The following is a 57201-nucleotide window of genomic DNA, read 5'->3' on the forward strand; positions in this document are numbered from 1 at the left end:
CCGCCGAGGAGCTTCCTCGCGCGATGGTCGACGCCTACACGTACTCCGATGTCGCACTGATCGAGCAGAAGGTCGACGGTGTCGAGGTCTCGGTAACCGTCGTGGACACCGGAGACGGCCCGTCTGCGTTGCCGGCAGTCGAGATCGAACCGGTCGACGGGGCATACACGTTCGATGCGCGCTACAACGCAGGGGAGACCCGGTTCTACGTGCCGGCCCGGCTGGACGAGCAGGTCTCTGCAGCCGTCGCTGAGGCGGCGGTGCACGCCCACATCGCGCTGGGCCTGCGGCATCTGTCCCGAATCGACCTCATCGTGGATGCCGCCGGGACGCCGTGGTTCCTCGAAGCCAACGTGCTTCCGGGCCTCACCGAGACCTCGATCATGCCCCAGGCGATCACCGCGTCCGGGCGCGAGCCGGGCGCCGTCTACGCCGAACTCGCCCGTGCGGCGATCGCCGACGCCTGATCAGCTGTAGCTGGGCTGGCCGATCTCCTCGAGGATGCGGTTCAGGTCCTGAATCGTGGCGAAATCCACCACGATCTGGCCTTTTCTTGCACCGAGGGTGATCTTCACACGCGTGTTGAGGCGGTCGCCCAGGGTACCGGCGATCTCGTCGAGGTGTCCGCGGTGACGCCCGGCGGTCGCCTTCTGCCGGGTCGGTTTGGGCGTCTTGCTGGCAGCCGCCTCGGCCTGGCGCACCGAGAGGTCCTCGTTCACGATCTTGTCCGCGAGTCGGATCATCGCCTCGTGGTCGTCACCGAGCGACAGAATCGCCCGGGCGTGGCCGGCGCTGAGCACGCCGGCGGCGACACGCGCCTGGACGACAGCGGGCAGCTTGAGGAGGCGGATCGTGTTCGTGATCTGGGGGCGTGAGCGTCCGATGCGGTTGGCGAGCTCCTCCTGCGTGATGCCGAAGTCCGCGAGCAGTTGCTGGTATGCGGATGCCTCTTCCAGCGGGTTCAGCTGGCTGCGGTGCAGGTTCTCGAGCAGCGCATCCCGGAGCATGTCCTCGTCGGCGGTGTCCTTGATTACCGCCGGGATGGTGTCGAGTCCGAGCTCCTTGGTCGCGCGCAGTCGCCGCTCGCCCATGATGAGCTCGTAGCGTCCCGGGTCATCGGAGAGCGGACGGACGACGACCGGCTGCAGCACGCCGACTTCGCGGATGCTGGCGACCAGCTCGTCGAGCGCCTCCCGGTCGAACTCCGTGCGTGGCTGCACCCGGTTCGGGATGATGTCCTCGGGGGAGAGGCTGGCGAGCCGGGCACCGGGTACGGCGACCAGCTCATCGGGTCGCTCTGCCACGGCGGTCGCCGTGCCCATCCCCGCGGAGTTGTCGGGGAAGAACACGTCGACCGGCCTGCTGGCCTGGTCGCTGGTGGGGATGAGGGCGCCGATGCCTCGGCCCAGTCCGGTGCGCTTCGCTGCCATTAGCGGGGTACTCCTCTGCGTGCGATCTCTGCGGCCGCCTCCATGTAGGAGAGGGAACCGCTGGAGTTGGTGTCGTAGCTGATGACGCTCTGTCCGTAGCTCGGTGCCTCGGAGATGCGGACGGAACGCGGGATGATCGTGTCGAGCACCTCGTTGGGGAAGTGTTCGCGCACATCGGCCGCGACCTGGTGGGCCAGGTTGGTGCGTGAGTCGTACATGGTCAGCAGGATCGTCGAGACGCGCAGCTTGGGATTCAGGTGGCGCTCGATCAGCTGGATGTTCTTGAGCAGCTGGCTCAGGCCTTCCAGCGCGTAGTACTCGCACTGGATGGGGATGAGCACCTCGGTCGCTGCGACGAACGCGTTGATCGTGAGAAGGCCCAGCGACGGCGGGCAGTCGATGAGCACGTAGTCGATGTCGTACTCGTCGAGGAAGCGTCCGAGTGCCCGGGACAGCCGCTGTTCGCGCGCGACCATCGAGACTAGCTCGATTTCGGCGCCCGCGAGGTCGATCGTGGCCGGGATGACGAACAATCCGTCGAATTCCGGGCTCTTCTGAATCACTTCCTCGAGCTCGCGATCGTTCACGACCACGTCGTAGACGCTCGGCGTACCCTCGCGGTGCTCGACGCTCAGCGCCGTGGATGCGTTTCCCTGCGGATCCAGGTCGATCACAAGCACGCGAGCGCCCGACTTCGCCAATGCCGCGCTGAGGTTGACGACCGTGGTTGTCTTCCCGACGCCGCCCTTCTGGTTGGAGATGGTGAAGATTCGCGTCTTCGAGGGGAGGGGGAGAGTTGTGGCGGCGATCGCCTGCCGCCGGCGAGCGAGGTCCTGGATCTCCTGAGCAAGGGGAGTGGTCCCGTCGAATGCCACCGGCGTCTCCGTCTCCATCTCGCTCCCGATCTCACCTACTCTGCCGCGGTCGTCGGCGTGGGGTTGTTTCACGTGAAACCTCGTCGCTTTGTGGTGCTCTGCACCGGCTCTGGGTCGGTCGTTCGGCACACCCGCAGCGCGACCGATATTCAACTCTAACCCGACCATCCGACGCTTCTTTACACGGCGCGCGACGGTGTGAACGCGTGGACGGTTTCTCGACATTTCACGTGAAACATCGGTGGCCCTGGTCGGTTCACGTCGCGTCGGTACAGCTGTGGCTGATCAGGCGACCGCAGAAAGGGGAGCGAAGTGGATTGGCTAGTGAGCGATAGAGCACGCCCACGCGGCGCTTGAGGAGGAGTCACTAGATAGCGCGCGCATCGCGGGCGTTTCACGTGAAACGCTCCTCGTCCTATGGTGGCGACTGGACGCCGAGATCCAAAGGCTCGATTGAATAGGACAGGGGTGTCTTGGGGCGGGTTGCGGCGGAGCTACAGGCCGGAAGGGTGGTGGCTCGTCCGTGTTGCCGCGAGCACCGTTCGGTGCGGTGACGACAGTTCCTTCGCCTATCGTGAAGCGAGCGTGCAGAGTTGCCGGCATGGGCCATCCGGCTGGCCTGAGAAGCGACAGAACGCTAGCGCAGTGGTGTCACTCGTTCGTACCGCAAACGAGCGTGGGTCTGTCGTTTCACGTGTAACTTGTGCAGCGTCGTCCGGAGGACCAACGACCGTCGCGTCCCACGGGCCACAGAGTGCGCGACCGGTACAGCGTTGCAGCAGTACCCGATCTCCCCTTTTTCCTTTCGCTCGAACGATCCCACCGGCGGTGTGGTCACTTCGCCTCGCAGACGCCTCGTTTCACGCGAAACGAGGGCGTGGCGTCGCTGGGCCGCTCGTTTGGCCAAGTCCCGGGCTGAGTCTTGTACGTGCCTACGCACGTCGACCATCGGCCGTCGTGATCCGCGGCTGCGCCAGAGCTCTTTAGCCTGAGTGGGCGAAAGTGGCTTAGGAATGCGCGCGATCCATGTTTCACGTGAAACACCGCCCGATGGCGATGAAGAGATCCGGGGCAAGCACACTGGCGCAGAGGCGTGCGCCCGTGGATCTTTTCTATACTCAGAACCGCAGGCCGGCTTCGCTAGATCCAGTTCCAGCTACTTCCGGTTCAGTGAGGGAGCTGCCTTTGCTCCGGACCAGTCGAGAACCGCTCGCGCCACGCTCTCATGATCGGCCTCGGCGATTCGGTGCGCGACCGTCGTCGATGCATCGCGGGGGAGAGGTCCGAATCGATGTCGAATCTGCTTCGCCGAGCCGATTTTTGCTCCTACAGCGGACTCGCATCGGCGCTTAGAACGCCTCTGAACGAACTGAAGCCGATGCTTCAGCCTCACCAGAGGCGATCTAAGCGTCCTCGGCAGACGCGGTGCTACCGGACAGTGGCGCGAATAACTCTCGTGACCTCATCCAGCACACCCTCACCGAGTGTCAGCACCTCGATGTCGTGCACCTTGTATTTGCGGATCTCCTTGGTCGCCGCTTCGACCTCGGCGGGAGCGCCTGCGCCCTTCATGAGAACGAGTTCGCCGCCGTCGCGCAGCAGGGGAGCGGTCAGCGGGAGCAGCTTGCGAAAGGCGCTGACGGCGCGGGCGGTGACCTGGTCCAGCGGCTCACCGAGGCGGACCTCCTCGGCACGCGCTCTGACCACCTCCACGTTGTCGAGCCCGAGCTCTTCCACCTGCTCGGTGAGCCATGCGATGCGACGCTCCATCGGCTCGATCAGCACGAACGAAACATCCGGTCGCGCGATGGCGAGTACCAGGCCAGGGAGCCCAGCGCCGCTTCCGACGTCGCCCACGACTCCGGGACGCAGCAAGGGTGCGACGATCGCACAGTTCAGAATGTGACGCGACCACAGCCTGGGCAGCTCGAGCGGTCCGATGAGCCCCCGCTCTTCGCCCTGGTCGGCGAGGTTCTGCGTGAAGCGGCGGGCTACCTCGATGCGGTCGCCGAACAGCGAAAGTGCTGCGGCCGGCTCGGTTTCGACGTCGGTCACTGTTTCACGTGAAACTAGGCGGCGGTGATGACCGTGTGACGGTCACGACCCTCGCCGCGCGAGTTCGAGACATAGCCCCGCTCGGACACAATGTCGTGAACCACCTTGCGCTCGTACGACGACATCGGGGGGAGTGCAGCCTCCGCGGCGCCTTCGTCGAGCTTCGCGATCGCGCGCTCGACCAGACGTCCGAGTTCGGCCTGCCGGGCGTCGCGAGAACCGGCGATGTCCAGGATCAGCCGTGAGTAGCCGCCGGTCTGGTTCTGCACGGCGAGACGAGTCAGCTCCTGCAGAGCGGCGACCGTGTCGGCCTTCGCCAAAAGCGAGAGGTTGGTGCCGTCCTCGGCGTTAACCGAGATGTACGCGCGGCCATTGCGCGTGTCGATGTCGATGTCGCCGTCGATATCGGCGATGTCGAGCAGCTCCTCGATGTAGTCCGCCGCGATGTCACCCTCGCGGTCGAGATCGGCCGGCTCCACACTCGCGTCGCCGGAGATAGCGTCGGCGTCGGCGTCTGCCACGACGGCTGCAGCATCCACAGCGTCGTCGCCGGTCAGGTCGGCGGGCTCGGGGGAGGAGGTCTGAACGTCGGTCATCGGTGCGCGGTCCTTACTTTCCTGCTTGCTTCTTGGCGCGCGACTTGCTCACGGGCTGTACGCGCTGCGTCGGCTGCTTCTTGGGCTGCTCCTCGACGGTAAGCACGGTCGCGCCATCCGCCTGAACCAGCTTGCCCTTCTTGGCCAGACGCGCCTCGCGTGCCTTCGCGGCATCGGAGCCGGGGGTCGGCATGTTGCGGATGACGAGGAACTGCTGACCCATGGTCCACAGGTTCGAGGTGAGCCAGTAGAACATGACGCCGAGCGGGAAGGCGAAGCCGGAGAAGAGGAAGACGAAGGGGAGCAGATACAGCAGGATGCGCTGCTGCTTGAACTGCGGGCTCGCCTTGGTCTCCGGCGACATGTTCTTGGAGACGATCTGCAGCTGCGTCAGGAACTGCGAGCCGGTCATCAGAATAACCATAACGGCCGCGATGATCATGACCGCGACCTGCGGCGGATGGGCGTTCATCGCGCCCTGGAAGCTCTGGTGAAGGGGAGCGACGCCGAACAGCGTGGCGTTGCCGAACTGCTGCGCGAGCTCCTCGTTGAGCGGGCCGACGCCGGCCTTACCGCTCTGGGCGCCGTTGAGCACCTGGAACAGCGAGAAGAACACGGGCATCTGCAGAAGCAACGGGAGGCAGGAGCTCAGCGGGTTGGTGCCCGTCTTCTTGTAGAGCTCCATGGTCTCGCGGGACATGGCCTCGCGCGAGAACTGGTCCTTCTTGCCCTTGTACTTGTCCTGGATCTTCTTGAGCTGCGGCGCGATCTCCAGCATCCGGCGCTGGTTCTTGATCTGTCGCACGAAGATCGGGATGAGGGCGGCGCGCACGACGACGGTCAGACCCACGATGGCGAGCACCCAGGTGATGCCGGCCGCCGGGTCGAGACCCATCTGGGTGAACAGCCAGTGAAAGGCGACGAGGATCAGCTCAACGACCCATTTGATGGGCCAGAGGATGATTCCGATGAAATCAGGCATGACGCGTTGCTAAGCCCTTCGATGGCTGGTGGGACGAGAGATGATCGGCCGGCACGACGAAACCGAACGGGGTCACCCGGTACCGCTGTTTCCTCGCAGGCGGGACGTCATCGACTCCGCCCGCCGCCCACGGATGGCAGCGGAGGATCCGACGAATCCCCAAGTACGAGCCCACCACGACACCGTGCTGCTGGATAGCCTGCAGCGCGTAGGACGAGCACGACGGGTAGTAGCGGCACACATCGCCGTATAGCGGAGAGATCACGGCCCGATACGCACGAAGCACCAGCACCGCGAGATTCCGCGGCGCGAGGAGCACTGCTGCGATCGCGGTGTTCATGGACGGACGCTGCCCTTACTGAGATGACTGCGGCTGGTGAAGCGGGTCGAGGCCCGGGAGAGCTCTTCGTGCAGGCTAGCCCACGGCGCTTGTACAGAGGCTGGCAATGCGCGCACGACCACGTCCAACCCGCCCGACGACTTCTCCGGGGCGAACCGGGGGAGCAGGTCGTAGGCCGCGGCCTTCAGTCGGCGCCGAACGAGATTGCGTGTTACCGCGTTGCCCACCGTCTTGCTCACGATGAAACCGAATCGCACGGCGTCGGAGTCGGGATTCGGGCGGATGTACGTCAAAGTGCTCGCTCCGGAGAAGCGAGCACCACGACGAACGGTCACCCGATAGTCCACCCCTCGCGTGATGCGATTGGCTTTCGCGAGCACCGAGCGGCCCCTACCGGAAGAGACTCAGGCGGAGAGCTTGGTGCGGCCCTTGCTGCGGCGCGCGGACAGGATGGCACGGCCGGCACGGGTGCGCATGCGGAGGCGGAAACCGTGGGTCTTCGCGCGCTTGCGGTTGTTCGGCTGGAACGTTCTCTTGCTCATATCTATCTCCGTGGGTGATCTCTTCGCAGGCCTGTGCTGAGATGGGATGCCAGCACGGGGACCAGGAAAGTTTGAGGGCAGCCGTAATGGCTGCAAGTCAACTGATTAAAACTACGGCCTCATAACCGGCGAGGTCAAACCGATCGACTCAAATCCACTGATTATGCACGGTATTAGCAGGCTCACGAGGAGCGACGCGCCGACGTATGCCGCGGATCGGATTTGATCGAGCTTCTGTGGACAAGTTACCGTGAGGTCGAAAGTTATCCCCAGGCCATGCCAATTCTGGCCGGAGATCGCTACGGTATTGCTCACACAGCGGTGGATAACTCTGTGAATACCCACCGGCGGCATCCGAAGCCGCCAACCCGACGAGAGTCACCGGGGGTCGACTCGTCCCCTCGTCGGGCTGACGGCATCCGCAAGACAGACGAAGACGGGGAACGATGGCAGGCAGCGAAGAGCCCATAGCTGCGGCATGGCAGGACGTGCTCGGGAAGCTCGAGACGGACGATCGGATCACCCCGCAGCTTTACGGGTTCCTCAGCCTGGTCGAGCCGAAGGGCATCATGGCCGGCACCTTCTATCTGGAGGTGCCCAACGAGTTCACCCGCGGGATGATCGAGCAGCGGAGCCGCCTCCCACTGCTGAACGCGATCAGCGGGCTCGACGACGCGCTCGCGGTCAACACCTTCGCGATCGTCGTCAACCCGGAGATCCAGCAGGAGTCGATGACCGCAGCGGCCGAGCCGGAGACCGCGGCTGCCTACGTGGAGCAGGTCGCTCCTCCGCTGGTCAGCCAGCCGGCGCCGGAGATCACCGCCCCTCCGCGTGGAGGCGACACCCGTCTCAACTCCAAGTACAGCTTCGACAACTTCGTCATCGGCCAGTCCAACCGTTTCGCGCACGCCGCGGCGGTCGCGGTCGCCGAGGCGCCGGCCAAGGCGTACAACCCGCTCTTCATCTACGGCGACTCGGGCCTCGGCAAGACGCACCTCCTCCACGCCATCGGCCACTACGCGATGAGCCTCTACCCGGGGATCCGCGTCCGGTACGTGTCGAGCGAGGAGTTCACGAACGACTTCATCAACTCGATCGCGAACAACCGCGGCTCATCGTTCCAGGCGCGATACCGCAACATCGACATCCTGCTCATCGACGACATACAGTTCCTGCAGCGGGCGGTTGAGACGCAGGAGGCGTTCTTCCACACCTTCAACACCCTGCACGACCACAACAAGCAGGTGGTCATCACCTCCGACCTGCCGCCCAAGATGCTCACGGGCTTCGAGGACCGGATGCGGTCCCGGTTCGAGTGGGGCCTCATCACCGATGTGCAGGTGCCCGACCTCGAGACGCGCATCGCCATCCTGCGCAAGAAGGCGCAGAGCGAGAAGATCCAGGTGCCGGACGACATCCTGGAGTTCATGGCGACGAAGGTGTCGAGCAACATCCGCGAGCTCGAGGGGACGCTGATCCGCGTCACCGCCTTCGCCAGCCTCAATCGCACCCCCGTCGACATGCCGCTGGTGCAGACCGTGCTGAAGGATCTGATCACGCTCGACGACGACAACGTCATCGCGCCGACGGACATCATTACGAACACCGCGGAGTACTTCAAGCTCAGCGTCGACGACCTCTACGGCTCGAGCCGGTCGCAGGCTGTGGCAACCGCCCGGCAGATCGCCATGTACCTCTGCCGCGAGCTCACCAACCTGTCTCTGCCGAAGATCGGTCAGCTGTTCGGCGGCCGCGACCACACCACGGTCATGTACGCGAACAAGAAGATCAGCGAGCTCATGAAGGAGCGGCGCTCGATCTACAACCAGGTCACCGAGCTGACCAGCCGGATCAAGCAGAACCACCGCTACGGCAAGTAGGCGCGCCGTCCGGATAGTGCATCACTTATCCACAAATCCATCCCCAGAGTGGGGACAATTCGTTATTAACACGTGTGGATAACTTGTGGAGAGCTTCCGGACAACGCGGCCGTTAATGGGGACGACGGTCGACGTCCTGTGAATTGCGCCGGCTCGACGACATCCGGGCTCTGCCCTGTCAACAGGCGGAATCCTCAGGTCATCAACAAGTCACCGAGGTGTGGTTCCCAATGTTCGCCTGGCTTCAACAGAGTTATCCACATTATCCACAGCGGTTAACACGATTACACTTTAACTCTTCTCATAGGGGGCGGACGACAACCTTCGGGGGTCGAGCGCACCGCCGCTTCCGCGTCACAGGCCAGGCGCTAGGATCGGTCACGTCCGTTATCCGTGAGCCGACAGAGGTGACTTCGTGAAGTTCCAAGCCAATCGGGATGTGTTCAGCGAGGCCGTCTCCTTCGCGGTGAAGCTCCTTCCGCAGCGGACGACCCTGCCCATCCTGAGCGGTGTGCTCATCGAGACGACGGAGAACGGACTCCAGCTGTCGTCGTTCGACTACGAGGTGTCGGCGCAGACCGAGATCGCAGCAGAGGTCGAAGAGCCCGGCCGAGTCCTCGTCTCCGGCCGGCTTCTCGCCGAGATCGCCTCGAAGCTGCCGAACGCGCCCGTGCGGTTCTCGACCGAGGAGTCGAAGATCGTCGTCCGCGCCGGATCCGCGAACTTCACGCTGCTCTCCATGCCGGTCGAGGAATACCCGAGTATCCCGCAGGTGAGCGGCGAGGCCGGGCTCGTGCCGGCTGAGGAGTTCGCCGAAGCGGTCGCGCAGGTGGGTGTCGCAGCTTCCCGCGATGACGTCACCCCGGTCATCACCGGCGTCCAGCTCGAGGTGGGGAACAACACCCTGGGCCTCGTCGCGACCGACCGCTACCGGGTGGCCGTGCGCGAGATCGACTGGGACAACGGCACCACCTCCGGCGAGCCCGTCACGGCGCTGGTCCCCGCACGTACGCTGACCGAGATCGGCAAGACCTTCGGACACAGCGGCAACGTGTCCATCTCGATCACCAACCGCGACGACCGCGAGCTGATCGCGTTCACGGCCGACCGCAAGACCGTCACCTCCCTGCTGATCAAGGGCAACTTCCCGCCGGTGCGCCGGCTGTTCCCCGAGCAGGTCGACAACTACGCGGTGATCAACACCGCCGAGCTCATTGAGGCGACCCGCCGCGTCGCCCTCGTGCTGGAGCGCGAGGCCGCGCTCCGCTACACCTTCACCGCCGACGGGCTGACGCTGGAAGCGATCGGTTCTGAGCAGGCGCAGGCATCCGAGAGCATCGACGCTCTTCTCACTGGCCAGGAGACGGTGGTTTCATTGAAGCCGCAGTTCCTGCTGGACGGTCTCGGGGCGGTGCACTCGGAATTCGTGCGCATCTCCTTCACCAAGACCGAGAACCCCAACAAGCCGGGCCCTGTGCTCATCACGAGCCAGACCTCGAAGGACCAGGCGGGAGCGGATTCCTACAAGTACCTGCTCCAGCCCAACCTGCTCCTCCGCTGACCCGGCGACGGTAACGAGAAGAGAAGGACAATCATGCACATCGGCCTCATCGGTCTCGGACGCATGGGCAACAACATGCGTGCCCGGCTCGAGAAGAACGGCATCGACGTCACCGGATACGACACGAACCCGGAGGTCTCGGACGTCGCCACCGTGGCCGACCTGGTCGCCGCCCTCCCCGCACCCCGAACGGTGTGGGTCATGGTTCCCGCCGGCGAGATCACCGACTCGGTCATCCGCGAGCTCGAGCCCGTGCTCGAGAAGGGCGACCTGGTCATCGACGGCGGCAACTCGAAGTTCACCGAGGACTTCAAACACGCCGAGCTGCTCGCGCCGAAGGGCATCGACTTCATGGACGTCGGCGTCTCGGGCGGCATCTGGGGTCTCGAGAACGGCTACGGCCTGATGGTCGGCGGCTCCGCCGAGCAGGTCGAACGCGTGCTGCCGGTCTTCGACGCGCTGCGTCCGGAGGGTCCGCGCGACGAGGGCTTCGTCCATGTCGGCGAGGTCGGCGCCGGCCACTACGCCAAGATGGTGCACAACGGCATCGAGTACGCCCTCATGCAGGCCTACGCCGAGGGCTACGAGCTCCTCGACACCCGCAAGGACATCATCAAGGACGTCACCGGCACCTTCAAGGCATGGCAGCGCGGCACGGTCGTGCGCTCCTGGCTCCTCGACCTCCTGGTGCGCGCGCTCGAGCAGGACCCGGAGTTCGAGCACATCGAGGGCTACGTGCAGGACTCGGGCGAGGGCCGTTGGACCGTCGAGGAGGCGCTCAACAACGCCGTCCCCGTCCCGACGATCAGCGCCTCGATCTTCGCGCGCTTCGTCTCCCGCCAGGAGGACTCTCCGACGATGAAGGCCGTCGCCGCACTGCGACACCAGTTCGGCGGTCACGCCGTGAAGGCCGTGGACTGAACCCTTCTTGCGAGTCACACATCTCTCCCTGACCGACTTCCGCAATTACCGCACCGCGGAGGTGCCGTTTGCGGCCGGCGCGAATCTGTTCGTCGGCCGCAACGGCCAGGGGAAGACCAACCTCGTCGAATCGCTCGGCTACCTGAGCACCCTCGGGTCGCACCGGGTGTCGAGCGACCAGGCGATGATCCGCAAAGATGCCGACGCCGCCATCGTGCGGGCGCGCATCCAGCACGAGGGACGCGAGCTGCTCGTCGAGGTCCAGCTCAATCGTTCGTCCCCGAACCGGGCACAGGTGAACCGGGCGGCGATCAAGCCGCGTGAGCTGCCGCGATACTTCTCGAGCGTGCTCTTCGCTCCCGAGGATCTCGCCCTCGTCCGCGGAGAGCCCGGCGTGCGCCGCCGCTTCCTCGACCAGCTGCTCATCCAGCGGAATCCGCGCTTCTCCGGCGTCATCGCCGACTATGAGCGGGTACTCAAGCAACGCAACACCCTGCTGAAGTCGGCCCGCGCGTCACGTGTGCGGGAGGACCAGCTCGGTACCTTGGAGATCTGGGACGAGCGCCTCATCCAGCTGGGCTCCGAGCTGATGGATGCGCGCCTCGATCTGGTCTTCCGGCTGAGCGATCCGTTGATCGCGGCGTACCGCTCTGTCGCCGGCGACGACCACCACCCGCGGCTGGCGCCGCAGCTCACCATCTTCGGCGCCCACGTCGAGGACGATGACGACACCTCCGGTGACGATGCTGTAACGGGGTCAGCCGGTGTCGCCACGCCGGATGCGTTCCGCCGCGCACTCGCGGCCGTGCGCCGCAAGGAGCTCGAGCGCGGTTTGACCCTGGTCGGTCCGCACCGCGACGATGTGCTCTTCGAACTCAACGGCCTTCCCGCCAAGGGATACGCCAGCCACGGGGAGTCGTGGTCGTTCGCCCTGGCCCTCAAGCTCGCGTCGGCCGAGCTGCTGCGCCGCGAGTCGACGACCGGCGACCCCGTGCTCATCCTCGATGACGTGTTCGCCGAGCTGGACCAGGCCCGGCGCCGGATGCTCGCAACCGCCGTGTCCGGTTACGAGCAGGTTCTCATCACCGCCGCCGTGTACGACGACGTTCCGGACGAGCTCACAGCGCATACCGTCCGCATCGAGGGCGGCACGATCGTGGAGCCGGCCGGTGCCTGAGCGAGCGAGCGAGGCGTCCGCCGTCTATCTGCGACTCAAGTCGCTGTTCACCGGCACACCCGCGCGACGCAGGCGGGCCGCGCGCGACGATCAGGTCGATGGGCTCAGCCGACCGTTCGGATCCGGTCGCGATCCCCATGGTGTGGGGGACGTGGTCGACGCCCTCGCCGCGCAGCTCGGCTGGACCTCCGCGCTCGCCCAATCGGATGTGCTGGAGGGATGGCGCGAACTGGCCGGCGAGGAGACCGCCAAGCATGCCGTCCCAGAGCAGATCTCGGACGGTGTCCTGGTCGTCCGTTGCGAGTCCACGGCATGGGCGACGCAGCTCCGGATGATGCGGTCGGAGCTCCTCGCTCGCATCACCGAGAGGTTCCCGCAGGCGGACATCCAGTCGATCCGTTTTCAGGGGCCGGACGCCCCCTCCTGGAAAAGAGGCCCCAGGTCGATTCCAGGGCGCGGCCCGCGCGATACTTACGGTTGAGAGCACAAAAGAGGTCGCCGTCTCCAAGAAAATGCGTCAGACGGCCGTTTCCGGGGATATCGTCACCCTTATCTTGGTAGAATGGATCGTCACTGTTGAGTGCGGTCAGGAGCCTAATTTCATATGACGATGGAACCGAACAGGGCCGGGACAGATCACGAGTACGGCGCGAATGAGATCCAGGTCCTCGAGGGTCTCGAAGCCGTCCGCAAGCGACCCGGAATGTACATCGGTTCCACCGGTCCCCGTGGTCTCCACCACTTGGTCTATGAGATCGTCGACAACTCCGTCGACGAGGCGCTCGCCGGTCACGCCGACAATATCGAGGTGACCATCCTCGCCGATGGCGCCGTGCGCGTCGATGACAACGGTCGCGGCATCCCGGTCGATGAGCACCCAGTCGAGAAGAAGTCGACCGTCGAGGTCGTGCTGACCATCCTCCACGCCGGCGGCAAGTTCGGCGGCGGCGGGTATGCGGTGTCCGGCGGTCTGCACGGCGTGGGCAGCTCGGTCGTGAACGCGCTGTCGACGCGTCTCGACGTCGAGGTCCACCGTCAGGGATACGCCTGGCGGCAGAGCTACCGCAACGGCGTTCCGCAGGCGCCGCTCGAGCAGGGCGAGGCGTCGGACCGCACCGGCACGATCATCACGTTCTGGCCGAGCCCCGACACTTTCGAGACCGTCGAGTTCGACTACGAGACGTTGCGCACACGCTTCCAGCAGATGGCGTTCCTCAACAAGGGCCTCCGCATCGCGCTCACCGACGAGCGGCCGCCCGCCATCGAGCCGGTCGAGGGCGAGGTCGACGACGACGAGTTCGCCGCGCGCCACGACGTCTTCCTCTACGAGCGCGGTCTGACCGACTACGTGGAGTACCTCAACTCGGCCAAGAAGGCGGAGGTCGTCCACGACGAGATCATCTCGTTCGAGTCGGAGGACACCGAGCGCAAGATCGCGCTCGAGGTCGCGATGCAGTGGACCACGAGCTACAACGAGAGCGTCTTCACCTACGCGAACACGATCAACACGCACGAGGGCGGAACCCACGAAGAGGGATTCCGTGCCGCACTGACGACGCTGGTCAACCGGTACGCCCGCGAGAAGGGCATCCTGAAGGACAAGGACGACAACCTTTCGGGCGACGATGTGCGCGAAGGTCTCACCGCGGTCATCTCGGTGAAGCTGTCGGAGCCGCAGTTCGAGGGTCAGACAAAGACCAAGCTCGGCAACACGGAGGCCAAGGCGTTCGTGCAGAAGGTCGTCGGAGATCAGCTCGGCGACTGGTTCGACCGCAACCCGAACCAGGCCAAGGACATCATCCGCAAGGCACTGCAGGCGGCGACCGCCCGCATCGCGGCCCGCAAGGCGCGTGAGACGGCCCGCCGCAAGGGCCTGCTCGAAAGCGGCGGGATGCCCGGCAAGCTCAAGGACTGCCAGTCGAAGGACCCGACGGTGTCGGAGATCTTCATCGTCGAGGGCGACTCGGCCGGCGGCTCCGCCGTGCAGGGCCGCAACCCCGAGACGCAGGCGATCCTCCCGCTGCGCGGCAAGATCCTGAACGTCGAGAAGGCCCGGCTCGACCGCGCCCTCGGCAACAACGAGGTCCAGGCGATGATCACGGCGTTCGGCGCCGGCATCGGCGAGGACTTCGATCCCGAGAAGGCGCGGTACCACAAGATCGTGCTCATGGCCGATGCCGATGTCGACGGCCAGCACATCACGACGCTGCTGCTCACCCTGCTCTTCCGCTACATGCGGCCGATGATCGAGCTCGGCTACGTCTACCTGGCGCAGCCGCCGCTGTACCGGCTGAAGTGGTCGAATGCCGAGCACGAGTACGTCTATTCCGACCGGGAGCGTGACGCGTTGATGGCGGAGGGGCTCGCCGCCGGCAAGCGCATTCCGAAGGACAACGGGGTGCAGCGCTACAAGGGTCTCGGTGAGATGGATTACTCGGAGCTGTGGGAGACCACGATGAACCCGGAGACGCGGACGCTGCTCCAGGTCACGCTCGACGACGCGGCCGCCGCCGACGAGATCTTCTCCACCCTGATGGGCGAAGACGTCGAGTCGCGCCGCTCCTTCATTCAGAAGAACGCCAAGGACGTGCGGTTCCTCGACATCTGACGCGCGAGCGACGGATGCCAGGAACTACGAGGAAGAGAAGACTGTGACGGACGAAGAGAACGTGTCGGGCGACGGAGCCGGCTTCGGCATCCACGGCAGGATCGACCAGGTCGACCTGCAGTCGGAGATGCAGCGGTCGTACCTCGACTACGCGATGTCGGTCATCATCGGCCGCGCACTGCCGGAGGTCCGCGACGGACTGAAGCCGGTGCACCGCCGCGTGATCTATGCGATGTTCGACGGCGGATACCGCCCGGACAAGGCGTTCTCCAAGTGCGCCCGCGTTGTCGGCGATGTGATGGGCCAGTTCCACCCGCACGGCGACACGGCGATCTACGACGCGCTCGTCCGCCTCGTCCAGCCATGGAGCCTCCGTTACCCGCTCGCCCTCGGCCAGGGCAACTTCGGATCGCCGGGCAACGATGGCGCCGCCGCACCCCGGTACACCGAGACGAAGATGGCTCCCCTCGCGCTCGAGATGGTGCGCGACATCGACGAGGAGACCGTCGACTTCCATGACAACTACGACGGCCGCACGCAGGAGCCGGCCGTTCTTCCCAGCCGCTTCCCGAATCTGCTGGTCAATGGCTCGGTCGGCATCGCGGTCGGCATGGCCACGAACATCCCTCCGCACAACCTGCGCGAGGTCGCGGCGGGCGCCCTGTGGCACCTCGAGAACCCGGACGCCTCGCGCGAGGAGCTGCTCGAAGAGCTCATCAAGCGGATCAAGGGCCCGGACTTCCCGACCGGAGCGCAGATCCTCGGCACCAAGGGCATCCACGACGCGTACCGCACCGGTCGCGGCTCGATCACGATGCGCGCGGTGGTCAACATCGAGGAGATCCAGGGTCGGGTCTGCCTCGTCGTCACCGAGCTGCCGTACCAGGTCAACCCGGACAACTTGGCGATCAAGATCGCCGACCTGGTCAAGGAGGGCCGCATCGGCGGCATCGCGGACATCCGCGACGAGACCTCCGGACGCACAGGCCAGCGCCTCGTCATCGTGCTCAAGCGCGACGCGGTCGCCAAGGTCGTGCTGAACAACCTGTACAAGCACACGCAGCTGCAGGAGAACTTCGGCGCGAACATGCTCGCGATCGTGGACAATGTGCCTCGCACGCTCTCGCTCGATGGTTTCATCACCGCGTGGGTCGCCCACCAGATCGATGTCATCGTCCGCCGCACCCGATTCCGTCTGCGCAAGGCGGAGGAGCGGGCGCACATCCTGCGGGGCTACCTCAAGGCGCTGGATGCTCTGGACGAGGTCATCGCCCTCATCCGCCGGTCGGCCACGGTCGACGACGCGCGCGAGGGTCTGAAGAGCCTGCTCGAGGTCGACGACGTTCAGGCGGACGCCATCCTCGCGATGCAGCTGCGCCGACTGGCCGCCCTCGAGCGCCAGAAGATCATGGAGGAGGCCGAGGCGATCGAGAAGCAGATCGCCGAGTACCACGCGATCCTCGACGACCCGGCGCGTCAGCGCACCATCGTGAGCGAAGAGCTCACCGAGATCGTCGACCGCTTCGGCGACGACCGCCGCACCGAGATCATGTTCGGCTACGACGGCGATATGAGCATGGAAGACCTGATTCCCGAAGAGGAGATGGTCGTCACAGTCACGCGCGGGGGGTACATCAAGCGCACGCGCAGCGACAACTACCGCAGCCAGCACCGTGGCGGCAAGGGCGTCAAGGGCGCACAGCTGCGCGGTGAGGATGTGGTCGACCACTTCTTCGTGACCACCACGCACCATTGGCTCCTGTTCTTCACCAACCAGGGGCGCGTCTACCGTGCGAAGACCTACGAGGTACAGGAGGCCGGCCGCGACGCCAAGGGTCAGCATGTCGCCAACCTGCTCGCCCTGCAGCCGGATGAGGAGATCGCCGAGATCCTCGACATCCGCGACTACGAGGCGGCCAAGTACCTGGTGCTGGCGACGCGCGAGGGTCTCATCAAGAAGACCGCGCTGTCGGAGTACGACACCAACCGCACCGGCGGGATCATCGCGATCAAGCTGCGCGAGGGCGACGAGCTCGTGTCGGCGCTGCTGGTGGAGGAGGACTCCGACCTCCTGCTCGTGTCGCGCAAGGGCATGTCGATCCGCTTCAGGGCTTCCGACGAGGCGCTGCGACCGATGGGCCGCTCCACCTCCGGTGTGATCGGCATGCACTTCCGCGGTGAGGACAGCCTGCTCGACGCATCGGTCGTCTCCGACGAGGGCTATGTCTTCGTCGTGACCGAGGGCGGGTACGCGAAGCGCACCTCGGCCGACCAGTACCGACTGCAGAACCGCGGCGGTCTGGGCATCAAGGTGGCCAAGCTGAACGACGATCGTGGTGACCTGGTGGGCGCGCTCATCGTCGGCGAGGACGACGAGGTCCTTGTGGTTCTTGCCAGCGGCAAGGTGGTACGCTCTGCCGTGGCCGAGGTACCCGCCAAGGGCCGTGACACCATGGGTGTCGTCTTTGCACGTTTCGCCGAGTCGGACAAGATCATCGCTCTGGCGAAGAACACCGAACGCGACCTCGAGTCCTCCAGTCCCGCGGAGGAAGCCGAGGCGGTCGGGAAGGAAGAAACCGTAGATGAGCAGTAGCGTCGCCGACAAGCTCGCCAAGAAGTCGTCCCGCCGACCCGCATCCGCCAAGCAGGTGCGGCTGAAGCTGGTCTACATCGACTTCTGGTCGACCGTGAAGCTCTCGTTCCTCGCCGGCATCTGCCTGGCGATCATCGCGATCGTCGGCACGTTCCTGGTCTGGACCGTGCTCGACCGCACCGGCATCTTCGACCAGGTGAACAGCCTGTTCAAGGACATCTCCGGCGCCGGCGGGAGCGACCTCCGTTCGATCCTCGGCCTCGGTCAGGTCATGGGCTTCTCACTGATCGTCGCGATCCTCGACATCGTCGTGGTGACCGCTCTCGGCGCGGTGTTCGCCCTCCTCTACAACCTCTCGGTGAAGATCACAGGCGGTCTGCTGGTCGGGTTCACCAACAACTGACCGATTTCACAATACCTAAGCCGATCGGGTAGTCTCGTATCTGCCCATTCGGGGATATAGCTCAGGCGGTTAGAGCGCTTCGCTGATAACGAAGAGGTCCGAGGTTCAAGTCCTCGTATCCCCACCATTCTCCCGTTTCGGGGCCTTAGCTCAGTTGGTAGAGCGCCTGCTTTGCAAGCAGGATGTCAGGAGTTCGAATCTCCTAGGCTCCACCCCTTCTCTTCATCACTCCTGTGGCGGCACGATCGGCCGTGTCGGGAACGGGCTCGAGTACGAGACGCTCGTCGTCACGCTCCCCAGGGTTCCGACTCGTCCGCTCACCTGCTCAAGGTGACGCATCGACGTCGCGACGACCTTCAGGATGAAGCAGTCGTCCCCCGTGACATGGTGCGCCTCGACAACCTCCGGGATATCGGCCAGCAGGTCGTGCAGCGGCTGGTACTGGCTGCTCGGGTAGCGCAGGCGCAGGAACGCCAGGATGCCGTACCCGAGCCGATCCGGGTCGACCACCGCGCGGTAGCCCGCGATCACCCCGGCCTCCTCGAGTCGACGGATGCGCTCGGCGACCGCGCTGTTCGACATGTGGACGCGGCGAGCGAGCTCGGCGACGGACTGTCGGCCGTCCCGCTGGAGCTCGGCGAGAAGCGCCCGATCGACGCTGTCGGCGGTGAACGGAAGAGTGACGGCCATGCCGCGATTCTGGCATGGAATCGACGGTGCAACGAACGGACTGCCGTCGATCGTCTGTTCCATCGGGTCGATCGCCTTCATATGCTCGAGGCATGACGATCACGACCTCCGAAGCCGCCCGCCACTTCGCCGCGAAGCTCCAGTTCGAGACGGATCCCTCTGATGTGAAGGCGGCCATGGACGCAGGGGAGCGCTTCGTACTGGTCGATTCCCGGGGCGAGGCGGCCTGGCGGCAGGGACGCGTGGAAGGCGCCATCCACCTGCCGACGTCCGAGATCGCCGACCGCGCGCCCGAGCTCATCGCCCCGGGCACGCCGGTCGTCGTGTACTGCTGGGGCCCGGGATGCAACGGGTCGACGCGTGCAGCGCTCGCCTTCTCCCTGCTCGGTTACGAGGTGCGCGAGATGATCGGCGGCTTCGAGTACTGGGCGCGCGAGGGACTGTCGGTCGTGGACGACGCCGGCCCCGTCGTGCGGGCGATCGACGACCTCACGGCACCGCTCGGTGCGATCGACTGCGCGTGCTGACTATTTGAGCAGCCGGCTCAGGACCCGGTCGGCGAGGGGTTTGCCGCCGGTCTGGCACGTGGGGCAGTACTGGAACGTCGAATCGTGGAAGATGACCTGCCGGATCGTGTCCCCGCACACCGGGCACGCTTCGCCCGTGCGTCCGTGGACGCGGAGGTTCGACTTCTTCTCGCTCTTGAGCTCCGACGCGGCGAGGCCATCCGCCCGCGCGAGTGCTTCGCGCAGCGTCGACTGGACGGCCTCGTAGAGGCGGGCGACATCGTCCGGCCCCATGTTGGCCGGCTTGTACGGGGACATCTTGGCGACGTGCAGGATCTCGTCCGAGTACGCGTTGCCGATCCCGGCGATGAGGGACTGGTTGCGCAGCACTCCCTTGATCTGGGCGCGGCCCTGCGCGGCGAGGATGCCGGCGAAGACCGCCTCCGTGAACGCGGCTTCGAGCGGGTCCGGGCCCAGTCGGGCGATCCCCGGCACCTCCGAGGGATCGGCGACGACGTAGATCGCGAGGCTCTTCTTGGTGCCGGCCTCGGTGATGTCGAGGCCCGAACCGTCGTCGAGGACGAGCCGCGCGGCCAGTGGTCCCTTGCCCAAGCGACCAGTGGGCGGGGGCGGGGGCTTGTCGCGCCAGCGGATCCAGCCGGCGCGGGCGAGGTGGATGATGACGTGCAGCTCGCCCGCGGCGATGTCGAGGAACTTGCCGTGCCGGGTGACGCCGCTGATCGTCAGGTCGTGCAGGGCGTCGGCGGGCGGGTCGAAGGTCTTCAGCGCCGAGAACGCAACGATGCCGAGCCGATCGATGACACGACCCGTCAGCCGGCGGTCGAGGTCGGCGGCGAGGGCGGTGACTTCCGGCAGTTCGGGCATCACCACTAGTCTGCCCCCGACCACCGACATCGGCAGTAGTGTGAGGCGGTGGACATCCGAGTCGCGGCCTACGGCGTCATCACCGACGGTGACCGCATCCTCCTCGCGCACTGGAACGAGAGCGGCCGGTCCGGGTGGACGCTGCCCGGCGGCGGGATCGACCCGGGGAGGATCCGGCGGACGCGGTCGTACGCGAGATCGCCGAAGAGACCGGGTACGCGGCGGAGGCGGGAGCGCTGCTCGGGATCGACTCGAAGGTCATCCCGCACGAGCATCGCTTCATCCCGGAGGCCGGACCGCTCCATGCGCTGCGGATCATCTACCGCGCGAGCGTCGTCGGGGGCACTCTCACGAACGAGTTGGATGGCACGACCGACGAGGCCGCGTGGTTCCCGCTCGGACGGATCCCGAAGCGCCGCGTCGAGCTGGTCGACATCGCCCTCGGGCTCGCCGGACTCGATCAGGCCTGAGTGCTCACCGGGCGGCGCTGCTCGCTCGGCATGAGGATCCACAACACGATGTAGGCGAGGAACTGCGGTCCGGGAAGCAGGCAGGACAGCAGGAAGAGGATGCGCACGGTCCACGGGCGCAGGCCGAAGCGCAGCGCGAGACCGGCGCAGACGCCGGCGAGGATGCGCTCATCACGGGGACGGAAGAGAGTGTTCATGCTCTTCAGCCTCGCAGCGGGCGCGCACCATCGCCATCGGGGAAACCCCCGAATGGACCCTGGGGTTCAGCCCCTACTGCTGCGACTCGGCCGCCGAGTCGCCGGTCGATGCGGGCGTCGTCGGCTCCTCGTCCGCGACCCAGAGCTCGTCGTCGGCGCGGAAGGTCTGCCAGACGGCGTACAGCAGTCCGACGGCCGCAATGAGTCCCAAACCGATGGCGATGACGCCGCCGGCACCGGGGCCGGACTTCTGGGGCTCCACCTTGACCTTCTTCGTCAGCTCCTTGCGCGCCTTCTGGAAGTCGCCGGCGAACGCGGCGGAACGTGCGGCTCGCGCGTGGTCGACCACCGAGAGGGCGGTGCCGACGACCGTGCCGACGGCCGGGATGACATCGCGGACGACCTTCTCGCGGGCCTGGCCGGCGTAGCGGCCCGCGGTGTCCTTGGCCGCTTGCGCCGTGGGGACGACGTACTGGTCGTACCCCTCACGGACGCGCGGCGCGATCTCCTCGCGGGTGTAGTAGGCCGCCTGCTTGCGGGCCTCGGCGGCAAGCGCGTTGGCGTTGGCCAGGACCTCCTGCTGCTGACTCCACAGCTCCTCGGCTCCGCTGCGCAGTCGCTTGAGTTCCTTCTGGCGCTTCCGTGTCAGGCTCATCTGTTCCTCCGTCGAGTCATCGGTGGCGACTGACTCCATCTTGCCACCGAAAGGGCTGGGGATGGCCCGAGAGCTCTCACGGCTGCCCGGGTCGTCTATACGCCCTGTGCAAGAATTGGTGCCATGTCTAAGCACACCGCTGTCGCCACGCTCCACACTAACTACGGAGACATCAAGGTCAACCTCTTCGGCAATCACGCGCCGAAGACGGTCCGCAACTTCGAGGGCCTGGCGACGGGCGAGATCGAGTGGACGCATCCCGCCACCGGCGAGAAGACGAACGCTCCTCTCTATAACGGTGTGGTCTTCCACCGCATCATCCCCGGCTTCATGATCCAGGGCGGCGACCCGCTCGGTCAGGGCGTCGGCGGCCCGGGCTACCAGTTCGACGACGAGATCAACCCGGAGCTCGATTTCACCCAGCCGTACATCCTCGCGATGGCGAACGCCGGCGTCCAGGGCGGCCGCGGCACGAACGGCTCGCAGTTCTTCATCACGGTCGCCCCGACCACCTGGCTGCAGGGCAAGCACACGATCTTCGGCGAGGTCGCGGACGACGCGTCGCGCAAGATCGTCGACAAGCTGGCCGAGGTTCCGACCGACGCGCGCGACCGGCCGCTGGACGACGTGGTCATCGAGTCGATCGACATCGAGCAGGTCTGAACAGAAAGGCGGGCGGAGTAGAACCATGACTCAGCCCGTCGGCGCGCGCTCCAATTACTGCTACCGCCATCCCGATCGCGAGAGCTACGTGCTCTGCCAGCGGTGCGGCCGCACCATCTGCGGTGAGTGCCAGACCCCTGGCGCGGTCGGTGTGGTGTGCCCGGAATGCATGGCGCAGCAGCGCGCCTCGCACCCGCGCACCAAGCCGGCGTGGATGACGCGTCTGACCGGGCAGGGTGCGCCTGTCGTGACCTACGCCATCATCGGCGTGTGCGTCCTGGTCTTCATCGTGCAGACCGTCGGCGATCTGCTCGGCTTCCAGGTGACGAACGCCCTGCGCTACGCGGGCGCGTACTCGTATCCGGCGTCCGTGTCCGGAGCGTTCGAGCCATGGCGGATGTTCACAAGCATCTTCGCGCACGCGAACATCCTGCACCTGCTGCTCAACATGTACACGCTGTTCATCTTCGGCTCGGCGCTCGAGCCGATGCTGGGACGTGCCCGCTATCTGGCCTTGTTCCTGATCAGTGGTTTCGCGGGTTCGCTCGGCGTGCTCCTCATCGCCTCTCCCGTCGTGCCGGTTGTCGGCGCGTCCGGAGCGATCTTCGGTCTCTTCGGCGCCTACTTCATCATCCAGCGACGGCTGGGCGGCAACGCGACCCAGATGCTGGTCCTGCTCGCCATCAACCTCGGGATCGGGTTCCTCCCCGGGTTCAACATCGCGTGGCAGGCGCACGTCGGCGGACTCATCGGCGGCGTGCTGGTGGGCCTGATCTTCGTGGAGACGCGCCAGGCGAACCGGCGGCGGTGGCAGCTGCCCTTGCTCGTCCTGCTCTGCGTCGTCTTCGTGGCGCTGAGCCTCATCCACGTCTTCGTGTAATTACCCACATCGCGTGGATAAGTTATCCACAGGCTTATTAACACTGTGGGTAATTACACTGCTGTAACTCTCCACAGGCTTATTAACACTGGGGAAATCGTCGGCCAACGCGCGGCAACTGTTCACAGGGTCCCTGTGGACAACTGTGGAAAACACGAAGCCCGGGCCGGCGGGAAGCCGACCCGGGCTCGAGGCACGGGATGCGCGGGGTCTACCGCCAGCGCGTGGTCATGAGGAAGCCGATGAAGGCGATCCCGAAGCCGACGAGGATGTTCCAGGCGCCGAGCGCCGGGATGGGGTACTGGTTCTGGCTGACGTAGAAGACGATGATCCAGATCAGGCCGAGCAGCATGAAGCCGAACATCAGCGGCTTGAACCACACCGGGTTCGGCGCCTCTTCTCCGGACGCCGCTGCAGTGCGCTCAGCGCGGGCGGGTCGCTCGGGTTTCGTCTTCGACTTGCTGCGTGCCATAGCACCACAGTGTAGCGGGGAAGGCAGGAGGCTTCCTGATGCCCCGTACGGGGGACGGCCTGTGGAATGCTGCCCGATTCCCCAGCGCCGCTCTCTAGAATGCGACACATGACCACCGAGGAGACGCGCAGGGCCCGGCGACGCCGGCCGCACCGGCGTCCCACCGTGCTCGGGGTGCTGGGCGAGCTGCTCATCACCGGCGGCGTGCTGGTCCTGCTGTTCCTCGGCTGGCAGATCTGGTGGAACAACCTCGTCACCTCCAACCAGCAGACATCGGCGGCCGCGGAGCAGAGCCAGAAGTGGATCGACGACGCGATCAAGGCGCCGAAGCCGACACCGGAACCCGAGGCCGATCCGCCCGTGCTGGCGAAGCCGGCCCCCTACGAGCCGTTCGCGGTGCTGTACGTGCCGCGACTCGGGCCCGACTGGAAGCGCACCATCCGGCAGACCGTCGACACCGAGCGCGTGCTCAACAGCTATACCGCCGGCGTCGGCCATTACATCGACACCCAGATGCCGGGCCAGGTCGGCAACTTCGCCGTCGCCGGCCACGACTCCGGGTGGGGCAATACCTTCATCGACCTGTCGAAGCTGCGCATCGGCGACCGCATCTACGTCCAGACCAAGGACGGCTGGTACACGTACACGTTCCGCAACTTCGAGTACGTGCAGCCCTCGGCGGTCGGTGTGCTCCTGCCGGTCCCGCGACAGCCCGGCGCGACGCCGGTCGAGCGGTTCATGACCATCACGACGTGCAATCCGCCCTTCGCCGCGGGGGAGCGGCTCATCGCGTACAGCGTCTACCAGTCGTTCGCGCCCCCGCAGGATGTGCCGAGCGAGATCGCCGCCGTCGTCGGACAGGGAGGCTGACCATGTACGCAGCGCTCTGGCGCCTTCTGCCCGGCCCGTGGTGGGTCCGGCTCCTGCTTCTGCTCGTCCTGATCGCGGTCGTGCTGTTCGCACTGGTTACCTGGGTGTTCCCTTGGGTGGATTCGCTCGTCGGTCCGCAGGAAGGTACCGTGGGCACGTGACCCGCGTCCTCGTCATCGACAACTACGACAGCTTCGTCTACACGCTGAACGGCTACCTCCAGGAGCTCGGCGCCGAGACCGAGGTCGTGCGCAACGACGACATCGCGGTCGAGGACCTGCCCGCGAAGCTCGCCGAGTACGACGCGGTCCTCATCTCTCCCGGACCGGGCAAACCCGCCGACGCGGGCGTCTCGATCCCGGTCGTCGAGCAGGTGCTATCGACCGGGCAGCCCCTCCTGGGCGTCTGCCTCGGCCACCAGGCGATCGCCGAGGCCTTCGGCGGCGTCGTCACCAACGCCGAGGAGCTCATGCACGGCAAGACGTCGCAGGTCGCTCACGACGACAGCCCGCTGTTCGACGGCGTGGCACAGCCCTTCACGGCGACGCGGTACCACTCGCTCGCGGTGGTCGACGGCACGCTTCCGGACGACCTGAACGTGACCGCGCGCACGCCCGGCGGCGTCATCATGGCGTTGCAGCACCGTGAGGCGCCGATCTACGGCGTGCAGTTCCACCCGGAGTCGGTGCTCACCGAGGGCGGCTACCGGATGCTCGGCAACTGGCTCGAGGTCGCCGGATTGGCCGGTGCTGCCGAGGCGTCGAGGACGCTCAGCCCGCTGGTCAAGCTGGGCTGAGTCCGACAGGCACGAAGCGCGTCAGCCGGAGCAGTAGGTCAGGTCGACGGTCGTCCCCTGCGGCACGTCTCCCGGTGCGACGGACTGGGTGTGCACCATCGTCGCGCCCTTGTCCTGCGGGCAGGTGGGATCCGGCTTCGGATTGGCCGTCAGGCCGAGCTGAGACAGGATGCCCGTGGCGGCCTGGATCGTCTGACCGGTCAGGTCGGTGAGCGTCACCTTGCCGCTCGACACGTGGAGCCCGATCGGATCGCCCTCGTGCGCAGAGGCGTTCGGTGCCGGGTCGGTCGTGATCACGACGTTGGCCGGCACGCTCGGCGAATTCTCCGAGGTCGTCGGACCGACGGTGAGCCCGGCCTGTTGCAGCGCGGCCGTGGCGGCATCCACCGTCATGTTGTGCACATCCGGTACCGTGACCGTCTTCTTACCCGTCGACACGTACACCGTGATGGTGTCACCGGTGGCGACGACGATCCCGGCGCCGGGATCGGTGCGGATGACCTGGCCCTGCGCATACGTGGGGCTGGATTCGGTGGACTGCACCCACTTGAGCTTCATGTCGTCGAGCTGGGCCGTGGCCTTGTCGAGCGTCTGGCCCGAGAGGTTGGGGACCTTGCGGGAGGTGTCGGGCATCGTGGTGCTCGGCGCGAGGCGGAGCACCCACGCGAGGACGGCGACGATGACGACGGCCATGATCGCGATGCCGGCCCAGATCCAGATCACCGGTGGGCGCCGCTGCGTGCGCGTCATGGTCTGGTCCTCGGCGAGCTGACGGAACGCGGCCTCCGGGCCCGACACGGCGCTCGGCGGAGCGCCGAACAGCGTCTCGGCCAACTCGTCCTCGTGCTTGCGCTTCGGGATGCGGCCGGCGGCGGCCTCCTCGAGGTCGGCGCGGAACTCGGCGACGGTCTGGTAGCGCTCGAAGCGGTCCTTGGTGAGCGCCCGGGCGACCACCACATCCATCGCCGGCGAGACCTTGGGGTTCACGGTGCTCGGGGCGACCGGGGTCTCGCTGACGTGCTGGTAGGCGACGGCGACCGGGGTGTCGCCGCGGAAGGGCGGCCTGCCGGTCAGCATCTCGAACAGCACGACGCCGGTCGAGTACAGGTCGGTGCGCGCGTCGACCGACTCGCCCTTCGCCTGCTCGGGCGAGAAGTAGCTGGCGGTGCCGAGCACCGCGGTCGTCTGGGCGACGGTGGCGGAGGAGTCGCTGATCGCGCGGGCGATGCCGAAGTCCATCACCTTGACCTGGCCGGTCTTGGTGATCATGACGTTGCCCGGCTTGATGTCGCGGTGCACGACGCCGGCGCGGTGCGAGTACTCGAGGGCGGTGAGAATGCCCTCGGTGATGCGCACGGCCTCCTGGACCTCGAGCGGACCGCGCTTGATCAGGTCTTTGAGGAGCACGCCGTCGACGTACTCCATGACGATGAAGGGCAGCTGCGCCTCGTGGCCGTTCGGCTCGCGCACCGTCTCTTCGCCTGCGTCGAAGACGCGGACGATCGTCGGGTGGGTCATGCGCGCGGCGGCCTGCGCCTCTTGACGGAAGCGGGTGCGGAACGCCGGGTCGGTCGCGAGCGACGGCTTGAGCAGCTTGATCGCGACGGTGCGGCCGAGACGGGAGTCGGTGCCGCGGTGCACGTCGGACATGCCGCCGCGACCGATGAGTTCGCCCACCTGATATCGGCCTGCGAGCAGGCGGCTATCTGGGCTCAATGCGGACTCCTTGTCGGTGCGTGACTCCGGATAGTGTAGCGGGGCGTGGCTGGGTATCTCCCCGAGGGGAGACCCGTCACTTGCCGTTGCCGCCGGGGTTCGGCGTCGAGGTGGAGCCGACGACCTCGTACGGCAGCGCGGGCGACTGGCCCGACTCCACCGACTCGCCGCAGAAGATCGTGTAGGTCAGCTGGTAGGTGCCCGCGGCGCTCGGGGACCACACCATCTTGGTGTCGTTGACCGGCGTCTGCGGCTGACCGTTCACGTACAGGCGGCGGCCGACGAGGTTCTGGCCGGCCGGGCACGTGGCCGAGCCGAAGTTCACCGTGATCTGCGACTGCGGGGTGCCCTGGCCGGACGGCGGGTTGGCCGAGACCGTGTCGGTCGGGGTCGGGATGGGTGCGACCGGACCGTAGACCTTGACCGAGATGGTCGAGCCCTTCGGCACCGGACCGGTCGGGTTGACCGAGTACACCTTGTTGGCCTGGTCCTGCGTCGTCGCGGCGTTGCCCTGCGAGACGTCGGCGACCATCCCGAGCTGCTGCAGCTTGTCGCGCGCCTGATCGGCGGTGAGGCCCAGGAAGTCGCTCTCGGTGATCTGCACGGTGTTGCTCGTGGGTGTCGGCGTCGGAGACGGCGTCGACGACTGCGTGACCGGCGGCGTGCTCGGCGTCGGCGTCGGTGCGGCCTTCGGCTGCGCCACCAGAGTGATGATCGTGCCGATGAGGATGAGCGCGAGCAGCGCGATGAGAGCGATCAGCGGCCAGGTCCAACGGCTGCGCTTGCGCTCCTCGACCGGCTCGGTGGTGGTGGTCTCCTCGACGACCGGGGCGACCGCGGTCGAGGGCAGCACAGTGGTCGCCGCCGTCGGGGCCGCGGTCGGCGACTGCATGAGCACGGTGGCTGCGTCGGTCGCGGCGGCGGCGCCCAGGATGGCCGGGACGGATGCTGCTGCTGCGCGGATGTCTCCACGGCGCAGGGCCTGCGCGGCGCGCGCGAGGTGCGCGGCCGAGGCGGGGCGGTCGGCGGGGTTCTTCGCGATGCACGCGAAAACCAGGTTGCGGACCGGCTCGGCGACCGTCGCCGGGAGCTCCGGGGGCGCCTCGTTGATCTGCGCCATTGCGATCGCGACCTGCGACTCGCCGGTGAACGGGCGGCGTCCGGCGAGGCACTCGTACGCGACGATGCCGAGCGAGTAGATGTCGGTCGTCGGCGACGCCGGGTGGCCTGAGGCCTGCTCCGGCGAGAGGTACTGCACGGTGCCCATGACCTGGCCGGTGGCTGTGAGCGGCACCTGGTCGGCGATCCGGGCGATGCCGAAGTCGGTGATCTTGACGCGGCCGTCCGGCGTGATGAGGAGGTTGCCGGGCTTGATGTCGCGGTGGACCAGGCCGGCTGCGTGGGCGGCGTGCAGCGCGGCGGCGGTCTGGGCGACGATGTCGAGGGTGCGGTCGGTGCTGAGGACGTGCTCCCGCTCCAGGATGCTCGACAGTGCCTCGCCGGGGACGAGCTCCATCACCAGGTAGGCGCTGCCCTCCTCCTCGCCGTAGTCGTAGACGTTGGCGATGCCCTCGTGGTTGACGAGGGCGGCGTGCCGCGCCTCCGCGCGGAAGCGCTCGAGGAAGCCGGGGTCGCCGAGGTACTCGTCCTTCAGGATCTTGATGGCGACGGTGCGCCCGATGACGAGATCGGTGGCCTGCCAGACCTCGCCCATCCCGCCGATCGCGATCCGCGACTGCAGCTCGTAACGTCCCCCGAAGGTGAGCCCTGCTGTGGGTCTCATTTATTCAGCACCGCCTCTAGTACTTTCCTCGCGATCGGAGCGGCGATGGAGTTTCCCGTGCCGCTCTGACCCTGTCCACCGCCATTTTCGACAACTACAGCCACAGCGAACTCCGGGTCGTTCGCCGGCGCGAAACCGGTGAACCACAGCGTGTAGGGATCGTCGTTCCCGTTCTGCGCCGTGCCCGTCTTACCGCCGACCTGAACCCCACCTATTCTTGCATTGCTCGCAACACCGTGATCGACGCCGTCGACCATCATCTGCTTGATGGTGTCCGCGTTCTGCTGGCTCAGCGGGCGGGAGAACTCCTTGGGCTGGAAGCTCTCCTCGGTCTGCAGATCAGCCGACCGGATGGAGTCCACGAGGTTGGGCGTCATGAGCGTCCCGCCGTTCGCGATCGCCGCCGAGACCATCGCCATCTGCAGCGGCGTCGCGCGGTCGTCCTTCTGTCCGAACGAGCCCAGGGCGCGCTCGGCCGCGTCGGTGTAGAGCGGGTAGACGCTCTTCTCGACCGGGATGGGGATGCTGAGCGCCTGGTTGAAGCCGAACTTGTCCGCCTGGTCCTTGATGACCTCGGGCTTGAGCTGCATGCCCAGCTCGGCGAACGGGATGTTGCACGACAGGATCTGCGCGGTCGCGATCGACACTGTGGCGCCCGGTCCGCAGGTGGTCAGCGAGTCGTTCTTGACGACCGTGGGGGAGTCGGGAAGGGGCAGCGATGCCGGGTTCGGGAGCTGGCTGTCCTTCGTGTACTGCCCGGTGCCGAAGGCGGCCGAACTCATCACCGGCTTGAAGGTCGATCCGGGCGGATTGAGGTCACCGCCGATCGTGCGGTTGATGAGCGGGTCGCCGGGAGCCGCGAGCAGCCCCTGGTACGCGCTGTCGACGGCCTTGCCGTCGTGCGACGCGAGCTGGTTCGGGTCGTAGGTCGGCTTCGAGACCATCGCGAGGATCTTGCCCGTCTTGGGCTGCAACAGCACGACGGCCCCCTGCTGGTCGCCCAGCGCATCCCACGCGGCCTGCTGGGCGACGGGGTCGATCGTCGTCTCGACCGTCGCGCCCTGCGGGTTCTTGCCGGTCAGGATGGCGTTGATCCGGTCGAAGAACTGCGAGTTGGCGGAGCCGCTGAGCTTCGCGTTGAGGGCGCCCTCGAGGCCGGTCGGCTCTCCGTTGATCGGGAAGAAGCCGGTGACGGCCGAGTAGAGCGGCCCGTTGCTGTAGACCCGCTGCCACTTGTAGACGTCGTTCGACGGAACGGACTGCGCGATCGGCTGACCCTTGACGAGGATCGCGCCGCGCTGCGCCGAGTAGCTGTCGTTGAGCGCACGCGTGTTGCGGGCATCCGTGTTGAGCGTGTCCGCCGAGAACACCTGCAGGATGGAGGTCGACACGAGCAGTGCGAGGAACATCCCGAGCACGATCGTGCTCACACGCTTGATCTCACGATTCATGTCAGCTCACCACCAGCCGGGGTTGATTGCGGACGGTGTCCGACAGGCGCAGCAGCAGCGCCACGATGATCCAGTTGGCGACGAGCGACGAGCCTCCCGCAGCCAGGAACGGCGTCGTGAGGCCGGTCAGCGGGATGACGCGGGTGACGCCGCCGATGACGATGAAGCACTGCAGCGCCACCGTGAACGACAGGCCGACCGCGAGGAGCTTCCCGAAGTCGTCCTGACCGGCGAAGCCGATGCGCAGGCCGCGCGCCACGAAGACGAGGTAGAGGGCGAAGATGGCGAACAGGCCGGCCAGCCCGAGCTCCTCTCCGATGCTCGCGATGATGTAGTCGCTCTGCGAGATCGGCGTGATCCACGGCTGGCCCTGACCGAGCCCCGTGCCGATGAGACCGCCGTGCGCGAGACCGAACAGCCCCTGCACCAGCTGGTAGCTGCCGCCCAGCTCGGCGTCGTACCGGCCCGGTGTGAAGGGCGTGAGCCAGTTCGCGAACCGGTCGTGCACGTACGGCAGGACCTGGCTGGCGATCACCGCACCGCCTACGACGAGCAGGACACCGAGGATGACCCAGCTGATGCGCGAGGTGGCCACGTAGAGCATGACCAGGAAGAGGCCGAATATGAGCAGTCCGGTGCCGAGGTCGCGCTGGAAGACGATGACCGCCATGGACGCCAGCCAGACGACGAGGATCGGGCCGAGGTCGCGGGCTCGCGGGAACCGGATGCCGAGGAACTTCTTGCCGACGACCGACAGCGAGTCGCGTGTCTGCACGAGGTAGCCGGCGAAGAAGATCGCCAGGCAGAGCTTGGCGATCTCGCCGGGCTGGAAGCTGAACGGGCCGATGCCGATCCACACTCGGGCGCCGTTGATCTCCTTGCCGATCCCGGGCAGCATCGGCAGCAGCAGGAGGATCAGCGCCGCGAAGCCGAACACGTACGTGTACCGCTGCAGGATGCGGTGGTTGCGGATGAGGCTCACCACCAGGATGGCGGCCACGATGGCGATCGCCGCCCACACGATCTGCTTGACGCCCGCGCTGTCCCAGCCCGCATCCTTGTAGTGGATGTCGATGCGGTAGATCTCGGCGATCCCGATCCCGGTGAGCACCGTCGCGATCGGCAGGAGGAACGGGTCCGCCTGGGGTGCGACGAAGCGCAGCGCGATGTGCATTCCGATCACCAGCGCGGAGAGACCGGCGCCGAGGTAGACCAGCGTGAGGTCGACGTGGCCGAGCGCACCGAGCTGCACCAGCACGACCGCGGCGGCGTTGATGGCGCAGGCGATGACGAGGAGGAAGAGCTCCAGGTTGCGGAGCTTCGCCGGAAGGCGCAGCCGTTTGACCGGACCGGTGGCGGTCCGGGGTCGCTGGGGCGCCTGCGCGCTACTGCTTGCCGGCATCGCTCAGCTGCTCCACGATCGTCTTCGCCGCCTGCAGGTCGTCGGCGTTGATGGTCTGCTCCACCTGCTGCTGGTCGTATTCGGGCAGGTCGTCGACCGTCACGTTCGACTCCTGATAGAGGTGGGACAGGCTGATCGGTCCGATTCCCTGCTGCACGCCCTGGTAGATCGCGACCTTGCCGTCGGGCGACGCGCCCACGTAGTAGCGGGACTGCGTCCACTGGTACCCGACGACGATCCCGAGGACGATCGCCAGGACGAGGAGGATGAGCCCGATCATCCAGGTGAGGCGACGCCGGCGGGCGCGGCGCGCGTCCTCTTCGATGAGCTCGTCGAGGTAGTCCTCGGACTGCGGCTCGAAGTGCGTCGGCCCGGTGGCCGGGCGGATGGGGTGCAGGCGGAGGCCGGGGAGCCGCGCCGCGCGGGTGGTCGGCTTCGGCTCGGCGCCGAACTGCAGGGGCGACGCGGCGGACCCGACCGTCACCGGATCCTTCATGACCTCGCCGCGGGCGGTGTCCGCGATGTCGAGCACGACGGCCGTGACGTTGTCGGGCGCTCCCGCGTCCAGGCTCTGCTTGAGCAGTCGTTCGGCGACCTGCTTCGGGCCGTCCTTGGACGCGAGGGTGGCCAGCATGTCGTCGTGCTTGACCACGCCGCTCAGGCCGTCCGAGCAGATCAGCCAGCGGTCGCCGGGTCTGGTGTCGAGCGTCCAGGTGTCGATCTCGGGGGAGGCGTCCACATCCCCGAGCACGCGCATCAGCACGGAGCGGCGGGGATGGACCATCGCCTCCTCCTCGGTGATGCGCCCGGAGTCGACGAGGCGCTGCACGAAGGTGTGGTCGGTGGTGACCTGCTTCAACTCGCCGTCGCGGAAGAGGTAGATGCGCGAGTCGCCGATGTGCGCGAACGCGATCTGGTCGCCGACGCGGACCATCGCGCTGACGGTGGTGCCCATCCCGGTGAGCTCGGGATGCTCGAACACGGTCTCGGCGAGCAGGGAGTTGGCGGCGATCAGGGCCGACTGCAGGGCGAACTCCGCCTCGGAGGACGACGCGTACTCGCGGTCGGCCTCGCGGATGCGGTTGACGGCGATCGCCGAGGCGACGTCGCCGCCGGCGTGGCCGCCCATGCCGTCGGCGACGACGAACAGGTCCCGTCCGGCGTAGCCGGAGTCCTGGTTGTTCGAGCGGATCTTCCCGACGTGGGAGACGGCCGCCGCCTTGTTCGCCGCCACGGGTTACCGCCGCAGCTCGAACGTGGTCGTGCCGATCTTGATCGGCGTGTCGAGCGGGACCTGGGTCGGGACGGTCACCCGGCGGCCGTCGAGGAACGTGCCGTTGGTGGAGTCGAGATCCTGGATCATCCACTCGTCGTTCCAGAGGAGCAGGCGGGCGTGGTGGGTGGAGGTGTAGTCGTCGCGGATGACGAGGTTGGACTCGCTGGAGCGGCCGATCGTGATCGGGTCGCGCCCGAGCGGGAGCTCCGTGCCGGCGCGCGGCCCGGAGGTGATGACGAGGCGGCGGGCGGTCTGGACGCTCGCGTTCGTGTGCGTGCTCGCGCGGTTCGCGCCCGACGGCAGGGAGGAGACCGGGGCGGCCTTCATCACCGGTTCGGTCGGTCCGGCGGGGACCGCGGCGGGCGCGGGGGCCGGCGCGGGGCTCGCCGGGAAGGGACCGGCCGGTGCTGCGGCCTGCGACTCCGGCAGCTTGCGCACGCGCTGCCCGAACAGGTCGGTGCGCAGCGCGTAGACGATGCCGAACACGAACAGCCAGAGCAGGAGAAGGAAGCCGAACCGCAGTACCAGCAGCGTCAGCTCACTGGGGTTCACGAGGGACTCCAGAAGTTGCCGGCGTCGCTGCGTCGCGCTCCGCCCGGGGCGGCCTGCGGGAGGACGCGGAAGACGATGCGCGTGCGGCCGAGCGTGATGACCGACTCCGGCTCAAGGATGGCTTTGCGCAGGGGCTGGCCGTCGAGCTTCGTCCCGTTGGTCGAGCCGAGGTCCTCCACCTGGGCGCGGTTGCCGTCCCACGTGATCATGACGTGGCGACGGGAGATGCCCGTGTCGTCGACGGTGATGTCCGCATCCGCGCCGCGTCCGACCACCGTGCGGGAGTGCGTCAGCGGGTAGTGGGTGCCGTTGACGTCGAGCACCGGGGTCCAGGCGACGTCGCCCTTCACGTTCTCGGACTCGACCTGCAGCATCCCCACCGAGAGCTCGGCGTCCTTCTCGAGGTCGATCGAGATGCCGCCGGCGAACTGGTAGTGCTGAGCTGCGGCGTGCTTTGTCACGAAGTCGATGAGCTCGTCGGTCAGCGCGGCCCCCATGGAGCGCATGCGGGTGTAGTCGGCGTCCGACATCCGGAGCACGAACCGGTTGGGCGCGAGGACGCGGTCGCGAGCGACAACGGCGGCCTTCGTGTCGAGCTCTTTGCGGAGCGCGCTGGTGAGCTCGACCGGCTGCAGCCCGGAACGGAAGGTCTTCGCGAACGCGCCGTTGACCGCACGCTCGAGCCCCCGCTCGAAGTTGTCCAGAATGCCCACGCTCTCCCGCTTCCGGCTCGATGACTACATGCATGTTAGTCGGAACCCTGGAAAACCCCCTGGCGATCCGGTGAAGATCGGCTCCTGGAGGGGGTCCCCGATTCGTGAACGGTCCGGGCGTCGTGTTAGAGTTCCTGGGTTCGCGCGAGTGGCGGAATTGGCAGACGCGCTGGCTTCAGGTGCCAGTGCCCGCAAGGGCGTGGGGGTTCAAGTCCCCCTCGCGCACGGACGAATGAAGGGCCGGATCGACTGCACAAGTCGGTCCGGCCCTTCGTCGTCGGGCCGCGATCGGGCAGAGTAACGGTGTGCAGACGTCCACCGCGCCGACCGCCCGCCATGTGGTGCGACCGCCCGGGCTGCACCGGCTCGGCGTGCGGCCGGCCGTCTGGGTGGACGACGCGGGTGACGAGGTACGGGATGCGGTGACGCTCGCGCGGCTCGACGGGCTGCGCATCCCGCCGGCGTGGACGCACGTGTGGGCGGCGCCGACCGGTGACGCGCCGTTGCAGGCGACCGGGGTGGATGCGCGTGGGCGCACGCAGTACCTCTATTCTCCCGAGGCCGTCGCGCGGGCGGAGGAACGCAAGTTCTCGGCGTTGATGGACTTCGCGGCCGCGCTCCCGGTGCTCCGCGAACGCGTGGACGCCGACCTGGCCGCTCTCGAGTCCGCATCTCCGGCCGTCCCGTTGACCGCTGCGGCGGTCCGGCTGCTCGATCAGGGGCTATTCCGCGTCGGGACCGACCGCTATGCGCGGGACAACCACACGTTCGGGCTGACGACGCTGACCCGCGCGCACGTGAGCGTGGACGGCGATGCGCTCGCGTTCGACTTCGTGGGCAAGGAGCACATCTCGCACCACATCGTGGTCGAGGACCCGGCGGTCGCCGGGGTGATCCGCGCGCGGCTCGCCGTCGAGGACGGCGACGACTCGGCGCTGTTCTCCACGGCCGAGCGGCCGGTTCCGCGGCGCATCGACAGCGTGACGGTCAACTCCTACATCCATGCGCACTCGGGCACGGCGTCGAGCGCGAAGACGTTCCGCACGTGGGGTGCGACGGTGGCGGCCGCGGCGGTCGCCGGAGGGGCGCGATTCGACGCGGAGAGGCGCGTGCGCGACGATCTCGCGCCGTATCACGCGGCCGCGCAGCTGCTGGGAGACACCCTCGCGGTCGCTCGGCGGTCGTACGTGCATCCGTCTGCGACGCTGGTCGGCGGTTCGGAAACCGTGAGGAAGGCGGTGTCGGCCGCCTCCTCCGAGGCGGGGACGGACGCGGTGCAGGCGATCCTGCGCGCCGAAGTCCTCCGCAGAGCGGTGTACGAAGGGCTTCTCTCCACAGATTCATGACCCGCTCCCCGCGCGGAGGTCGGGCCGCCTAGTCTGAGCCTGAACAGCGAGGGGAGGGCAGCATGCGCGTCGTTCGATGGCTGGGTCGGCACGACCCCGGGTTCAGCGCGCTTCGGCGCGCGGGGCGTGCGGCGATCGTGATGCCGCTGCTGTTCGCGCTCGGCACGCAGGTGATCCGCAACCCGGATGTCGCCTTCTTCTCGGCGTTCGGCACGTTCGCGATGCTGCTCTTCGTCGACTTCGGCGGCACCCTGCGCGAGCGCGTGCAGGCGATGGTCGGGCTCGCCGTGGTCGGGGCCGTGCTGGTCTGTCTCGGCACGCTGGCGTCCGAGCCGGTGTGGCTGTCGGCGATCGGGATGGCGGTCGTCGCGCTGCTCGTGCTCTTCGCCGGATCGGTGAGCTCGGTGACGGCGTCGGCGAGCACGTCGCTGCTGCTGGCGTTCATCCTCCCGGTCACGCTGCCCGGAACCGTCGCCTCGATACCGGCGCGGTTGGCCGGGTGGGGGATCGCGGCGGTGGTGTGCATCGTCGCGATCACCGTCCTCTGGCCGGCCCCCGCCCGGGAGCCGCTCCGGGGACCGGCCGTGACGGCGATCGGCGCCCTCGCTGCGCGGTTGCGGGCGGAGTCGGCGTTCCTGCGCGGCGACGGGGAGGCGGCGCTCGCCGCAGGGCGCGACCGCGCGATCGCCGCAGCGGACTCCGCGGTCAGGGCGCTGCACGAGGCGTTCATCGCCGCGCCCTATCGGCCGACCGGGCTGAGCACGCCCGCACGCACGATCGTGCGGCTGGTCGACGAGCTCGTGTGGCTCGACTCCGTCATGACGCAGTACGACAGTCTCGACCGGCCGCGGAGGGACATCCAGTCGGCGACGCACGCTGCAGCGTGGACGGTGAAGTCCGCCGCTGCCGAGGTCCTCGACGCCGGGGCGCTCGTTCTCGCTCAGCACGGCGCGGATCCGGTGCCGCTGGAGGATGCACTGCACCGGCTCTCCGAGGCACGCCTCGCGGTGGAGACGGCGATGCTGGCCCAACCGGCCGTCCCAGCACGTGCGGGAGGTGTCGCGCAGGAGATGATGACGACCCTGGACCCGGGGTTCCGCGCCCAGGAGCTCGCCTATGCGGCCGCGACGGTCGGCCGGAACATCGCACTCACCGCCCGCGCGGAGCGGCGGGGCTGGTGGCAGCGGATGCTCGGGCGCCAGCCGGGCGGCCTGAGCGGACCCGTCGCGGCGGCGGCCGAACGGGCGAGCGGGTTCGTCGGCTGGAACTCGGTCTGGCTGCGCAACAGCATCCGCGGGGCGATCGCGCTGGCCCTCGCGGTGCTGCTCGCCAAGCTGACCGGCGTGGAGCACTCCTTCTGGGTTGTCCTGGGCACGCTGTCCGTCCTGCGCTCGAACGCGTTGAGCACCGGGCAGAACGTGCTGCGCGGTGTGCTCGGGACGGTGATCGGCGTCGTCCTCGGCGCCGGGCTGCTGCTGCTCATCGGCAAGGACCCGGTGGTCCTCTGGATCGTGCTGCCGATCGGGATCCTGGTCGCCGGGGTGGCGCCGGCGGCGATCTCGTTCGCGGCGGGTCAGGCGGCGTTCACCGTCGTGCTCGTCCTGCTGTTCAACATCATCGCGCCGACGGGATGGACGGTCGGCCTGATCCGGATCGAGGACGTCGCCCTCGGCTGTGCGGTCAGCCTCGTCGTGGGCGCGCTGTTCTGGCCGCGCGGGGCCGCGGCGTCGTTGCGACGCGCTCTCAGTGACGCGTACCGGGACGGCGTGCAGTACCTCGAAGCGGCGGTCGCGTACGGGGTGGGGACACGGGACGGCTCAGCCGATCCGCGTGTGCAGGCCACCCGGGCGGCAGCGGCGTCGCGCCGGCTGGATGACGCGTTCCGTACGTATCTGGCGGAGCGCGGGGCTAAGCGGCGGCCGCTCGCGGAGGTCTCGGCGTCGGTGACGGGTGTCGCCGGCGTTCGGCAGGCCGGCGACGCGATCGTCGAGCTGTGGCGCGGGCAGCCTGCGGCCGACGGGCATACGGCCGAGGCGAAGGCGGCGCTCGACGAGGCCCTGGCGGGGCTGCGGTCCTGGTATGCCGAACTCGCCGACCAGCTGCTCGCTCGCGGGGCTCTTCCGGAGCCGCGGCCGGCCGACCCGGCGATGGTGCAGCAGCTCGCGGGCGCGGTGCTCGCATCGCAGCGCACCGCCGACGACATGCACGACACGGCCACGGCGGTCCGGCTCATCTGGACGGCCGACTACCTGGAGGTTGTGAGCCGGCTGGAGTCCGCGATCGTCGCGCCGGTGGGGGTGCTCAGGGACGACGTGTCGCGCTGACGGGGAGGGGCGGTCAGTGCGCCCGCGGTAGCCGGACGGTCACCACCGCGCCGCCCTCCGCTGCGTTGGAGGCGGCGACGGTTCCGCCGTGCCGGGTCACCACCTCCGACACGAGCGCCAGACCGAGGCCGTAGTGGCGCGGGCGGTCCTCTCCCGGCTGCGCATCCCGGGCGGTGGCGAAACGCTCGAACGCACGGGACTCCACGCCGGCCGAGAAGCCCGGCCCGTCGTCCCGCACGACCAGCTCGACGCGATCCCGCACGACGGTCACGGTGAGCAGCACGTAGGACGCGGCGTGATCGAGGGCGTTGTCGACCAGCGCAACCACCATCCGTCGGAGAGACACGGGCGCGCCGGTGACGACCGAGTCCGGTACCGCCTCGACGTCGATACGGATGCCGCGCTCCTGAGCCCGCGCCTCCGCCGAACGCGCGACGGCCTGGGCGAGCTCGCCCAGGTCCACCCCCTCGCTTTCGGCAATCTGGCGCGGGTCGGCCGCGGTCAATAGGTCCTGCACGATCTCGGTGAGGGCCCGGCTGTCGTCGACGATCTCATCCAGTCCCGACCGGACCTCTTCTCTGGAGGCCGTCCCTCCGGAGACCTGGCGCCGCAGCAGCTGGGCGCGCGTGCTCAGCAGCGTGAGCGGGGTGCGGAGCTCGTGGCCAGCATCGGCGACGAACCGCCGTTGCAGGCCGAGCGCGTCCGCGAGCGGGCGGATCGACCTCCGCGCCAACAGCAGCCCGATGCCGGCCGCGGCGATGGACGCGATCAGACCGGAGAACACGAGGGCGACGACGAGGCGGTTCAGCTCCTCCTGCTGCTCGCCGAGCCCGTACGCGATCTGGACGACCTTGCCATTGCGCACGTCGGTCTCGACCAGGTAGCGCTGGCCGCCGGCCTCCACGGTCTCCGACACGGAGCCCCCGTTGGACATCACCGACTGCAGGGCGGACTCGTCGGGAAGTCCCTCGGGCATGTTCGGGGAGCTGTCCCGTCCCTGAGGCATGACGACCGTCACCAGCAGGTTGCGCGGCGCGTCGTGCGTCGAGTCCACCATGGAGGCGTCCGCGAGCGTGCGCTTCGCGGCCTCGACCTGGCCCGCCGAGACGACGGTGTAGACGACGATCCCGAGCGCGACGAACAGCCCGAGGATGATGAGGGCGAACTGCAGGGCCAGCCGACGCGATGCCGAGCGCAGCTCCTGGTCGTCCGCGCTCGCGCGCACTCCCGTCACAGCGCCCCCATCCGGTAGCCGACGCCTCGCACCGTCTCGACCAGGGAACGGCCGAATTTGCGGCGCAGGTGATGCACGTACGTGTCCACGACCCCGGGGTCGTCCGCGTCCGCGAACACCTCCTCGAGCAGAAGGGCGCGCGAGAACACCTGCGCGGGGCGCCGGGCGAGACGCTCCAGCAGTGCGGACTCGCGCTCGGAGAGCAGGGTGCGCTCGCCGTCGTCGAGGGTCACCGTTCGGCTCTCGGTGTCGAGGCGTCCGCCGGGGAACCGGACCGTCGGCACCACCGCGGAGGCCCGGCGCGTCAGGGCGCGCACGCGCGCGACGAGCTCGTCGATGTCGAACGGCTTGGCGAGGTAATCCTCGGCGCCGGCGTTGAGCCCGTCGACGCGATCGGGCGCCGTGCCGAGGGCGGACAGCACGAGGATGGGCGTGGTCACGCCGCTCTCGCGGAGCCGGCGCAGCACGTCAAGCCCCTCGAGAGCGGGCAGTCCGCGGTCGAGCACGATCGCACCGTAGGTGGAGGTGAGGCCGAGGTGGAGGGCGCGCTGGCCGTCGCGGGCCAGCTCGACGTCGAAGCCCTCCGAGCGGAGCAGGCCGTCCAGCATCCCCGCGAGACGGCTGTCGTCCTCGACGATCAGAACGCGCACCCTGTCGTCCACATCCACAGTGTAGGAGCGGCCACCGGGGAGAGGCTGGTCGACGGACGCGCTCATGCGCCTGCGGCGGAGCGGGCGAAGGTGAGGTCGCCCACCCCGAGGACGCGCGCGGACGCGTCCATCGCGAGCACACCGCGTGCGCCGTGGTCGATCGCCCAGCGGAGACCGTCCGGACCCAGTGCGAAGACCGCGGTCGCCAGCACGTCGGCGGTGGTCAGGTCGTCGGCCACCACGGTCGCACTGAGAAGTCCGGCGGCGATCGACCCGTCGCGGCCGTCCACGATGTGCGGTCCGCGCTCGTACAGTCCCGAGGTCGCGACCGCCGCATCCGACACCGCGAGCACCGCGAGCATGTCGGCGGGACGATGGGGCGAGCGGATGCCGACGCTCCATGGCCGGCCCTCGCCCGGGCTGCCCGAGACGACCACATCGCCGCCCGCGTTGAGGCAGTAGTCGCGGACGTCTGCGGCATCGAGGACGCGCGCGGCCCGGGCGGCCGCCCATCCCTTGACGACCCCGTCGAGGTCCCAGGTGCCGTCGGGCCGGCGGATGCGGAACGCTCCGCCCGACGCACGCACCGCCCTCTCGCCGATCGCGACGACCTCGCGGAAGTCGGCGCTCGGATCCGCGGTCGCGCCGGCGGCGGCGTTCGCCCGGCTCACCTCGCTGTCCGGGCGGTAGGTGCTGAAGCGGGCGTCCGCCTCCCGGAGCACCGCGAAGGCGCGGTCGGCGGCGGGTGCCGCATCCACGTCGTCCCGGATGTCGATCGACATGGGGATGCCCATGACGGTCTCGAGGAACCTCATCGCTTGTCGATCGCCGACTGGAGGGACTGGATGTAGCCCTCCGACGTGTAGGTCGCGCCCGACACGGTGTCGATGTTCGCGGACTGCGACTGGAGGGCCTCCTGCTGCAGGATCGGCAGCGCCTGGTCGTTGATCTCGATGTCGCGGCCGTTGCCGCTCGGCGACTGCACCGTCCTCACTGCGGTGATCGTCGTCCCCGAGAAGGTCACCTCGACCTGCACCGCTCCGTAGCGCGTGTCGACGGCGTCGCCGGTCACGGTCGTGGTCGCCGTCGAGGCGGAGGCGCTCGGAGACGGGGTCGAACTCGGCGTGGTGGCGTCGCCGGACGACGTCGAGGACGTCCCCGACTCGCTGCTCGTGCTTCCGGAGGTCGTCGACCCGCTCGTCGTGGACGCCGCCGCGGGCGACGCGGCCACCTGCTCGCCCACCCCGTAGAGCTTGAGCCCCACGGTCGCGCCCATGACCACGAGGATGATGGTGAAGAGTGCGGTTCCCCGCCAGTTGCTGCTCATGACATGCTCAGTTCTTCTCGGTGGATGAAGCGCTTCGGCATCCGCAGGGCGCGGAGCGACGCCTGAACCCGGTCCGCCATCCCCGCAGGCCCGCAGATGAACGCCTCCCAGTCGTGGACGTCCGGGATCAGGCGGTGGAGGGGCTCAGCGGCGAGCGGGTCGTAGCCCAGCTCGGAACGGCGGCCGACCAGCGGGATGACGGTCACCCCGGGCATGGCCTGCAGCTCGCCGAGCAGCGCCAGGTGCCGCGCCGACCGAGCGCGGTACAGCACGACGGGCTGGGCGCCGCGGCGGACGAGCTCCTCGGCCAGGGCGCGGATCGGCCCGATCCCCGCGCCGCCGGCGACGAGCAGGATGCGCGGCCGGCTCGCACGGTCGGCGGTGAAGCGCCCGAACGGACCCTCCGCGAAGACGAGCGAACCCGGTCGCAGGTGCGGCAGGCGGCTGGAGTGGTCGCCGAGGGCGCCCACGGTGATCCGCAGGTAGCCGTTCGCCGGCACCGCGGAGACGGAGTACGGGTGCGCCGTGCCGAGGTGTCCGCGGCTGAAGAAGCGGAACAGGAGGAAGTTGCCCGCGCGGACGCCGAGCTGGGCCACGCGCGGCCCGGTCAGCCAGACGCTGTTCACGCCTTCGCTCTCGGGCACCACGGCCGCGACGCGCATCCGGCCGCGCCAGGCGTCCATGCCGGGGAGGATGAACCGCCAGGTCAGCACCGCCGCAGCCGTTCCGAGGTAGAGGGCGAGCCACAGGACGCGGTTCACCGGCTGCGAGACGAAGTGCGCACCGCCGCTCAGCTGATGGAGGAACGTGAGGAAGATCGAGACGTAGGTCGTCACGTGCAGCCAGTACCAGACCTCGTACGACAGCTTCGTGCGGATCAGCCGCGCGCTGCTCAGTCCGACCACGAGGAAGGCGATGGTGCCGACCAGCGCGCTGACCATGTCCGGGTAGGAATTCAGGATGGAGACGAACTCCGTCCACGGAGGGTTCCGGTCGGCGAGCTCGCCGCCGATCACCAGGAAGAGCACATGCGCCACGATGAGGAAGAGCACGGACGCGCCGAGCGAGCGGTGCCAGGACACCAGCTTGTCCAGGCCGATCGCGTTCTCGAACCAGGGCACCCGGGCGATCAACAGCACCTGCGCGCACACCAGGAACCCGCCGACCATTCCGGCCAGCTCACCGAATGACGTCAGCGCGTTCGCCGGCGTCGCGGCGTATCCCGCCGGGACGGTGAACCACCACATCCCGAGCACGACCACGACGCCGAGGACGAGCGCCGCGCGCACGGCCAACGCCCCGCCGCTGCGGCGACCGGTCCGGCCGCGGGGCCGGGCGCGCACCTGCGGAGCCGGTGCGGTGGCGCTCAACGTGTGATCCATGCATCTCAGAATGCAGGTGCATTCTTGCGGGATTCTTACGCCGCCTGTGGATGGGCTGAAGGACCCTTATGCCCTTGCCCAGACCGCCTCACACCGCTTTGTTGAAGCCGGTCACCGGCTGGTTCTCGTCGAACGCGGCGACCGGCCGGCGGAAACCGCGCGTCAGGAACAGCAGGTACGCGAACCCGATGACCGCCCAGACGATGCCGCCGATCAGCGCGTCTGCGTGGAGGTTCACCCACAGGATGCCGGTCAGCAGCATCCCGATGCCGGGCAGGACGATGAAGCGCACGACGTCCGCGAACGTGCGTCGGCGCCCCTGGCGGATGGCGAACCAGGCGATGACCGAGATGTTGACGAAGGTGAAGGCGATCAGCGCGCCGAAGTTGATGAAGGCGGAGATCAGCTCGAGCGAGAACGTCGCCGCCAGCAGCGAGATCACGCCGACCAGGATGATGTTGAACGTCGGCGTCTGCGTCTTCCCGTCGATGTGGCCGAAGAAGCGCCGGGGAGCACGTTGTTGCGCCCCATCACCAGGAGCATCCGCGACACCGAGGCGTGCGAGGCCAGCCCGGACGCGAGGGTGGCGGCGAAGCCGGCAGACACGAAGATCGCCTGGAACACCGGGCCGCCGACGATCAGGCCGATCTGCGGCAGCGGGTCGTCGGTGAACTCGCCGAAGGGCGCGTTGGTCGGGAAGCGCAGCTGCGCGAAGTAGGCGGCGACCAGGAAGATCGCTCCGCCGATCAGCACGGTGAGGAGGATGGCGCGCGGCATGACCCGCGGCGTCTTGGCCTCCTCCGCGTACATGGTCACGGCGTCGAAGCCGATGAACGAGAAGCAGACGACCGTCGCGCCCGTGAGGACCGCGCCGAGGGTCACGCCGTCGTGGAAGAACGGTTTGACCGACGCGACCGTGCCGTCGCCGGCGCCGTTCGCCAGCTGTGCGACCACCATCGTCACGAAGACCGCCATGACGACGATGGCGAACACCAGCAGGATCATGTTGACGTTGGAGGTGCCGCGCATCGTGAAGTAGATGAGCGTCGTGACGCCCGCGCAGTACAGCACGACCCAGATCCAGCTGGGGACCGCGGGGAAGACCTGCTCCAGGTACAGCCGGATGATCAGGCAGTTGACCATCGGCAGCAGCACGTAGTCGATGAGCGAGGTCCAGCCGACCATGAAGCCCAGGTTCGGGTGGATCGACTCGCGCACGTAGGTGTACGCCGATCCGGCGCTCGGGATCGCGCCCGCCATCTTGCCGTAGCTGACGGCCGTGAACAGCATGACGACCAGCGCGACGAGGTACGCGGCCGGGACGGCGCCCTTGGTCTCGTCCGACACGATGCCGAAGGTGTCGAAGACGACCGTCGGCGTCATATAGCCGAGGCCGAGCCCCACGATGGCCCAGAGGCCGAGGCTTCGCCGGAGCGAGGCTCCCTTGGTCGCGGATGCGGGCGCGGTCGTCGTCACGGGCTCTCCTTCGTCGCTGTGAGGATGTTCAGAGAACGTTATCCGATTCCGGGCGCCTCCCTTCACCACCGCTGTTCGCCCTGCGATGCTGGGGGAGTCGGAGGGAGACGGCAGTGGACGACAATGCGTTCTTCGAGCGGGCGATCCTCGCACACGCGGCAGGGCCGGACGATGAGGACGCCGTGCGCCGGCTCCAGGAGGAGTTCACCGCCGAGGAGTTCGCGGCCTGGGAGGCGGCGGCGCGTTCCGATCACCCGGTCGTGGTGGCCGTCGAGCACGACGACCTCGCGGACCGGTATCTGGCGGAGTGGGGCGATTTCGGCATCCGCGGGTCGTCGCCCGACTCGTACGACGCCGCCATCGCCGACCTCGCCGGGCACGTGCGCGCGTGGGCGACCGAACTGGGGGAGGACGGGGCGCGCCTGGGCGCGACGCCGGAGCTCTCCGCTCTCGTGACGGAGATCGGCGCCCTGGACGACGACGCGCTGCGCACCTATCTCCTGGTGCGCGTCTCCTTCGATCGCGGCGCGCTCGCGTTCCGCCTTGCGGAGTTCGTCGAGGAGGACGGGACGACCACGCAGCGGGCGGTCCCGTTCGCCGACGGCCAGCCGCCGGCCGAGATCGAGCTGCCCGTGGGCGGGAGGATGAAGCTGTACCAGTCGAGCACGCGCGGCGACCGGGTCGCCTTCTCGCCGGTGGGCGCGGGCCCCAGCATCGCCGACACCCTCCGCCAGGAGGAGCCGACGGGCGACCTGCGCGCGGACTTCCCCCAGCAGGGCTTCGGCCCCGAGGAGCGCGAGTTCCGGACGCGATGAGCGAACAGACGAGCGTGTACACCCGTTGACAGCGGGTCCGCCGTCCGGTTCTATCGCAGGGACCCTTCGGAGGAGGTAGCGGGTGACGACGGCCGAGCTGGACGCGCATGACCTCGCGCACGCGATCGAGACGGAGCGGCTGCGCATCCACGTGCAGCCGCAGATCGACCTCTCCACCGAACGGGTCGTCGCCGTCGAAGGGCTGAGCCGCTGGACGCACCCCGCTCTGGGCCCGATACCGCCCGCGGAGTTCGTGGCGCTGGCCGAGTCGACCGGCCTCATCCACGACCTGGGGCTCTTCGCTCTTCGCGAGTGCTGCCGGATCGGCCGGGACTGGCGCGAGCGCGGGTTCGAACTGGCCGTCGCCGTGAACGTCTCGCCGCTGCAGCTGCAGACCGACCGCTTCTTCGACGAGCTGGAACGCCAGCTCGGCGAATCGGGGCTGGCGCCGGCCGACCTCATCGTCGAGGTGACGGAGGCCGAGAGGATCGCCGACTATGGGACGGTCGCCGGGCGCCTCGACATCATCCAGCAGTGGGGCGTGACCGTCTCCATCGACGACTTCGGATCGGGGCACTCCTCCATCGAGCGAGCGGTCGCCGTTCACGCGCGGGAGTTGAAGATCGACCGCGCGCTCGTGGCGTCCGGCGACTGGGACCAGGTGGCCGACGCCGTCTCGCTCGCCCACGACGGCGGGATGCGCGTTGTGGCCGAAGGCATCGAGACCGAGGAGCAGCTGCAGCGGGTGCGCGAGGCGGGCTGTGACCGGGGGCAGGGCTTCTACATCGCCCGGCCGAGTTCACCAAATGAATTCATTGCCTGGCTGCAATCATTCGTAGGCTAGGTTTATCTGACCACCCGCCATCAGCGGTCCGGCCTCGTGAAGGGAAAGACGAGCGGTGCGCCCCATTACTGCGGACGACCTGCCCTGCGCCCTCGTGGAGTTGGATGCAGAAGGCAGGATCGTCGACTCCAATGAGCTGTTCCGTCAGTGGACGGGACTGTCGCCCGACGAACTGAGCGGGCGGCCGTACGCGTCGTTGCGCCAGCGGATCGTCGGGATCGCCGGCCGCTCCGAGAGCCTTGTTCGTCTGGCGAACATCGACGGCACCTCCCGTCCCGTGATGGCGAGCCGCCGTGAGGTCGAGGGGCGCGACGTCGTCGTCCTCGTCGATGCGACGGAGCGGGCCGAGCATGAGCGCGAGATGCTGCAGTCGCAGGTGCTGCAGGAACGTACCCGCAACCGGCTCCAACTCATCATCGACTCCTCGATCGCCTTCTCGGCGGCCACGACAGAGCAGGAGCTCGTCGACATCCTGGTCACGACGGTCGCGAAGGCGTACCAGGCGGAGCAGGCGGCGGTCTTCCTCCTCGACGACCTCGGGGCCTTCACCCAGGCAGGCGGCAGCAATCCCCTTCTCGCGGTCGAAGACGCCGCCCCCCTCGTCTCGCAGGCGTCGAGCCTGCAGAGCGTGATGACCATCAGCGGCACCACGGCGGCCGACGAGGTCACGCCCGTCCTCGGCCACGCCATGCGCGATGCCGGAGTGGATGCGGTGCTCGTCGCGCCCATCCAGCACGACGACGTGCTGTTCGGCGTCTTCGTCGCGTTCTTCCTGCACCCGCGGCAGTTCGACTCCGAGGCCGCTCCGCTGGCCGACGCGCTCGCCGGACAGGCGGCGCAGGCGATCACGACCCTCCGCCTCCAGCGGCAGCTCGAGCACGCCGCGATGCACGACGAGACCACGGGCCTCCCGAACCGGCGCCGGCTGGAGACGCAGCTGCTCGAGTACACCCGGGCCACGCCCGCGCTCATCGCCACGCTCTTCATCGACCTCGACGGCTTCAAGCGCGTCAACGACAATCTGGGCCACCACGTCGGCGACCTCCTGCTGCGGGAGGTCGGATTCCGCCTGCAGACCACCGTCCGGACCGAGGACCTGGTCGCCCGCTACGGCGGCGACGAGTTCGTCGTCGTCTGCGAGGTGCCCGAGCTCGCCGCCGCCGAAGAGGTGGCGGACCGCATCCGTCAGGCCATCGAGCAGCCCTTCACCGATCTGCCCGACGGCTTCCCGATCAGTGCGAGCATCGGGATGTCCATCGCGCGCACCGAAGACCCGGGCTGGAACCCCGACCGCCTCATTCGCGAGGCCGACCACGCGATGTACGCCGCGAAGAACGCGGGCGGCAACCGCGTGGTCGGCACCTCGGTCGGCTAGTCCCGGTCCGCGCTTTCGCGCACCCTCCGGGACTCGTCGATCAGCTTCTCCTCCTTCTGCTCCGACTTCTCGCTGAGCTTCGTGTCGCGCGGCGGCAGCTGGATAGTCTCCTCGGCCTCCATGCCGGCCTGCAGCTCTCGGCCGCGCTCGGTCTCGGCGTCGATCTCCGCGCCGAAGAGCAGCGCGAGGTTCGCGATCCACACCCAGAGCAGGAAGACGATCACGCCCGCGAGTGGCCCGTACGTCTTCTCGTAGTTGGCGAAGGTGGCGACGTAGAACGCGAAGAGGAAGGTCGCGATCGCCAGCACGACGATCGCGATCACAGCGCCCATGCTGATCCAGCGGAACTTCGGCTGCTTGGAGTTCGGGGTCGCGTAATAGAGCACCGCGATGATGACCACCACGATGATCAGCATCAGCGGCCACTTGGCGATCTCCCACGCGACGCGGACGCCCGAGCCGAGGCCGAGGGCGTTGCCGACAGCCGTGGTCACGGGACCGGTGACGACCAGCATCAGCGCGACGATCGTCACGAGCACCAGCGTGATGACGGTCACCAGCAGCTGCTGCGGCTTCAGCTTCCAGAAGGGCCGGCCCTCGTCGATCTCGTAGATCCGGTTCATGGCTCGCGAGAACGCGCCGACGTAGCCGGAGGCCGACCAGATCGCCAGCACGATGCCGAAGACGAGCGCGAAGCCGGAAGCCGGTGAGTTCACGGCGTTCTGGATGGGACCCTCGAGCAGCTTCGCCGTCGAGCCCGGCGCGACCTGCGTGACGATGCCCATGAGGGCCGTCGTCGCCGACTTGCCCTGACCGAAGACGCCGAGAAGGGAGATCAGTGCGATCAGGCCGGGGAACAGCGACAGGACGCCGTAGTACGTCAGTGACGCCGCGATGTCGGTGCACTTGTCGGTGCTGAACTCGCGGAGGGTGCGCTTGAATACCAGCTTCCACGAGGGCTTGTCGAGATGTTGAGGCTTGTCCGGCTTCCGCCCGTCCTCGGGGGCGGGGGCATCGGCCAGTCGCTTGCTGGCGCCGATATCGCTCATCGGTGGGTCCTTTCTTAATAGGAAAACGCGGCGGAAGGTCCGGGGGGATGGCCTTCCGCCGCGCGTTCGGGGATGCGACTACTGATCGGACTGCAGCCGCTGTCCCGATTCCTTGGCCTCGTCGGCGACGTCGCTCGCGCGGTTCGTGGCCTCCTCCTTGACGGTGGACACCCCCTCCTGCGCGGTCTCCTTGACCGACTGGACGGCCTCCTGGGCGGGCTCCTTCAGGTCGTTCGCGACCTGCTTGCCCACTTCGGCGGCTTCCTGGAGGAGCGGCTGCGCGGCGTCCTTCGCGGATGCGGCCAGCTCCTTCTCCTTGCTGCTCGCCGGGATGAGGGAGGCCACGAGGGCTCCGACGCCGAAGGCGATGAGGCCTACGGCGAGCGGGTTGCCCTGCGCCTTGTTCACCACAGTGCGGCCCGCGTCGGCGACGGTGCTGCCGGCGTCGGCGACGGCGCCGTGCACGTTGCCCGACACGTCGTCTGCGGAGCCCATCACGCGGTCGGTGACGGAATGCCAGGCGCCTTTGACCTTGCGGGCCTGGCGGTCCACGATCTTGCTGGGGGTGACCTTGTCGGCCAGGGCATCCACGTCACCGCTCAGGTTGCGGCGGGTGGCTTCGATTTCGGCGCGGATCACGTCCGGGTCGTCGCTCATCGGTTCTCTCCGTTCGGTTTCAGTGTCGGTGGTATTTCCTTGACCGTCTCGACGGTTTGCGGAGCGCCTTCGACGGTCTTCAGCTGCTTGCGTCCGCGGGTGTACAGGATCAGCGCGACGATGCCCCAGATGATGGCGACGATCACCGCGGACCAGGCGTTGCCCACCAGGTAGCCGAGCGCCCACCACAGGGCGACGGACAGGAAGAACACGGCCATGAGGCCCGCGTATCCCGCACCGCCGAGCAGGCCGGCGCCCTTTCCGGCGCGCGTGACGGTCTGCTTGATTTCGGCCTTGGCGAGTTCCATCTCCTGACGGATCAGCGTAGACAGGTCGCGACTGACCTCACCCAGCAGCTCGCCGAGCGAGCTGCTGGCGGCGCGCTCCTCCGCGGCGTCCACCTGAGGTGCGGCGGCCTCGGCGGCGACCCGCCGGGCACTGGGCTGGTCGGTCATGGCCGGCCTCCGGTGTACCCGGCGCCCGGAAGCGGCGGAACCTCGGTTCCGACGCCGTCGTCGTACAGGTCGTCATCGCCGAGGGCGCTGCCGGTACCTGCGGCGTAGCCGACGCTGCTGCCGGGGTACCCGGCGGTGGTGCCGGTCGTGCCGGTGTGCGGCGTGGTAGTGGTCCCGGAGCCGCTGCTGCCGCTCGAGGAGTCGTCACCGCCGCTGGCGAGCGCACGGGTCAGGCGACCCGCGAGAGCGCCGGCGATGGCGGCCGCGGCGATGAAGGTGCCGGGGTTGCGCCGGGCGTACGACTTCACCTCGTTGAGCAGCGAGCCGGGGTCGCGCTGGTCGAGCCAGCCCGCGACCGAGTGGGCGCGCTGCGCGGCCTGGCGGACCAGGTCGGTGGCAATGCCGCCCTGCTGCGACGAGGAGGCCATCTGGTCGAGCTCGTCGCCGACGGAGTGGAGGCCGCTGGCGACCCGCTCCTGCTGCTGGGCGGCCTGGTCCCGCAGCTCACGCTGCGTCTGGTGGTAGAGGTCTCTGGCCTGGGACTTCGCCTCATCGGCGACGTTCCGGGCCTGCTCCTTCGCGGTGGCCGCGACGTCCTTGCCGGCCTCCTTGGCCGATCCTGCGACGCGGCTCGCCTCGTCCTTGACTCCGCCGCTCTGACCGCCGGCGGAGCCCGTGCTCGTGCCCCCGGTGGTCCCGGCCGTGCCTTCTGGCAGCACCGTCTCCGGCAGACCGGCCTCGGGCTCCAGCGCATCGCGCCTGCTGTCGAAGATCGGTGTGTCCGCGGACTGGTCGTCTGACATGGTCATGACTGACGTTTCCTTTCGGTGGATGTGTCCGGTTGGGATGTGCGGCCCACTGAAGACACCCGGTGGAGGCGGGTCCAGAGATTGACACGGCACTCGCTCGGGGGGTACCCCTGCGCGAGAATGCGCCTTTCCTGCGCTTTGGGGCTAGCGTGTCCGGCATGGACGCTGTCGACTGGCTGCTCGATTCCGACCCCGCTATCCGCTGGCAGGTGCTCCGTGACCTGACCGGCGCGTCGGCCGATGAAGTCGCAGCCGAAAGAGCCCGGATCCCGCGCCAGGGCTGGGGAAGGACCCTGCTGGAGGAGCAGGCCGAGGACGGTCTCTGGGACGGCGGAACCTACCGGCCCGGGTGGATCCCGCCGGAGCGCGACGGCTTCGATGCGTGGAGCGGAACCCACTTCACCCTGCAGCAGCTGGTCGACTTCGGGCTGGATCCGGAGAGCCCGGAGGCACGGACGGCGATCGGCCGGGTCCGTGAAAATGTTCGCTGGGAGCACGCCGGCGAGCCGTACTTCGACGGCGAGACCGAGCCGTGCATCAACGGAGTGACCCTGACCATCGCCTCCTACTTCGGGGAAGGCGGCGACGCGATCGCCCGGACACTGGTCGATTCCCGACTGGGAGACGGCGGCTGGAACTGCTGGGCAGAGTACGGCGCGCGCGTATCGTCCTTTCACTCGACGATCTGCGCGGTGGAAGGACTCCGGGACTGGCAGCGCGCAGGCGGCGACGATCCGCGCGTGGAGGAGGTCGCCCGCGCCGGCGAGGAGTACCTGCTCGAGCGCGGGCTGTACCACCGGCGGTCGGACGGATCGGTGGCCGACCCGCGGATGACGATGCTGTCGTACCCGGTGCGCTGGTACCACGACGTGCTGCGCGGGCTCGAGCACTTCCGCCGGCTGGACCGGCGCGATCCCCGGCTCGCCGAGGCGGTCGAGCTGGTTCGCGGCAAGGCCGACCCCGAGGGGCGCTGGGTGCTCGAGAACCTCCACGAGGGCTCGGTGATCGTCGAGTTCGAGATGGAGGGCTTCCCGAGCCGGTGGATCACCCTCCGGGCGCTGCGCGTGCTGCGCTGGTGGGACGCCGCCTGACGGTCACGGCTTGGTGGCCGTCAGGTCGTCGACCGAGACGGTGACCGGTGTGTTCACGACACCCCCCGATAGATAGCCGGTGACCGCGATGCCGCCCGCCCCCTGGAGCGCGGCGGTGGAATCCGACGCGGAGCGCTGCCAGGCGGACGGTTCGGTCGTGCCGTCGAGCCAGGCCTTGGTCTCGACGAGGGTCGGCGACGTGCCGGTCGTCCGCACGCGGATGTCGAGCTTCGACCCGGCGGCGTACGTCACGTTGGGCACCGCGACCGAGGATTGCACGACCACCTCGTTGCCGCCGTTCTGGTCGACGCGCACGATCTGGATGGTCACCTTGCCCGCGGAGGAGATGATCACCTTCGATGCGTACGCGCCCGCGGTGGCGATGCGGCGTCCTTGGATGGTCAGGTACACGTTGCCCGACGACGGCAGTTTGTCGAGGGCCGTCGAGAGCCGGAGGTCGATGCCCGTCGCGCTGAACCCGGGCAGGCGAGCCGTGCCTCCCGAACCGGTGGGCAGCTGGATGCGGCCCGTGCTGCTCGCGACCGAGTACAGCGTCGAGCTGCCGGAGACCGACCAGGCTCCGCCCACGGGGGCCGAGCCCCATCCGCCGGTCACGGTGCGGTCGAACCCGTCGGAGGCGAGGGTGTCGGGAGGCGGGGGAGGCGCGGTCACGGTGACCACCTTGCTGGTGCCGCCGGTGGCGCCGCCGTCATCCGTCACGGTCAGCCGGGCGGTGTAGCTGCCCGCCGCCGTGTAGGCGTGCGTCGTGGTCGCGCCGGTCGCCGTCGTGCCGTCGCCGAAGTCCCAGGCGTAGGAGGCGATGGTGCCGTCGGGGTCGCTCGACCCGCTGCCGTCGAACGAGCACGTGAGGTCGGTGCACGAGGAGCTGAAGGAGGCGTTCGGCGGCTGGTTCCCGGCGGGAGGCGGACCGATGACGAAGCTGTCGGAGAAGGTGGCGCCTCCGGTGCGCACGAAGTTGGCGTTGAGCTGGGTCGACGTGGCGGTGACGTCGAGCAGACCCCACAGCGGGGCCGTGCTGTTCCCGTAGGCCGCGGCGAAGTAGCCGGCCTCGCTGTCGTTCGGGTTGATGTCGTAGTTCGCATTGCCTCCGGTCCCGACCGTGGCGAAGACGGTGCCCGCGCCCTTGGTCAGGGTGCTGTCGCCGTCCGCCACGCATCCGGCGTTGTACACGCCCGGCGTGATGGACGGGCACGACGCACCGGTCGCCAGCTGAACCGAACGCTGGTAGAGATGTTCGTGGCCGGTCAGCACGAGGTCCACGCGCTTGGACACCAGCAGGTTCAACAGGTCGGAGCCCGGGTCGCACGCGTACTGGCCCATCGTGAGACAGGGCTTGTGCATGCCGACGACGACCCAGGGGACGTTCGCGGCGCGGGCGCCGTCGATCGCGTTCTGGGTCCAGGTGTAGTGGCTGGTGCCGCTCGCGTACGTCCAAGTGCCGTCGGAGAACGGCAGGCCGGGCGAGATCATGATGAAGCGGATGAGCGGCGCGCCTTGCGGCACGTCGACGTAGTACTCGCGCCCGTACGTCCCGACGACGCCCGGCAGCTGGTTGGGCAGGCAGGCGGAGAAGTCGTTGATGTTGCCGTTCTGGCCGTTGCTCTCGTGGTTGCCGGAGAGCAACTCGAACGGGAACCCGGCGCCCACGGTCTGCGTGACGAAGTTGCACCACGCCTGCTCCTGGCCGGTCGTGCCGTACGAGAGATCGCCGAGCGCGAGATTGAGGTCGGGCGCCGCTGTCTTGATACCCGTCAGCACCGACTGCGCCGACGCGCCCGCGGTGTAGTCGCCGGCGGCGGTGAAGTGCACACCGGCCGCGCCGGGCGAGATGCCCTGCACGCTCTGCGGGATCCCGAGCAGCACCACGGCGATGGCCGCGGTGAGTCCGGCAGCAGCAAGGACGCGATGTCTGGTCATCGCCGGCCTCCTCCGGCCCGACCCTCGTCGGGCCTTCCCGGCACAGGCTAGTGGCTCGTCTCGCGGAGCGGGAGTAGAAACTGAGGTCTTGTCACCGAATGGCGTAGTGCAGACCCACCGCGCCGCCCGAGAACCGGCGTTCGTCGAGCAGCTCCAGGTCGAGCCGCAGACCGACAGGCAGCGCCGGCGTGCCGCCGCCGACCGAGACGGGGGAGAGGAACAGCCACACCTCGTCCACCAGTCCGGCGGCGAACGCCTGGGCCGCCAGAGTGGGGCCGCCGATCGAGACGTCCCGGTCGGAGTCCTCGACGAGACGCTGAACCTCTTCCGCGTCGAAGCGCCCGACCACGCGCGTCCGCGGCGTCGTCGGCTCGGCCGGCGACGACGAGAACACGACCTTGTCGGCGGCCTGCCAGATCGCCGCGTATTCCGCGTACACCCCGTCGTCGGCGGTCAGCGGCGGATCCTGCCAGAAGCGCATGGTCTCGTACATGCGACGGCCGTAGAGATAGGTACCGATCCCGCGCTCCAGATCGTTGACGAACGCGTGCAGCTCCGGTTCGGGCTCGGCCCAGTCGAAGGAGCCGGACGCATCCACGGTGTAGCCGTCGACCGAGGCGATGGCGGAGAAGATCAGGCGTCCCATGGCGCGACTCTAGAGCCGCGCATCCTCGGGGGCCAGCCTCAACCCACCTGCGGGAGGATCGCCCGAAGCGCTCGGAGCTCGTCCTGGAAGACCCAGGGCAGGGCGACGTTCAGCGCCAGCCCGATCCCGATGGTCAGCAGCACCAGCCCGGTCGCGACGAGCAGCAGCGTCACCGCCAGCTGGAGGTACGCGTTCCCGGTGACGGCGGCGAGCAGCCCCCGCGCTCGCCGCCGCACCGGTTCCGACGGCGATGCGAGCGTCGGTGCGGTTCGCACTCCGTGGCCCAGCGTCGTCATCGGTCTCCCCCTTCACGTCGAGGCCGGGGCGGATCGCCCGGCCGACGTCTTCGAGTCAACCGCGGGAGGGCGTGCCGGGGCATCGACCCCAGGTCGTGGGAGGGTCATTCCGGGGGATGATCTGCGGCGCGTCTCAGAGGGGAGTGACGGTGCAGCCGCAGCCGTGGGCGGGCTCCGGGATGCGGTCCTCCGCCCCGGCGAGCCGGCGGGCGAGCAGATCGCGGCGGCGCTCCAGCTGGGCGATGGCCGCATCCAGCTCGGCCAATCCGTCCCGGTACGCGTCCCGTGAGGCCGGGCACTCGTCGCTGTGGGCGTGGCCGGAGCCGAGGCAGTCGATGAACGGCCGCGCCTTCCCCGGCGGGATGCCCGTCGCCGCCAGCTCGCGGATCTCGCGCACCACCCGAAGGTGGTCGTCCCCGTAATCGCGGTAGCCGTTGCCGAGGCGCGCAGGGGAGACGAGCCCGAGCCGCTCGTAGTAGCGAACGGCCTTGACCGTGACCCCGGCCTGCTCGGCCAGTTCGCTGATGCGCATGTCGCCCTCCGCCGTCAGTGTCGACCCTGACCCCGGGGTCAGGCTCCAGCGGGCTCCGGGATGCGCGCTGCGGCGGCGATGATCGTGTGGAGGCTGGTGCGCAACTCGGCGAGTTCGCCGGCCGGCAGTCCCAGGCGCTCGACGATGCGACCCGGGATCTTCTCGGCCTCGGCCCGCAGTGCCCGCCCGCTCCCGGTCAGTCTGACCTCGAGAGCCCGCTCGTCGGCGGCGCTGCGCTTGCGTTCGACGTAGCCGATGGCCTCCAGCCGCTTGAGCAGCGGCGACAGTGTGGCCGGCTCGAGCGCGAGGGTGTCGCTCAGGTTCTTGACCGAGCGGGGCTCCTGCTCCCAGAGGGCGAGCATCACGAGATACTGCGGATGCGTCAGGGACAGCGGCTCGAGCACGGGACGGTACAGGGCGATGACGCTCCGGGCCGCCACGGCGAGGCCGAAGCACACCTGGTTCTCCAAGGCGAGGACGTCGTCTGACACCCGGCCATTGTATGGGCGCGAATCAGTACTCATCGGTGGTGCGCTCGACCCGCTCGCCCGTCGCCGGGTCGATGGTCTCGCGCCGCACCGTGGTCCGTGGGCGCCGCCGCAGGGCGAACGCCAGCGAGATCACGAACACCACGAGGCCCGCACCCATGAGGATGTAACCGGTCACCTTGAGGTCGATCCAGCTGACCTCCACCTGCAGGGCGAAGGCCAGGATGAGGCCGACGACGAAGATGAAGATGCCGCTTCCGATGCCCATGCGCCACGCTCCTTCACGTCCGTGGGCTCAAGCTACTCCCTGGACGCCGGGGCGCGCACCACACCCCGCCGCACCGGATCACTCGGCGCGCGAGAACTCCGAAGCGCGGGCGACCTGCTCCGGCGTCAGGGCGACGCCCGTGTAGCGCTCGAACTGCCGAGCCGCCTGAAGCGCGATCACCTCGGCGCCGGTGATGACCGGGGTGCCGGCGGCGCGGGCGGCCGTGATCAGCGGCGTCTCGGAGGGGAAGGCCACCACGTCGAACACCGTCGCGGCACGATCGATGAACGGCTGCGAGAAGGCGAGCTCCGACTCCTGTTCGCCGCGCATCCCTAGCGGCGTGACGTTGACGATGACGTCGAAGTCGGGCTCCGGGTCGTCCTGCACCCACCGGTAGTCGTAGCGCTCGGCGAGCGCCGGGCCGGCGTCCGTGTTGCGGGCCAGTACGGTGAGGTCGTCGAAGCCCGCGCCGCGGAACGCCGCGACGACGGCCTTCGCCATCCCGCCCGACCCGCGGACGAGCACGCTCTGAGAGGGATCGACCTCGTGCTCGGCGAGCAGCTGGGCGACCGCTTCGTAGTCGGTGTTGGACGCGGTGAGGAATCCGTCCTCGTTGACGACCGTGTTCACCGACTCGATCGCGACAGCCGACGCCTCGAGGTTGTCGACCAGCGGGATGATCGCCTCCTTGAAGGGCATGGACACCGAGCAGCCCCGGATGCCGAGCGCGCGGATGCCGCACACCGCGCCTTCGAGGTCGTCCGTGGTGAACGCCTTGTAGACGAAGTTCAGACCGAGCTCGTCGTACAGGAAGTTGTGGAACCGCGTACCGATGTTGCTGGGACGGCCGGCCAGCGAGATGCAGACCTGCATGTCCTTGTTCAGGATGGGCATGCTCCCATCATCGCAGGGGAGCTAGCCCTCCGCCCCGGCGACGATCGTCCCGATGCCGAGCGCCGCGAGGATGCCGGCGGAGATGCGCTCCAGGGCACGCGTGACACGCGGACGGCGCAGCCACGCGATCATGCGGGAGGCGAGCAGCGCGACCGCGATCAGGTAGAGCATGCCGATCAGCCCGTCGATCGCGCCGAGGAGGAGGGTCTCGCCGAAGCTCGCGTGCGCCGAGACGAACTGCGGCACCACCGCGATGAAGAACAGGCCGACCTTCGGGTTGAGCATGGTGGACAGCATCCCGGCGAGCAGGCTCGACGAGGAGCGGCGGCGCGGAGCGGGCAGCTCGGCCACGACCTCGCCCTGGCTGCGGCGCGCCTGACGCCGGCCGGCGATGAAGGCGGAGACCCCGAGGTAGAGGAGGTACAGACCGCCCGCGATCTTGACGATGCGGAACACCTCGGCCGACTGCTCCAGGAGCGCGGCCAGCCCGAAGCCGACCAGCGCGGCCCACACCAGCGACCCGATGGCCGTGCCCGCCGCCGCCGCGATGCCGTCGCGCGCCCGGCCCATGCTGTAGCGCAGCACGAGGAAGGTGTCCGGCCCGGGCGTCAGCGCGAGCACCAGGCACAGGCCGGCGAAGGCGAGCAGCGAGAGGATGGTCATGTGGAAGATCATAGGGATCGGGGTGTCACCTGATCGCGGGGTGGACGATTGCGTTCACAGCTTGACTCCAACACGTCGATCGTTCACGCTTGTCGTCATGACCGCCACTCAGGGGCTGATCCCCCGTGGCGCACGCAATCCCGGGTCGCAAGGCGCCTTGCGGCATCTGAACCAGGAACGACTCGTCGAGTTCCTCCTGGCCCACGGACCGTCGACCCAGGCAGAGCTGGCGCGCGGGACCGGCCTGTCCACCGCCACCGTGTCCAACATCGTCCGCGACATGGCGGCGAAGGGCGTCGTCGCGACCAGTCCGGTCACCTCCAGCGGCCGCCGCGCGCTGCTCGTGCAGCTCACCGACACCGGCGACATCGCGGTCGGCGTGGACTTCGGCCGGCGCCACGTGCGTATTGTCCTCTCCACCCTCGGCTACGACGTGATCGCCGAGGAGCAGGTCGCCCTCGAGCCCGGCTACGACGTGCTCGGCGCGGTGGAGGAGGCGGCGCGGCTGCTCGACCGGATGCTGGCCGACGGCGGTCACGACCGGGAGTCCGTGCTCGCCGTCGGCGTCGGTATCCCGGGCCCGATCGACCGGCGCACCGGCACGGTGCTGCAGGGCGCGATCCTGCCCGAGTGGGTGGGGATCACGCGGCGCGAACTGGAGGATGTGTTCGGCTTCCCGGTCGTCGTCGACAACGACGCCAA

The 57201-nt window shown here is 68.3% G+C and carries 56 protein-coding genes, 3 tRNA genes and 2 pseudogenes (2 of these 61 cut by a window edge); 25 read left to right on the top strand and 36 right to left on the bottom strand.

The genetic code is table 11. From position 1 onward, the window contains the following. Positions 1-467 carry the 3' end of a D-alanine--D-alanine ligase gene (locus A0130_11230; GenBank protein ANF32174.1) on the top strand. It extends 490 nt beyond the left edge of the window, so 467 of the gene's 957 nt are visible here — the last part of the coding sequence; its start codon lies beyond the left edge, outside the window; its stop codon occupies positions 465-467. On the opposite strand, the gene A0130_11235 is transcribed toward A0130_11230, so the two are convergent. The 6 genes from A0130_11235 to A0130_11260 all read right to left on the bottom strand — a co-directional run bounded on the left by A0130_11235 (position 468) and on the right by A0130_11260 (position 6820). Then, positions 468-1430 (bottom strand): chromosome partitioning protein ParB, encoded by a 963-nt coding sequence (locus A0130_11235; protein ID ANF32175.1) that lies wholly within the window; start codon positions 1428-1430, stop codon positions 468-470. Continuing rightward, positions 1430-2323: a chromosome partitioning protein gene (locus A0130_11240; protein ANF32176.1), complete on the bottom strand. Its 894-nt coding sequence runs from the start codon at positions 2321-2323 to the stop codon at positions 1430-1432. Before A0130_11240 ends, A0130_11235 begins: the two co-directional genes overlap by 1 nt. 1410 nt (positions 2324-3733) lie before the next feature. Then, complete coding sequence (locus A0130_11245; protein ID ANF32177.1) at positions 3734-4360, bottom strand: 16S rRNA methyltransferase G; 627 nt, start codon at positions 4358-4360, stop codon at positions 3734-3736. A gap of 14 nt (positions 4361-4374) precedes the next feature. Then, positions 4375-4956, bottom strand: a complete 582-nt coding sequence (locus A0130_11250; protein ANF32178.1) for a DNA-binding protein — start codon at positions 4954-4956, stop codon at positions 4375-4377. Between the two features lie 13 nt (positions 4957-4969). Next, positions 4970-5938, bottom strand: a complete 969-nt coding sequence (locus tag A0130_11255) for a membrane protein insertase YidC (protein ANF32179.1) — start codon at positions 5936-5938, stop codon at positions 4970-4972. Positions 5939-6682: 744 nt separating this feature from the next. After that, entirely contained in the window at positions 6683-6820 is a 138-nt protein-coding gene (locus A0130_11260) for a 50S ribosomal protein L34 (protein ANF32180.1), read from the bottom strand. 446 nt (positions 6821-7266) lie between these two features. Here A0130_11260 and A0130_11265 point away from each other — a divergent pair, with 446 nt between their 5' ends. The 10 genes from A0130_11265 to A0130_11310 all read left to right on the top strand — a co-directional run bounded on the left by A0130_11265 (position 7267) and on the right by A0130_11310 (position 18178). Then, positions 7267-8700, top strand: a complete 1434-nt coding sequence (locus A0130_11265; protein ID ANF32181.1) for a chromosomal replication initiation protein DnaA — start codon at positions 7267-7269, stop codon at positions 8698-8700. A 415-nt stretch (positions 8701-9115) separates the two neighbouring features. Beyond that, positions 9116-10261: a DNA polymerase III subunit beta gene (locus tag A0130_11270; GenBank protein ANF32182.1), complete on the top strand. Its 1146-nt coding sequence runs from the start codon at positions 9116-9118 to the stop codon at positions 10259-10261. A gap of 33 nt (positions 10262-10294) precedes the next feature. Then, positions 10295-11182: a 6-phosphogluconate dehydrogenase gene (locus tag A0130_11275; GenBank protein ANF32183.1), complete on the top strand. Its 888-nt coding sequence runs from the start codon at positions 10295-10297 to the stop codon at positions 11180-11182. Positions 11183-11189: 7 nt separating this feature from the next. After that, positions 11190-12359: a DNA replication/repair protein RecF gene (locus tag A0130_11280; GenBank protein ANF32184.1), complete on the top strand. Its 1170-nt coding sequence runs from the start codon at positions 11190-11192 to the stop codon at positions 12357-12359. After that, the gene (locus tag A0130_11285) at positions 12352-12840 is read left to right on the top strand and encodes a hypothetical protein (protein ID ANF32185.1); all 489 of its coding nucleotides are present in this window, start codon (positions 12352-12354) and stop codon (positions 12838-12840) included. Before A0130_11280 ends, A0130_11285 begins: the two co-directional genes overlap by 8 nt. Before the next feature lie 123 nt (positions 12841-12963). Then, the gene (locus A0130_11290) at positions 12964-14967 is read left to right on the top strand and encodes a DNA topoisomerase IV subunit B (protein ANF32186.1); all 2004 of its coding nucleotides are present in this window, start codon (positions 12964-12966) and stop codon (positions 14965-14967) included. A 43-nt stretch (positions 14968-15010) separates the two neighbouring features. After that, on the top strand, positions 15011-17560 hold the full coding sequence (locus tag A0130_11295; GenBank protein ID ANF32187.1) for a DNA gyrase subunit A: 2550 nt from the start codon (positions 15011-15013) through the stop codon (positions 17558-17560). Continuing rightward, positions 17550-17963: a hypothetical protein gene (locus A0130_11300; protein ANF32188.1), complete on the top strand. Its 414-nt coding sequence runs from the start codon at positions 17550-17552 to the stop codon at positions 17961-17963. The genes A0130_11295 and A0130_11300 overlap by 11 nt, the downstream gene beginning before the upstream one ends. Before the next feature lie 50 nt (positions 17964-18013). After that, a tRNA-Ile gene (locus A0130_11305) sits at positions 18014-18090 on the top strand. A gap of 12 nt (positions 18091-18102) precedes the next feature. Beyond that, positions 18103-18178, top strand: a tRNA-Ala gene (locus tag A0130_11310). Positions 18179-18188: 10 nt separating this feature from the next. On the opposite strand, the gene A0130_11315 is transcribed toward A0130_11310, so the two are convergent. Then, positions 18189-18653 (bottom strand): ArsR family transcriptional regulator, encoded by a 465-nt coding sequence (locus A0130_11315; protein ID ANF33401.1) that lies wholly within the window; start codon positions 18651-18653, stop codon positions 18189-18191. Positions 18654-18745: 92 nt separating this feature from the next. On the opposite strand from A0130_11315, the gene A0130_11320 reads away from it, so the two are divergent. Beyond that, the gene (locus A0130_11320) at positions 18746-19180 is read left to right on the top strand and encodes a sulfurtransferase (protein ID ANF32189.1); all 435 of its coding nucleotides are present in this window, start codon (positions 18746-18748) and stop codon (positions 19178-19180) included. On the opposite strand, the gene A0130_11325 is transcribed toward A0130_11320, so the two are convergent. Next, positions 19181-20044: a DNA lyase gene (locus tag A0130_11325; GenBank protein ANF33402.1), complete on the bottom strand. Its 864-nt coding sequence runs from the start codon at positions 20042-20044 to the stop codon at positions 19181-19183. Positions 20045-20092: 48 nt separating this feature from the next. On the opposite strand from A0130_11325, the pseudogene A0130_11330 reads away from it, so the two are divergent. Beyond that, positions 20093-20514 (top strand): annotated as a pseudogene (locus tag A0130_11330) (DNA mismatch repair protein MutT). Here the strand turns inward: A0130_11330 and A0130_11335 are convergent. Further along, the gene (locus tag A0130_11335; protein ID ANF32190.1) at positions 20505-20711 is read right to left on the bottom strand and encodes a hypothetical protein; all 207 of its coding nucleotides are present in this window, start codon (positions 20709-20711) and stop codon (positions 20505-20507) included. The pseudogene A0130_11330 and the gene A0130_11335 overlap by 10 nt on opposite strands. A gap of 73 nt (positions 20712-20784) precedes the next feature. Beyond that, entirely contained in the window at positions 20785-21366 is a 582-nt protein-coding gene (locus A0130_11340; GenBank protein ID ANF33403.1) for a hypothetical protein, read from the bottom strand. A 123-nt stretch (positions 21367-21489) separates the two neighbouring features. Here A0130_11340 and A0130_11345 point away from each other — a divergent pair, with 123 nt between their 5' ends. Continuing rightward, positions 21490-22029 (top strand): peptidylprolyl isomerase, encoded by a 540-nt coding sequence (locus A0130_11345; GenBank protein ANF32191.1) that lies wholly within the window; start codon positions 21490-21492, stop codon positions 22027-22029. Between the two features lie 25 nt (positions 22030-22054). Further along, positions 22055-22909, top strand: a complete 855-nt coding sequence (locus A0130_11350) for a rhomboid family protein (protein ID ANF32192.1) — start codon at positions 22055-22057, stop codon at positions 22907-22909. A 211-nt stretch (positions 22910-23120) separates the two neighbouring features. On the opposite strand, the gene A0130_11355 is transcribed toward A0130_11350, so the two are convergent. After that, positions 23121-23381: a septation inhibitor protein gene (locus A0130_11355; protein ANF32193.1), complete on the bottom strand. Its 261-nt coding sequence runs from the start codon at positions 23379-23381 to the stop codon at positions 23121-23123. 165 nt (positions 23382-23546) lie between these two features. Between A0130_11355 and A0130_11360 the strand changes: the two genes are divergently transcribed. Together A0130_11360 and A0130_11365 are read left to right on the top strand one after the other, a co-directional pair. Further along, a complete protein-coding gene (locus A0130_11360; GenBank protein ID ANF33404.1) occupies positions 23547-24251 on the top strand; it encodes a hypothetical protein in 705 nt (234 codons plus the stop codon). 157 nt (positions 24252-24408) lie between these two features. Next, positions 24409-25047: a glutamine amidotransferase gene (locus A0130_11365; protein ANF32194.1), complete on the top strand. Its 639-nt coding sequence runs from the start codon at positions 24409-24411 to the stop codon at positions 25045-25047. A gap of 21 nt (positions 25048-25068) precedes the next feature. On the opposite strand, the gene A0130_11370 is transcribed toward A0130_11365, so the two are convergent. The 7 genes from A0130_11370 to A0130_11400 form a co-directional block, all read right to left on the bottom strand. Then, positions 25069-26724, bottom strand: coding sequence for a serine/threonine protein kinase (locus A0130_11370; GenBank protein ANF32195.1), 1656 nt, complete (start codon positions 26722-26724; stop codon positions 25069-25071). 115 nt (positions 26725-26839) lie between these two features. Next, complete coding sequence (locus A0130_11375) at positions 26840-28546, bottom strand: serine/threonine protein kinase (GenBank protein ID ANF32196.1); 1707 nt, start codon at positions 28544-28546, stop codon at positions 26840-26842. Then, positions 28543-29997 carry a cell division protein FtsI gene (locus A0130_11380; GenBank protein ID ANF32197.1) on the bottom strand — a complete coding sequence of 485 codons (1455 nt, stop codon included), beginning with the start codon at positions 29995-29997 and terminating at the stop codon, positions 28543-28545. The genes A0130_11375 and A0130_11380 overlap by 4 nt, the downstream gene beginning before the upstream one ends. Position 29998: 1 nt before the next feature. Next, positions 29999-31399 (bottom strand): cell division protein FtsW, encoded by a 1401-nt coding sequence (locus A0130_11385; protein ANF32198.1) that lies wholly within the window; start codon positions 31397-31399, stop codon positions 29999-30001. Next, entirely contained in the window at positions 31383-32633 is a 1251-nt protein-coding gene (locus tag A0130_11390; protein ANF32199.1) for a protein phosphatase, read from the bottom strand. The genes A0130_11385 and A0130_11390 overlap by 17 nt, the downstream gene beginning before the upstream one ends. Before the next feature lie 3 nt (positions 32634-32636). Further along, on the bottom strand, positions 32637-33227 hold the full coding sequence (locus A0130_11395) for an FHA domain-containing protein (protein ANF32200.1): 591 nt from the start codon (positions 33225-33227) through the stop codon (positions 32637-32639). Beyond that, positions 33224-33940 (bottom strand): phosphopeptide-binding protein, encoded by a 717-nt coding sequence (locus A0130_11400; protein ID ANF32201.1) that lies wholly within the window; start codon positions 33938-33940, stop codon positions 33224-33226. Before A0130_11400 ends, A0130_11395 begins: the two co-directional genes overlap by 4 nt. 142 nt (positions 33941-34082) lie before the next feature. Here A0130_11400 and A0130_11405 point away from each other — a divergent pair. The 3 genes from A0130_11405 to A0130_11415 all read left to right on the top strand — a co-directional run bounded on the left by A0130_11405 (position 34083) and on the right by A0130_11415 (position 37610). After that, positions 34083-34165 (top strand) — tRNA-Leu (locus A0130_11405). Positions 34166-34245: 80 nt separating this feature from the next. Continuing rightward, positions 34246-35286 (top strand): hypothetical protein, encoded by a 1041-nt coding sequence (locus A0130_11410; GenBank protein ANF32202.1) that lies wholly within the window; start codon positions 34246-34248, stop codon positions 35284-35286. 62 nt (positions 35287-35348) lie between these two features. Then, the gene (locus tag A0130_11415) at positions 35349-37610 is read left to right on the top strand and encodes a hypothetical protein (protein ANF32203.1); all 2262 of its coding nucleotides are present in this window, start codon (positions 35349-35351) and stop codon (positions 37608-37610) included. A gap of 13 nt (positions 37611-37623) precedes the next feature. Here the strand turns inward: A0130_11415 and A0130_11420 are convergent, their stop codons facing one another. The 6 genes and pseudogenes from A0130_11420 to A0130_11445 all read right to left on the bottom strand — a co-directional run bounded on the left by A0130_11420 (position 37624) and on the right by A0130_11445 (position 43586). Continuing rightward, positions 37624-38835: a two-component sensor histidine kinase gene (locus tag A0130_11420; protein ANF33405.1), complete on the bottom strand. Its 1212-nt coding sequence runs from the start codon at positions 38833-38835 to the stop codon at positions 37624-37626. A 5-nt stretch (positions 38836-38840) separates the two neighbouring features. Continuing rightward, entirely contained in the window at positions 38841-39452 is a 612-nt protein-coding gene (locus A0130_11425) for a two-component system response regulator (protein ANF33406.1), read from the bottom strand. A 104-nt stretch (positions 39453-39556) separates the two neighbouring features. After that, positions 39557-40309 carry a hypothetical protein gene (locus A0130_11430; protein ANF32204.1) on the bottom strand — a complete coding sequence of 251 codons (753 nt, stop codon included), beginning with the start codon at positions 40307-40309 and terminating at the stop codon, positions 39557-39559. Continuing rightward, positions 40306-40770, bottom strand: a complete 465-nt coding sequence (locus A0130_11435; protein ID ANF33407.1) for an FMN-binding protein — start codon at positions 40768-40770, stop codon at positions 40306-40308. The genes A0130_11430 and A0130_11435 overlap by 4 nt, the downstream gene beginning before the upstream one ends. A 47-nt stretch (positions 40771-40817) precedes the next feature. After that, complete coding sequence (locus tag A0130_11440) at positions 40818-42203, bottom strand: oxidoreductase (protein ANF32205.1); 1386 nt, start codon at positions 42201-42203, stop codon at positions 40818-40820. 88 nt (positions 42204-42291) lie between these two features. Continuing rightward, positions 42292-43586, bottom strand: a pseudogene (locus A0130_11445) (Putrescine importer PuuP). 206 nt (positions 43587-43792) lie between these two features. Here A0130_11445 and A0130_11450 point away from each other — a divergent pair. From A0130_11450 to A0130_11460, 3 genes are all read left to right on the top strand, one after another. After that, the gene (locus tag A0130_11450; GenBank protein ID ANF32206.1) at positions 43793-44494 is read left to right on the top strand and encodes a hypothetical protein; all 702 of its coding nucleotides are present in this window, start codon (positions 43793-43795) and stop codon (positions 44492-44494) included. An 82-nt stretch (positions 44495-44576) separates the two neighbouring features. Further along, on the top strand, positions 44577-45338 hold the full coding sequence (locus A0130_11455) for a hypothetical protein (GenBank protein ANF32207.1): 762 nt from the start codon (positions 44577-44579) through the stop codon (positions 45336-45338). Between the two features lie 55 nt (positions 45339-45393). Beyond that, entirely contained in the window at positions 45394-46713 is a 1320-nt protein-coding gene (locus tag A0130_11460) for a hypothetical protein (GenBank protein ID ANF32208.1), read from the top strand. Here A0130_11460 and A0130_11465 read toward each other — a convergent pair. From A0130_11465 to A0130_11480, 4 genes are all read right to left on the bottom strand, one after another. Beyond that, entirely contained in the window at positions 46710-47762 is a 1053-nt protein-coding gene (locus A0130_11465) for a ribonuclease BN (GenBank protein ID ANF32209.1), read from the bottom strand. The genes A0130_11460 and A0130_11465 overlap by 4 nt on opposite strands. A 78-nt stretch (positions 47763-47840) precedes the next feature. Further along, a complete protein-coding gene (locus tag A0130_11470) occupies positions 47841-48419 on the bottom strand; it encodes a hypothetical protein (protein ANF32210.1) in 579 nt (192 codons plus the stop codon). Further along, entirely contained in the window at positions 48416-48820 is a 405-nt protein-coding gene (locus A0130_11475; GenBank protein ANF33408.1) for a hypothetical protein, read from the bottom strand. Before A0130_11475 ends, A0130_11470 begins: the two co-directional genes overlap by 4 nt. Before the next feature lie 50 nt (positions 48821-48870). Continuing rightward, on the bottom strand, positions 48871-49683 hold the full coding sequence (locus A0130_11480; protein ANF32211.1) for a hypothetical protein: 813 nt from the start codon (positions 49681-49683) through the stop codon (positions 48871-48873). Positions 49684-49841: 158 nt separating this feature from the next. Between A0130_11480 and A0130_11485 the strand changes: the two genes are divergently transcribed. Then, positions 49842-50774 carry a hypothetical protein gene (locus tag A0130_11485; protein ID ANF33409.1) on the top strand — a complete coding sequence of 311 codons (933 nt, stop codon included), beginning with the start codon at positions 49842-49844 and terminating at the stop codon, positions 50772-50774. Positions 50775-50777: 3 nt separating this feature from the next. Here the strand turns inward: A0130_11485 and A0130_11490 are convergent, their stop codons facing one another. The 8 genes from A0130_11490 to A0130_11525 all read right to left on the bottom strand — a co-directional run bounded on the left by A0130_11490 (position 50778) and on the right by A0130_11525 (position 56499). Beyond that, a complete protein-coding gene (locus A0130_11490; GenBank protein ID ANF32212.1) occupies positions 50778-52712 on the bottom strand; it encodes a hypothetical protein in 1935 nt (644 codons plus the stop codon). Between the two features lie 91 nt (positions 52713-52803). Next, positions 52804-53358, bottom strand: coding sequence for a deaminase (locus A0130_11495; GenBank protein ANF32213.1), 555 nt, complete (start codon positions 53356-53358; stop codon positions 52804-52806). A 38-nt stretch (positions 53359-53396) separates the two neighbouring features. Then, complete coding sequence (locus tag A0130_11500; protein ANF32214.1) at positions 53397-53654, bottom strand: hypothetical protein; 258 nt, start codon at positions 53652-53654, stop codon at positions 53397-53399. 133 nt (positions 53655-53787) lie between these two features. Next, positions 53788-54186 carry a MerR family transcriptional regulator gene (locus A0130_11505; GenBank protein ID ANF32215.1) on the bottom strand — a complete coding sequence of 133 codons (399 nt, stop codon included), beginning with the start codon at positions 54184-54186 and terminating at the stop codon, positions 53788-53790. A 38-nt stretch (positions 54187-54224) separates the two neighbouring features. Beyond that, complete coding sequence (locus A0130_11510; GenBank protein ANF32216.1) at positions 54225-54677, bottom strand: MarR family transcriptional regulator; 453 nt, start codon at positions 54675-54677, stop codon at positions 54225-54227. A gap of 22 nt (positions 54678-54699) precedes the next feature. Further along, a complete protein-coding gene (locus A0130_11515; protein ID ANF32217.1) occupies positions 54700-54942 on the bottom strand; it encodes a hypothetical protein in 243 nt (80 codons plus the stop codon). Positions 54943-55020: 78 nt separating this feature from the next. Beyond that, positions 55021-55836 (bottom strand): shikimate 5-dehydrogenase, encoded by an 816-nt coding sequence (locus A0130_11520; GenBank protein ANF32218.1) that lies wholly within the window; start codon positions 55834-55836, stop codon positions 55021-55023. 21 nt (positions 55837-55857) lie between these two features. Continuing rightward, the gene (locus A0130_11525) at positions 55858-56499 is read right to left on the bottom strand and encodes a lysine transporter LysE (GenBank protein ID ANF33410.1); all 642 of its coding nucleotides are present in this window, start codon (positions 56497-56499) and stop codon (positions 55858-55860) included. A 97-nt stretch (positions 56500-56596) separates the two neighbouring features. On the opposite strand from A0130_11525, the gene A0130_11530 reads away from it, so the two are divergent. After that, positions 56597-57201 carry the 5' portion of an ArsR family transcriptional regulator gene (locus A0130_11530; GenBank protein ANF32219.1) on the top strand. 586 nt of this gene lie beyond the right edge of the window, so only the first 605 of its 1191 coding nucleotides appear in the window; its start codon is at positions 56597-56599; its stop codon lies off the right edge, out of view.

This window comes from Leifsonia xyli (genome assembly GCA_001647635.1).
GTDB lineage: Bacteria > Actinomycetota > Actinomycetes > Actinomycetales > Microbacteriaceae > Leifsonia > Leifsonia xyli_A.

Bases quoted from the DNA above. Each gene is read 5' to 3' on its own strand.
- A0130_11235 (ANF32175.1), bottom strand. From the start codon at position 1,430: ATGGCAGCGAAGCGCACCGGACTGGGCCGAGGCATCGGCGCCCTCATC.
- A0130_11240 (ANF32176.1), bottom strand. From the start codon at position 2,323: ATGGAGACGGAGACGCCGGTGGCATTCGACGGGACCACTCCCCTTGCT.
- A0130_11250 (ANF32178.1), bottom strand. From the start codon at position 4,956: ATGACCGACGTTCAGACCTCCTCCCCCGAGCCCGCCGACCTGACCGGC.
- A0130_11255 (ANF32179.1), bottom strand. From the start codon at position 5,938: ATGCCTGATTTCATCGGAATCATCCTCTGGCCCATCAAATGGGTCGTT.
- A0130_11260 (ANF32180.1), bottom strand. From the start codon at position 6,820: ATGAGCAAGAGAACGTTCCAGCCGAACAACCGCAAGCGCGCGAAGACC.
- A0130_11265 (ANF32181.1), top strand. From the start codon at position 7,267: ATGGCAGGCAGCGAAGAGCCCATAGCTGCGGCATGGCAGGACGTGCTC.
- A0130_11275 (ANF32183.1), top strand. From the start codon at position 10,295: ATGCACATCGGCCTCATCGGTCTCGGACGCATGGGCAACAACATGCGT.
- A0130_11290 (ANF32186.1), top strand. From the start codon at position 12,964: ATGACGATGGAACCGAACAGGGCCGGGACAGATCACGAGTACGGCGCG.
- A0130_11300 (ANF32188.1), top strand. From the start codon at position 17,550: ATGAGCAGTAGCGTCGCCGACAAGCTCGCCAAGAAGTCGTCCCGCCGA.
- A0130_11315 (ANF33401.1), bottom strand. From the start codon at position 18,653: ATGGCCGTCACTCTTCCGTTCACCGCCGACAGCGTCGATCGGGCGCTT.
- A0130_11320 (ANF32189.1), top strand. From the start codon at position 18,746: ATGACGATCACGACCTCCGAAGCCGCCCGCCACTTCGCCGCGAAGCTC.
- A0130_11325 (ANF33402.1), bottom strand. From the start codon at position 20,044: ATGCCCGAACTGCCGGAAGTCACCGCCCTCGCCGCCGACCTCGACCGC.
- A0130_11335 (ANF32190.1), bottom strand. From the start codon at position 20,711: ATGAACACTCTCTTCCGTCCCCGTGATGAGCGCATCCTCGCCGGCGTC.
- A0130_11340 (ANF33403.1), bottom strand. From the start codon at position 21,366: ATGAGCCTGACACGGAAGCGCCAGAAGGAACTCAAGCGACTGCGCAGC.
- A0130_11345 (ANF32191.1), top strand. From the start codon at position 21,490: ATGTCTAAGCACACCGCTGTCGCCACGCTCCACACTAACTACGGAGAC.
- A0130_11350 (ANF32192.1), top strand. From the start codon at position 22,055: ATGACTCAGCCCGTCGGCGCGCGCTCCAATTACTGCTACCGCCATCCC.
- A0130_11355 (ANF32193.1), bottom strand. From the start codon at position 23,381: ATGGCACGCAGCAAGTCGAAGACGAAACCCGAGCGACCCGCCCGCGCT.
- A0130_11375 (ANF32196.1), bottom strand. From the start codon at position 28,546: ATGAGACCCACAGCAGGGCTCACCTTCGGGGGACGTTACGAGCTGCAG.
- A0130_11380 (ANF32197.1), bottom strand. From the start codon at position 29,997: ATGAATCGTGAGATCAAGCGTGTGAGCACGATCGTGCTCGGGATGTTC.
- A0130_11385 (ANF32198.1), bottom strand. From the start codon at position 31,399: ATGCCGGCAAGCAGTAGCGCGCAGGCGCCCCAGCGACCCCGGACCGCC.
- A0130_11415 (ANF32203.1), top strand. From the start codon at position 35,349: ATGCGCGTCGTTCGATGGCTGGGTCGGCACGACCCCGGGTTCAGCGCG.
- A0130_11425 (ANF33406.1), bottom strand. From the start codon at position 39,452: ATGCTGGACGGCCTGCTCCGCTCGGAGGGCTTCGACGTCGAGCTGGCC.
- A0130_11430 (ANF32204.1), bottom strand. From the start codon at position 40,309: ATGAGGTTCCTCGAGACCGTCATGGGCATCCCCATGTCGATCGACATC.
- A0130_11435 (ANF33407.1), bottom strand. From the start codon at position 40,770: ATGGGCGCGACCGTGGGGCTCAAGCTCTACGGGGTGGGCGAGCAGGTG.
- A0130_11440 (ANF32205.1), bottom strand. From the start codon at position 42,203: ATGGATCACACGTTGAGCGCCACCGCACCGGCTCCGCAGGTGCGCGCC.
- A0130_11465 (ANF32209.1), bottom strand. From the start codon at position 47,762: ATGAGCGATATCGGCGCCAGCAAGCGACTGGCCGATGCCCCCGCCCCC.
- A0130_11470 (ANF32210.1), bottom strand. From the start codon at position 48,419: ATGAGCGACGACCCGGACGTGATCCGCGCCGAAATCGAAGCCACCCGC.
- A0130_11480 (ANF32211.1), bottom strand. From the start codon at position 49,683: ATGACCATGTCAGACGACCAGTCCGCGGACACACCGATCTTCGACAGC.
- A0130_11485 (ANF33409.1), top strand. From the start codon at position 49,842: ATGGACGCTGTCGACTGGCTGCTCGATTCCGACCCCGCTATCCGCTGG.
- A0130_11490 (ANF32212.1), bottom strand. From the start codon at position 52,712: ATGACCAGACATCGCGTCCTTGCTGCTGCCGGACTCACCGCGGCCATC.
- A0130_11495 (ANF32213.1), bottom strand. From the start codon at position 53,358: ATGGGACGCCTGATCTTCTCCGCCATCGCCTCGGTCGACGGCTACACC.
- A0130_11500 (ANF32214.1), bottom strand. From the start codon at position 53,654: ATGACGACGCTGGGCCACGGAGTGCGAACCGCACCGACGCTCGCATCG.
- A0130_11505 (ANF32215.1), bottom strand. From the start codon at position 54,186: ATGCGCATCAGCGAACTGGCCGAGCAGGCCGGGGTCACGGTCAAGGCC.
- A0130_11515 (ANF32217.1), bottom strand. From the start codon at position 54,942: ATGGGCATCGGAAGCGGCATCTTCATCTTCGTCGTCGGCCTCATCCTG.
- A0130_11520 (ANF32218.1), bottom strand. From the start codon at position 55,836: ATGCCCATCCTGAACAAGGACATGCAGGTCTGCATCTCGCTGGCCGGC.
- A0130_11525 (ANF33410.1), bottom strand. From the start codon at position 56,499: ATGACCATCCTCTCGCTGCTCGCCTTCGCCGGCCTGTGCCTGGTGCTC.